The following is a 57,215-nucleotide window of genomic DNA, read 5'->3' on the forward strand; positions in this document are numbered from 1 at the left end:
TTGAACAATTGGCAGCAATACACCTGATTAATATAGAATTGGGCAGACAAGTCCTTCAGGTACAGCTTTTCCTCAAAATGGCCGTCGATATATGCAATCATCCGGTTGAAGCAAGACTGGATGTCCCCTTCTTGCAAGGAGCGGCTGTTGCCTTGCCTAATGGAGGCAAGAACGTCATGCAAAAAGCTGCACAGAGACTCAAAGTGCTCGAACCGTTCCTTAATTTCGGAATAATTCAGGAACTCCAGCTCCATGTCCTTCAATTCCTCGGAATAGGCGTTGACCAGGATTCCCATGGCCTGATTCCACAAATAAACAACTTCACCCATGCCCAGACGGTGCTCCCTGAAGTAATTCTGCAGCCCTTGTATATACTCCTCCAGGTTCTCAAACTGATTGCCCTGAATGATCCGGCTCATCTCGGCAATACAAGGCTTGACCAGATGGAGCTTCGGTTCGTAGAGAGCAGCACCTGCAGCATTCTCCAGGAACACCCGGGAGGCGGACAGGTCCGCTTCCTTAATCAGCTTGCCCATATGCTTCAGCTCGGTGGAGATGCTGCTGATGCCCATGGAGTGGATGCCCGTCTCCATAAGCGCTGCATCAGTCCACCGCCCTTCCAGGCCGGCTGTATCCTCCGCCATCCGGACCACCAGCATTTTGCGGGTTCCGGCTTCCACCACCACGGTGGTGACAGATGTTTCCCCTGAAGGCAGCAGCTTTCGGATATCCTTGGTTTCACTCCCGAAATAAACGGCTAATACCTGATAATGCCGATCGGCCGCGCCGTCCGTATGGGGCAGGAGGCGTCTGATATCGTCCTCGTCCCCCGAGGTCAGCGCATCCAGCAGAAGATGATTGCGCGCCGCCTTCAGCCGGGAGAAATGCGTAGCCAGCTTCGCAATAAACGGATCCGTCATATCCACATCCAACGGCTTCAGGAAATAATCCAGTGCACCGTAACGCAGCGCTTCCTGAGCGTATTCAAATTCCGCATACCCGCTTACAATGACAAACTCGGTGCCCAGTCCTTGTATTTTGGCCCTCTTCATCAACTCCAGACCGGATATATCCGGCATCCGGATATCCGTAAACACCAGGTCCGGTTCAGATGCTTGTATGGCGTCCCATGCTTTGTAAGCGCTTGTAAATTGCCCGGTGACTTCAAAGCCGTACTTCTCCCAATCAAACGCGTTGCGGATTCCTTTAATGGCCCACGATTCATCATCCACAATCATAACCTTGTACAAGGGTATCCCCCTTACCATATGGATTCCTCCGAATAATAGCAAACCTGTTTCGGAATAGCAAACAAACTATCTCCGGGGAGGACAGGCAAATACGGATAAACCATGTTCGAGACCAAACGATGGTTTATCCGTATCCGTTACCTTACTTCTTGCCCTTAACTTCTCTGTAGTTCTTGATGTTCTCTTCTTGAACTGCCTTGCCGCCGGCATCCATATATTCCTTCACCAGCTTATCATACAAGGTATCGAACTCCGCCGGTTTGGCCACAAGCAGCCGGTCAATCATCTGCTTGTTCATGTCGCCCAGCGTCTTGCCGTATTTGACATCCGAATCGTTGGGAACGCCATAGTAGAAGCCGGTGTAACCGTCTGTCGTATTGATTTTGTAGGAATCCACGGCAAACTTCTCATAGCTTTGATCGCCGGCAGCCAGAGTGGCGGCATACGTTCTGACGTTCTTTTCGGTGTCGCCCAGCTCGGCGCCGTTTACAACCAAAGTATAGTCCAGATTCAAATTGCTCATCTGCATATTCTCCCCGGTTTGCGTTATCCCTTGGGGAATGCCGTTCACCAGCTTATGATTGACACCTTCTTGGCCGAATTGCAGGAAGAACAGCACCTCGGGGTTGGCCATCCAATTCAGATACTTCATAGCCAAATCGGCATTTTTACTGCTCTTGGGGATGAAGGAGAACAGGCCGTTTTCATTGTACATTTCCTTCAGGTATTTCCCTTCACTGTTCTTGAAGGTATCTACCGGTACAAATTTGGCGTCAGGCGCATTTTGCTTTAGCGGATCACGGATTTTTTGGGTCAGCGGATAATCCCAGTTGGCTGCGTAGAAACCAACCTTGCCGTTTGTTACATCGGCATCGGCTTGTTTAGCCGTTTTGTCCAGGGCAAAATCCGGACTGATCAGCTTTTCATTGTACAGCTTATTCAGCCATTTGAAGGCATCCTTGTGGCCGGGCTTCAGCCAGTTGGGGGTGGTGACGAACTCCTCCTCCGACATGGGACCCCAGAAGGATTGAACCAGGTTGCCGAAGGTATAGTTCATGCCTGCTGCCGCTGTGGCCCAAGGGATGACACCGTTTACATTACCGGGGTTCTTATCGCGGAAAGCAACCAATGTTGCATACAATTCATCCTTGTTCGTCGGAACCGGCATACCCAGCTTATCCAGCCAATCCTTGCGGATAAACATGCCATTCCAGGCAATCAATGTGCGTTTGGCCGGGATGGATACTTGTTTGCCCTGGTACTTCCCGTAGGAGAGCACCTTGTCGCCCAGGTAGGACTTCAGCTGCTTGCCATGCTTTTCCATCAATTCATCCAGAGTATAAAGGCCGTTGCTCTTGGCAAAACGGGTTACCGTTGTGCCGTCATAGGTGAAGGAAATATCAGGGGCTTCGTTGGCGGCCATCAGCACATTCAGCTTGTCGACCTCCTGGGAACGGGGGACGGACACATATTTGACAATGGCGTTATTGGGCTTTCCGAATTTCTCATTGACATACTTGGTCCAGGTATTGTTGTTCAAGTCCGGCTGTCCCTGCACCCCTCTGTCGAACACCTCCACTGTCAAGGTGACAGGAGGTCCGGAAGGCGCTGCGGAAGCAGCGGTTGATGCCGCCGGAGATGCCGTGTCCCCGCTTTTTTTGTCATCGCTGCCGCAGCCTGCCGCAACACCGGCCAGAAGCGCCGTGCTAAATAGAATTGCTGTTGTTTTTTTTACGCCTGTATTCACTTTCAACCACCCTCTCCTATTGCTTGTAAGGTCATGTGTACCGTACAGCCCTTGCTTCTTGCCTTCCGCATATCCATTATCCGCCGTTCCGGGAATCACCCCCTTGTTTCGAATCTGCTTCTCCCGTTTTTCCTTATCAGCCCTTGATCGCCCCGGTCATCACCCCATCCACGAAATACTTCTGCAGCTTGGGATAAATCAGCAAAATCGGGATTGTGGTAAACATGACGCTGGCCGCCTTCAGTGACTCCGGAACAATAAACGAGCCTACGGATCCTTCGCCCCCTTGTTGACTGTCCAGCTGCTGATTGGCCGATATAATCTGGTACAGCTTCATCTGCATGGGATACAGATTTTTCTTGGTAATGTAGAATAGGGCATCCTGGAAGCCATTCCATCTGTCTACAGCGTAGAAAAGGCTTAAGGTGGCGATAGAAGGCAGCGAAAGAGGAAGCACGATTTTGATGAGAATGCCCAGATCCGAACATCCGTCAATCGCCGCCGACTCCTCCAGACTCTCCGGGAGATTGGTAAAGAAGGTTTTCAGGATGATCATATTAAACACACTCATAGCACCAGGCAGCACCAGACTCCACACCGTATTCATCATACCCAGGTTTTTGACCAGGATGTATGAAGGAATCAGACCGCCGCTGAAGTACATGGTGAACACCAATGCTGTCAAAATAAAGTTTCTTCCCATCAGCCGTTTCTTCGTCAGCGGATAGGCAGCGCAGATGGTCAGAAACATACACACCACCGTGTACAAAACCGTCAGCACGATACTGTAGCCCAGTGTATACAGCATATCCACATCCGTCAGAATGGTTTTGTAGGTTTCGGCTGTAAAGCCTACCGGCCACAAGCCAACCTTCTGGGCAATGATCGCTTCGTTGGAGCTGAAGGAAAGCGCAATCATGTACAAGAACGGCACGATGCATGTGATGGACAAAGCCACAATAAAGGCAATGATCGCAATATCCGCCACCGTCATTTTTTTCTTTTTCGCTGTTGTATTCACCATACTCACCATATCCCATCCTCGCCTAATTTTTCCGCAATAAAGTTGGCGGATACCAGCAGAATCAACCCTACCACCGATTGGAACAGCCCTACTGCCGTTGCCTGGGAGAAGTCGCCCGAGCTGATCCCCACCCGGTACACGAAGGTACTGATGACATCGGAGTATTCGCTGACCAGGGAATTGCCCATGACGAAGGGACGGTCGAAGCCGATGGAGACCATTCTGCCGATTTGGAGAATCAGTAGAATATTAATGGTCGGTTTGATGCCGGGCAGGGTAATATGCCACATTTTGCGAAGGCGGGAACAGCCGTCAATATCGGAGGCCTCATATAATTCCTTGTTGATGCCGGTTATGGCTGCCAGATAGATGATGGTCCCCCAGCCGATATTCTGCCAGACGCCGACGGAGATATAGGTCATCAGCCAGGGCAATTTCTGCGACAGGAACTCGATCTTCTCAAACCCGAAGCCCGCCAGGAAATTGTTAACCATGCCACTGTTGGAGAACATCAGGTAAACCATACCGCCAATGATTACCCAGGACAAAAAGTGGGGCAGATACAGCACCGTCTGGGTCATTTTCTTGAATTTCTCTTGTCGGACCTCATTAAGCAGCACTGCAAGCAGAATGGGGGCCGGAAAACCTGCGATCAGGTCCAGCACATTCAGAACCAGTGTATTCTTCAGCGCACGGTAGAAGCTGTCCTGGGAGAATATAAACCGGAACACATCCAGCCCCACCCATTCGCTCCCTTTAATCCCTTCGAAAATGTTGTAATCCTGGAAGGCCATCACCAGGCCGTAGATAGGCGCGTACTTGAAGATTGCAATGTACGCAATGGGCAGCAGCAATAGGACATACAACAGCGCATCTCTCTTGATATTGTGCAAAAATTTATTTTTCTGTTTTATTGCGGCGTATTCCGGGGAACTGTCTAAAACCGCTTTCATTTTCCTCATCCCTCCGACTGTTGTAAGGAGCTGTGAGGAAATTAGCATCCGCTTTTGTTGATAAAATCTCCATGGTTTTGGGAGTTTTGTCAACAAATTAGCGGTACTTTATTTCGTCGCAGTCTCCAAGGAGCTCTCTCATGTGTTTTATTATAGCCGCCGGAGGAAACAAGAAAAATGTACTCCCTTAAATCAATTTTGTACTAACTTAAAAAGGTCATTCTACATAAATCGTTTCCTGAATTCCTTGGGGGAGCATTGATTGTATTTATGAAACATCTTGTAAAAGTTCGTCATATTCGGTATCCCTACCAAGGAGGCCGTTTCCAAAACGGAGATATCCCGGGTCAATAAAAGCAGCTCCGCATGGGCAATTTTTTTGGAATTGACGTATTCGATAAACGTTTTGCCCATGACCTTCTTGAAGTATTTGCCAAAATAAAAGTAGTCCAGATTCATGATTTTGGCCGCTTCCTTCATGTCTACCCGATCAAGCAGGTGTTTGTCGATATAGTCCAATACAGGCACCAGCTTGGCCAGCTCCCTGTCCGGATTGACGTCTAAGAGAGAGCTGTCGTCATTGCGCAGAAGAGCCAGGATAATCCGGTAGATCAGGCTGTGAATGGCGATTTCATGTCCTTTTTGCCTGTTGGTATACTCTGTGGCAATTTCACGAATAGAAGCGAACACCTGCGCTTTAACATCGGGATGCTTGTCAAAAATGGAGTTGAGCTTGCTGTACAACCGCCCCGCCTCCGTAAAATGCTTCATGTACGGAATCATATCCTGGCCGAGAAACTTGAATATATCGAACTGCAGCACAATATACTCCATCACACCCGCCTCCTTAAAAGAATGATGAGGCTCGAAGGAGCCGATAATCGCCACATCCCCGCCGGACAGCCGGAGCACCTTGTCCTTGGTGTACATGCTGAACTCCCCTTGGACAACAGCGATCAGCTCAAGCTCGTTATGGTAATGCCACTTGCCCACTACCCGCTCATTCCGGAATTGATGCAGAACCCGGACAGGCTGTAGGGGATTCTCATATACAATCCGTTCGCTCATGTGATTGGCCATTATATTCTCCCGTCATTTCCCTCGATTGGATTACACTTCGCCTCTATTATAACAATGAACCGGCACAATAAAACCGCAGCCTGCAAAATGCATTTGCAAGACTGCGGCCTCCGTTGGGCTAAGCCATTATTTTTTCTGTGCCTGCTGGGTAGGACCATAATTGGCTGCTCCGCTGAATTGGACATTCTCCGCGGACGGAACATACTTCGGAATACGCAGATCCCGTTGGTACAGCCGCAGATGCTCTCCGCGCGGGAGAATATCGATGACATCGCAGCCTCTCCAGGATACCGAATACTCCTCCCCCCGAACCGTTTCCTTCACTACCGCCGTCTCCAAGGGATGCTCCAGCTCCACCACATCCCCTGCCGCTACATGGCGGAATACCACCAGATTGCCTTCCCTGTCAGGTGTACAGCCCTTCCCATTCATCCTACCGTGCAGTTCCCCGCCCATCCAGCCGTAAAGACGAATGGCAACGTGGCAATGCCGTTTAGGCGTTACGGTGATGCGGCCTGTATTGGGGTAATCCATCCGTACTGTGGCTTCCTCCGTGTCCTTGTCCACCGGGATCTGCACAACAACGGTTCCCTCCTGGAATTCTACTGCACGGGTCCAGACAATTTCCAGAGCAACCGGAGCCATGCCGACGCAGCAGCCTGCAATGGAACGGAATTTGGATAAGGAGATGGAATTGACCAGGGAACCGCCTGTGAAGCCGCCGATCATTCTTTTGTCAATATCTCTGTAGGTCAAACCGTCGCTGTCCGGGAGGGTGTTGTCCGTCACTACATAGGAGGATACCTTCACCTGGTTTTCCACCAGCTGGTTGCGGGCGAACAGGGCCATATCCGTCCAATATTCCTCGTAACCCGCGAGAATCAGCTCATTGGCGCACTCAATCATATCCTTGATGCAGCAGGTTTCACAGTGCTCCTCATGGTGGGGATGCCATTGGGCATATTCGGGCACCCAGCCGAAGGAGGAGGACAAGGACCGGATGTAATCGTAAATGCCTTTGCCTGTCTTGATATAACGGAGGTTGCCCGTTACCCGGCCAAGCCGGACCAGCCCGGATGCTACCCAGCCTGCCGAATGGACATGGCCGAAGAACTCCATTTTGTAATTAAAATAACGGGACGGCCCTAAGAGGTGATTAGCCAAGCCGGTAGCCAAATCAAGGGCAACCTCATCATGGGCAATCTCATACCTCCGCACCAGGGAATGGAGCATGATGGCATTGCGGATCGCATGCTCACCCCGGCCGGTATGCCGGGTCAGATCGAAGCCGCCGTCCTTGAGATACACGTCGTTGGGAAATTCATAGATGGGCTCCTTCTCCGCGAAGTCGCCTGACCAGAAGGTTCTGACCTTCCGTTCGATAACCAAGGAGCGCATTCCCCGGACCAGCTCCGAGGCTCTTGTTTCCGCCTCCGCATCTCCGGGATTTTTCTCCACCATCCGGTTCAGCGCGGGCAGGATATAGCCCATCTCATGGAAGGAGCTGTGATTGGTATGGGTCCATGGATACGGCTCATGGAAACGCAGCCCGTGTTCCCCCCAGGACTTCATCACATGTCTGCGGAAGGACTCTTGAACGGCGGCGCCTTCCTCCGTACCCAGCATGCTGCGGACAGCGTCAATGGCTTCATACCAGGAGCCCACCAGCTCCGCATCATCCACCCGGCAGTGAGCCGCCTCGGCTGGTTTTTTATGAGGCAGGATCAGCCAATACGGCAGGTTGTCGATTTTTTCGTCCACCATGGACGTCAAATAACCCAGCACCAGCCGGGCGTTGTGCAGCGGTTCAAATTTCTCATATGTTTGATTGGACATATTCCATACCTCCAGCTGTATCACCGATTTTGTTCTCCCCTAAGGGACCTGTATCGATCATACCGCTGGCGGCCTATGGAATGAAATCAAGCTTTTGGTCTGGTTTATACACTTTTTGGTGTTTTTAGGCCAGGAACTTGTAGCCGGAGCCCCATACGGTTCCGATGTATTGGGGCTTCGACGGATTCTCCTCTATCTTCTCCCGGATCCGGGCGATATGGACCGTTACAGTAGAGATATCTCCCGTGGCATCAAAGCCCCATATCCGTTCAAACAATTCCTCCTTGCTGAATACCCGGCCCGGATGCTGGAACAAAAACAGGAGCAGGTCGAACTCCTTTTGGGGGAGAAGCACCTCCTGTCCGTTTAACAGCACCTGTCGGGCCTCCTTCTCAATCTCCAGCCCCCGGACCTGCAGACTCCGTTTCTTGGGACCGTTGCCGAACCTTTCCTTCATCCGTTCGAATTTCTGGATATGGGCCTTCACCCGGGCGACCAGCTCGCCGGAGCTGAAGGGTTTGGTGATATAGTCGTCCGCGCCAAGGCCCAAACCTTTGATCTTGTACAGCTCCTCTCCCCTGGCAGATACCAGAAGGACAGGAAGCAGCTCCTGCCCGCGGATGGTTTTGAGCACCTCAAAGCCATCCATTCCCGGCAGCATAATATCCAGAATTACCAGATCATAATCCGTCTTCTCCATAGCCTTAAGCCCCTCGGGACCACTGGCGGCAACGGTTACCGCATATCCGGAAATCTCCAGATAATCTTTCTGCAGAAGGGCAATGCTTTGGTCGTCTTCAATGATCAGGATGTTCTTCGTTACAGTATCCATGTTAGCCTCCATGGGATAAGCTTTTCTTGAGGGAGATGATCATCCTGGTGCCTTGCCCCGGCTCGCTCCGGGCCCACAGGCTTCCTTCATGTCCCTCTACGATTTGTTTGGCAATGGCCAAGCCGAGGCCACTGCCGCTGGCGTTCTTGCGCGCCGCATCAACCCTGTAGAACCGGTCGAACACATAAGGCAAATCTGTTTCCGGTATTCCCCTGCCGTTATCCTGTATCTCGATCAGGGCCGAGCCCCGGGTTTCTCTAAGAATCACCGCCACCTGTCCCTGCGGCTTATCCATATATTTTAACGCGTTGTCTAGAATATTCTGGACCACTCTTTTGAATCTCTCTCTGTCTATGCGGACCGTCACCGGCTTCTCCAGCTCCATCGACAGCTCCAGGCTCACTCCGGCCTGCTGGAACTCATACTGGTTGTCAGTAATGCAATCCTCGAAGTAGCGGAAGAGATCCGTCTCTTCAAAATGATAAGGCAGCTGGTTCAGATCCAGCGACGAGTACAAAAGCAGATCATCCATCAGCGTATTGACCAGCTCTGCCTTGGAGCGGGCGGTTTCCAGATACTCCTGCATTTTCTCCGGCGTCCGGGCCACTCCGTCCATAATACCTTCAATATAACCCTTAATGGAGGTTACCGGCGTCTTGAGATCATGGGAGATGCTTGAAACCAGAAATTTGCGGTTCTCGTCATATTTCTGCTGCATATAAACGGATTCCTTCAGCCGGATCCGCATAATCTCCAGGGTTCTCCCCAATTCCCGGACCTCATCCTCTCCCTCCTCGGCTATGCCGCCATCCAGGTCACCCTCACTGATCTTCGCCGCGGCGTCCTTCAACCGGGAAACCGGGCGGATAATCGCCTTGGAGAAGCGGTGGGAAACCCAAGCGTTCAGAAGCAGCAGACTCAGGATAAATACAGCAGCCGCCAACAGCCCCAGCGTTTTGTAGAAGCCGGTGTTCAGTTGTACCGGAGACAGCAGCACCAGAGCCCCCTTCGCCCCGGATGGCAGGGAATAGGGGAGCCGCTCATAAAAATAGGTCTTCCGCTCCAACTGGAAGGTCTCCTGATCCATGGTGTTTTCCGCCAGATGCTGCAGCTTGGCCACATCCATGGAATTCAGGGTCATGGTGGCAAAAACCGTCTCCCCGTTGCGGAGGAGCACGGCTTCGCTGCCGGCGGCCCGCACCCGGAGGGTCAGCTGCTGCTTGAAGGCAGGATTGGACAGCTGCTCGAAGGTATACGTCTGCATTTCACTTTTGATCTCGTTCAGAGCATACTTTACCTCATAGGCCTTATATACACCATCCAGGTACGTTTCCTGGCCAAGAACCTTGGTGTAGAAGGCAATAAACACGATAGCCGCCAGAAGCGTCATTCCTACTGCGCCCAGGACCGTCAACAGATTCAGCACATAGAAACGTCTGGTCAAATTCATGGCGAATCCATTAGGGTGTGCATATAAGCCCTAAATCTCCTTCCTGTCGAACAGATAAAAGCCTGCGGTAAACAGCATTATACCACATCCTGACAGAATGAGAGTCTGACGCAGGATTTTGGCCCAATTCAGGGTATCTGAAATCCACAGGGTATACCAATCGAACATAGAGGTGATAAAGAAGCTGGAATAAACCGAAAAGAATGCGCCTAACACCCACAGCACGACGAAGGCCAAAACCGACAGGAAGAACACCGCCAGTCCGCCGCGGAGCACATTGCCCAGACAAACGACAAGAAGAGCGAAAACAAATATCGGCAAAAATGTTGCCCCGTAGGACAAAAACACTCTCCAGATGCCTATAATGCTGATGGAGGTCATGTTGAACATGATCCCGGTCAAAAGGGAGAGAACCATCACCAGCGCCAGATTGGCGGCGATGAATATGGCCAAGTTGGCAACCTTTGCGCTGAATACACTGAACCGGGAGACCGGGCGCAGCAGTGTCAGCTTCATGGTATTGGCGGAAAATTCACCATTAAACATGTCAATTGCCACGAAGGTAGCAAACAGCGGCAGGATGGTGTAGGTAATGAGGGACAGGACCACCAGCGGAAATTCAGTGCTGCCTACCACCCGGAGGCCTAATCCGTGTTTGATGGTAGTGACGGCCAATTGGCCCGTTAATACGGCGATTACGGAAAAGATAACGGCAGCCAGGATTTTTTTCTTTTTGACCAGCTTAACCAGTTCGTTCTGTAGGGTTGCCTTAAACCCGTCCATTGCGTTCCACCTCACTGACGAAGTAATTCTCCAAGGATGAATAATCGGACAATATCTTATCGGTGTACTCCACATGAACCAGCTTCCCGTTGTACACCACGCCGATCCGGTTGCAGGTCAGCTCCACATCATGGATCAGATGGCTGGAGATCAGGAACGTGGTTCCCTCCTCAGCCAGATGCTTGATCAGCTTCCGCATAGCCAGCATGCCTTCCACATCCAGGCCGTTCAGAGGTTCATCCATAATCAGAAGCTTCGGCCGGGACAAAATCGCTGCTGCCACTCCCAGACGCTGCTTCATGCCAAGGGAGAATTTCCCCGCCTTCTCATGCTTGTACTTGATGAGTCCCGTCCATTCCAGACATTCATCAATTCTGGCTTGGTCCACCTCCGGATAATACCGGGCAAATTGCTTCAAGTTATCGTTGGCCGTGAGGTAAGGGAACGACTCCGCTGTTTCGATAATACAGCCCACATGCTTCATGGCCTGCACCATATTCTCCTGCACATCCGCTCCAAAAAGTCTTACTCCTCCCCGGTCCGGTTTGATCAGACCTGTGATGAGCTTCATGGCTGTGGTTTTACCTGCCCCATTGGGCCCGAGCAATCCGAAGATATCCCCTTGATGCACGGTCAGGTCCATATCCCGGATCCCCCGGCCATTCTTGTACATTTTTGTTAATCCGGTGATTTCCATAACAGCTTGCATATGCGGCACTCTCTCCTCCATAAGCATAATCAGGAAGCTGCCGCAGCAGCTTCCTTTTTTTCGGATTCCCGCAGGAACCCCTTATTCGAATACGCGGTTAAACTCTGCACCGAAGTTGTCCATACGCTTGGCCACGGAAACCGGCAGCTCTTGGGTATGCATAAATACATTGCCCATGCCGTTCGGGAACAGCTGGAAGGAGCCTTTTTCCCCGGCTGATGTGGTAAAGATGTAGGCAGGACCTCTATCCGACTCCGATTTATCATTAAACGTAAATACCAGCGGTTCGCCAATTTCTTTTTCAAATTCCGGTTTCACCGTTTCGGTATATGTGCCGGTAACGCGTCCTTGTCCCACACTGGTAATCTCCAGCACACGCTCTCCTGCTTTCACGAACTGACCGTTCTTCTCAATAACAATATCATTCTTATATTTGCCCACATATTTGCTGCTCAAGCCATTGTCCCCTTGTTCGGCCTTGGTTACATTGGCGTTCGTCAGATCGGGCATCACAATTTTGGTATCGCCCACAGCTGTCATTCTCGCCGTTACCCCAACGGACAGATCATGAACATTGCCGTCTTTATCCTTGCCCGAAAGCACGATTTCCCCGGTTATGTTCTCAAGCATCCCGTCCTTCTGCTGCGAAGCCAATCCGGTAACCTTCTTTACATAAATGTCGCTTTCAATCTGCGGAATATTCATCTCCCGGTTGGAGCGGCTTTCATCCACCAGAATCTTTTTGAAGCCGAAGGAAGCAATCGCGTTCACCAAGGCGGGCACTTGAGCCTCCGACAAGCTGGCCGAGTAGGTTTTGCCGCCGTCCGTCCCGTTTTCCGCTTGGACATAATCCTTCAGATTGCCCACGATGGCATCGAATACCTTCTCGAGCTCGGCTGCTCCCTGCTCCTTGAAGGGGTCCCGGAACGCCCGGTCCCTGCTGGGAAGAGGCTGTGAATATTCGGTAACATTGTAAGTATCGTCGAAGCTTCCTTTCCATATCGAGCGGTTCGGATCCTGATAGGAATAATTCTGGGTGGGCTCTGCCTTGCCGTATTGAGTAACCGAGGTATTCTCTGTGGCTTTCGTCGCGCTGTCGTACTTGGTCCGCTGGGAAACCTCCATAAAGGTCTCTCCGTTATTCTTCATGGTGTACATCGCTTCCATGGTGTAATTGCCAAGCCCCGTTTCCATCTGGGAAGCGGTGGTTTTGATGGAGCTCTTCAACTGGTCGTAGCCGGACCCGATCAGGGCGTCGGCGAAGGCCGTGGAGATGAACAGAGTGGCGCCCAGGGTAAAGGACAGAGCCGTTACCGTCTTTTTGTTAAGCTTCATAGTGAGTCTCCTTTGCTTTAGGTAAATAGTGGGGAAACGTTTCCTTACGATTTATTGTATCGGAGAGGTATTGCCTCCTTCTAAATGAAGTATTAACAAAGTATTAATTATGGCGGCGCAACTCCTTACGTCTCGTGCGTCTATTGACGCGTAACGAATCTGTGACACGCTATCCTGAAATACCATTGGTCCCTGCCAAAGGCCGGATGATGGTATGGAAGCCTCGAAATTGGCGAAGCCGATTTGAGGGCTTGACCATAGTCTAGCGTAACGAATCTGTGACACGCTATTTCGCGAAAAACAGGCATGTTAAAAATCTAACGAATCTGTAACACGCTATTCGCCAGTATCAAGGCATTTCGGCGCCAATTCGGACAAATAGTGTGGCTCAGATTCGTTAGATTTAGTAAATGCCCATATCCGGTCAAATAGCGTGGCTCAGGTTCGTTAGAACTTGTCCACCATGGGCGGGAACCGGAATGAATATTTGGACATCACTCCTTTGCCGCGGGTAGGCAACACCAATTTAGACTATTATTTTTTCATCCTCCGGCTTCCGCGGTTTGATCAATTGCTTTAGCCTGATATCCTCAAGCCACTTTTTGCCCCCGTCCCAAAACATTAATACAATCCCCAACACGCATAATCCCAGCGAAACCGCAATTTCCATTTTGCCCCCGATGTCTTCCAGTGCCGTTCCGTACCTTCCCGGAGGTGTAGACCATCCGGTCAGTTCCTTCATATAAAGGACAGCTGCAATCCGGATTCCCGTATACAAGAGGATGCCGGAAATAAACAAAAACCCGCCGATTATTATTTTCTTCATTTAATTACACCCCCGGTTCATTGCTTGTTGAGCAAGTAAAAGGTCTCTGTTTTACCCTGCCATTCCACTGTAACCTCGATTTTAGAATCTTTCCTTTCAAAGGCGCCATTGCCTCCACCGGCAGACCGGCTTATGACCTCCTTGCTCTTAGGTGGTGCGCTGAACTCCTCCGTACCGCTTCCTCCATTGGCAGTGCCTTTATAGGAGTAGGTTATTTTATAAAGCCCCGATAGTTCGGCAAGTTCACGGTTATACAGAAGCTTGAAATGCCCGGAGGGGTTCGAGCTGTATTCCGTTTTGTTATTTTTCTCTTGGAAGGTTTCTGTAGCCGTAACCTCATATTCAGCCGACCAATATTCGCCCGAGCCCGTAAAAACATAATGATGGTTGATGGTTTCTTTCCCTTGAAGAGCTATGTATATTCCTGCGACTGCAATTAGCCCAAGTATGGACACTCCGGCAAGCCATATTTTCATCTTCATAGTCTACCTCCTCCCTGTGTTCTTCAGACAATAAAACCCACCTCCGGCCTCTAAGCTTCTGGTGGGTTTTCCTTCTCGTGTTGTTATTCCGGTATGGTGCTCCCATTATTCTACCATAAAACCTTGCTCAGGAGATGCCCATTACCGGCAAACGTACCTCAAACACCGTGCGGGCGGCATCGCTTTGTGCAGAAATCACACCATGATGCCGTTCCACAATGTTCTTGGCAATGAACAGCCCCAATCCCGTGCCTCCGTCCTGGTTAGTTCTCGCCCGGTCTCCAGTGAAGAACATATCAAAAAGATGGGGAAGCTCCTCTGCCGGAATGCTGTCCCCGTAATTAACAACCTGCACTACTGCCTCCTGCTCCACAAGCCTGCCGTACACGTCCACATATTGACCATCCATCCCATGCCGTACCGCATTGTTCAGCAGATTTTCGAATACCCGGGCCAGCAGGTCACCATCTCCCTGCACCGTCAGCCGCTCCGAAATATGAAGGCGGGATACCAGATTATGCTTTTCCAAAACAGGATACAGCTCCTCGCTTAATTGAACCAGCAGCTCGCCCAAATCAACAGCCTGCTGCTGGATCGGCAGCTTCCCGTAATTCAGCCGGGTGATCTCGAACAATTGGTCGATCAGCTTCTCCAGCTTCAACGATTTCGTATGGGCAATCCCCGTGAAGTGCTTCACCTGTTCGGCACTGAGCTCTTCATCCTTCAGAAGAATATCCAGATAACCAATCACCGAGGTCAGCGGCGTCCGCAAATCATGGGCCAAATTCAGCACCAGCTGCTCCTTGCTGTTCTCGGCGAAATCTCCGCGGTCAAGAGCATCCTGCAAATTGGCTCCCGCTTGATTGATATCTCGGGCGATATCGCCAAACTCATCTCCGTCCGGAATCTCCACCCGGTTATAAAACCTGCCCTCGGCCAGTTGGCGGATGCCTTGGGAAATCTCGCGGAAATAGACGGGATACGGCTTGGTCAAAATCAGGAAGAAGATCACCGCCAAGGGGATAAACACAATCAGAAAAAAATTAATGTCCCCAATGTCCCGGATGAAGGTCCGAAGCTGATACAGCGGGCTTTCGCGGCGGACCGTATGGTAATAGAATTGGAGGACCTTGTACAGCAAGAAGGTGCATCCGCCGGAATACAGCATGCTCAGCCCGAACAGCCAAATCATTCTGTAGCGGAAGCTGCGGATGAATCTACTCTTGAAATGCATAGCCTACACCCCAGACTGTTTTAATCAGCTTATTCTTATGCAAATCCTCCCCGAGCTTCTTGCGCAGCGTGCGGATATGCACACTTACCGTGTTGCTTCCTTCAAAATAAGCCTCTCCCCACACCTGCCGGAAAATATGCTCCGAGCTGAAAACCTTCTTTGGGTGGGAAGCCAGCATGAGCAGGATGTCAAACTCCTTGGGCGTCAGCTCAATAAGCTTGCCGTACAGGTAGACCGTCCGTTCCTCAGGGTAAATAACCAATCCGCCAGCTTCCAGCACGGACTTGGAGGGGGCAGGCGAGGCAAACTGCATGATGCGCCTTAACTGCGCGTTCACCCGGGCAACCAGCTCCATCGGGTTAAACGGCTTGGTCACATAATCATCCGCCCCCTGCACCAAACCTGTAATCTTATCCAAATCCGAGGTTTTGGCGCTTAAAAAGATTATCGGCAGATGATGCTGCTCCCGGATCCGCCGGGTTGCTTCGTACCCGTCCATCACGGGCATCATGATATCCAGAATGGCCAGATTCACCGGGTTTGTCTGCACCGCATGCACCGCCTCCAGTCCGTTGGCCGCTTTTATACAGCGGTAGCCCTCCTTGGCCAGGTGCAATTCGATCAAATCGGCAATTTCCGGTTCATCCTCAGCAATCAGAATGGTAACGGGCTTCATGTGTTCCTCCATACTAGTGAAAGTCATACTAGCATTGTAACAGATTTAGGGAGGATTGGGATTTCTGCAGCATGTTTGCACCCGCGGCATCACAGAACCACCGTTATAATAACCCCCTCGCGGTTATCCCCTGACACCTCATACTGGCCTTGGGCCGGCACCTGTACGGTTGTATCCCCCGATACCGGGTAATAAAACAGTCCATATTTATCCTTGCCGACCTTTACGGTCATAGATCGTTTTTCCTTCAGCTCGTCCAGATATTCCTCCAGCACCAGATTTTTTTGCTGCATAATGGCGCTGTGCGGCAGACCTACATAGCGGAAATGCCAAGGCTCGTACCGGATGCCCGTAATCTCCGTCTTGCTCTTGGGATAACGCAGAATAAATCCGTATTGCCAGGAGTTCTTCTGCAGCCACTCCCCCTCAGGAGCCTTGCTCATCTCCATCAGCGTTGATCCGATATCCACCGAAAGCCCCGTATTATGTTCGCTGAAGCCTGCCGGCATGGCGTATTGATCCCCCATCTGCTTAAAAAGCTGCTTTTGCTCCTTTTCGCTGCGGTACCCGCTGTTGATGCGGAAGTGGTTCACGCCATCCTCTTCGGCGGCTTCAAACATAACCGCAAGCCGCTCTGCCATCATTTCCGTCAGCTGAACGGAGCTGTCTGCCAGGTTGAAGCGGCTGGAGAGCTCCTTCGTCCCGCTTAACCGGATGTTCTTCAGGTCAGCTCCCTGTTTAGGCACAGCATATTCCTTGTTTACCAAAAGCAAGTTTCCTTTATACACCTGATCCTTTGTTATATGGATGGACATTTTGTCCGAAGCCCCGGCTCCGGCGGTTGGCGTCTGCCGGGTCTCCACCTCCAGCACCTTGCCGGATTCCCCCCGCCAGTCCCCGTTGTAAACACCCCAAGCCAACACAATCAATATACCTAACAGGAATATGATCCTCTTCATTCCGGTCCCCCCTTTCTAACTAGAATAGAGCAAACCTTTTAAAGAACCGGCTGCAAAAAGATTAAATAATCTTAAAGTTTCACCGGCGGATCACTTTTTTGGGTAATGAATTTATGTTCAACCGAAATAAAAGGACCAGATCACACACTACTGCGTGTGTGATCTGGTCCCTTAAATTTTTGTCTTTTCACTACAGAAAATCACTCATCTGCTTTAGATTAGTCTCCAGTGTATGAATAAGCTCATTTAGATCCGCTTCCATCTTGGGAACGCTAGATTCCAGCGCATTAGGGAGTCCCCGAACCGTCAGCCTATAGTTATTCTGGAACCATTCCAACCGAGAATAGGAGTCATATACGTAGATTTCCAATGGGGCAGGCAGAAGCATGTAGAGTGAAGAACTGCGCAGATGGTGAAAGGCGAAAAAGGAGTTTGCCTCCACATAAGCAGTCCCCCCTTCCAAAGCTTCAACGGTTAGCGGGTTATGATGATGGAAAATCCCTTTCAGTTCGATCATCCTATCCAGATTGCTCTTCAATTCAGCATGAATCCGGCGGATATTTTCTGTCAGAAGCAAGCGGTTTTTACGGCTAACCCTGATTTCATCGTCCTCAAATTGCCATCTAACAATCCGGTACGCAATTAAACCGCCAACAATGATGCCCAGTATGTGGATACTGAGGTCTTTTAGCCAGTCCATCAATTAAACCTCCATATCATTTATATACACCCCGGTATTCCTCCGGCAATATTGCAGCGATTTTTCTCATCATCATATGGATGGTGGAATCGTCATACCCTTTTTTATCCTGTTCCGGGGCTCTTCTGGGCAACTCGAATGGTTGGCCGATGCTGATGAACACCTCTGCGGGATAAAAACGCTCTGTCCTCATATCCCCGTTCAGGTTAATCGGCAGCAGTTTTTCTGTCCCGCACAGCCCGATCGGAACGATTGGTGCCCCTGTCATTCTGGCAACAAGAAGAACACCCTTCTTCGCTTCAATCAGGCTGCCGGTTCTGCTCCGGGTTCCTTCCGGGAAGATCAGCAGGCTTTCGCCTTGTTTAATGAGCCTGATCATGTTGGTCAGGCCTTCTTTATCAGCGGTGTTCGGCTTTATCGTCGTCGTTTTGATTACATTCAAGCCCAAGCCGGTTACAGCGTTATTGGACAGCTTCTCCCCGGCCACAAAGGTGGGATCGATCTGTTTTAATACCTTGTCCAGCACCAATGCATCTGAGTTGCTTAAGTGATTGCATATGAAGATAACCGGGGTTTGGAGGCCCTGTAAATGCTCCCCGCCCTGTACATGAATACGGGCATATTGTTGCAGGGATCTCCCGATAATCACCTTGGAAATTGAATTGCTCCATGATGCGGGTAATAATTGAATCAGCTTGGCCATTGAGACAGTTACCATGTGCTTCCTCCTTCCCCTTCCATTATACGATTTCACCCATATATTGCATATATCTTGTAGCAAAAAACCAGACCGTGAAGCACGGTCCGGTTTTGGATAATTCGTCTCAGATCATGTCCGTCATGGATTGGATCCTTACACGCCCAGGGGGGTGGCCGGGAACAAATCGTTTGCCTGTTGGTGGTCGCTCAAGAAATTGAACTGTTTTGGGCCGGCCCGGTATCAAGTCGAAGAAGTTGTCAGAGAAGATTCCCTCTTCCCCAGTCTTAAGCCACACCTGCCTAGCCAACACGTCGGTCTGCAAGGTGAAGCAGGTGCCGTCCGAGCCTGACTCTTCCGTTATCGTAATGTGCGGCGCTGCTAATTCCAACTCCCTGTCTCGAACCAAATAATGCTCCGCACTGCAAAGCACCTTCCCCTGCTCCTCCAGCTTGACGGCCACTACAGCTTTCCGTGGATCAGCTGCTTCCAGTACTTGATTTGCAGGCAGAGTGAATACACGGCCAGACGTATGGCTTCCCACTCCAACAGGAGCGGACCAGGAACGCAAACAGCCTCCATCCAACTCCAGCAGCTCCACCGTCAATTGCCCGCTAACGGGCTTTGGGCTATCCGATATCAAATAAATATCCAGATATCCGCCAATCGAACCGTCCACAGACAAAATCACGTCCTGAAAGCTGCGTTTCACCTCATATTGCAGCGCCTTCCATCGGCCATAATAGTCCAAACCGGCCCAGGAGGCCACAGGCCAGCAATCATTCATTTGCCAATAGAGGCTGCCCATACAATACGGCTTCTTCCGTCGGTGGGCGTGGATCGCCGCTTTCATCGCCAGCGCCTGCTGCACCTGGCTCATATAGAGGAAGCTTGGAAAGTCCTTGGGGTCCTTCAGATACCGGTCCATGTAGCCCTTGATAATCCGGTTGCCTGCACCGTTTTTCTGGTGCGCTCTCATCACCTCGGATTCCAGCTCCAAATCCTCCTGAACGGCATAACGCAGGACAGAATCCAGCTCCGGGAAGGACTGGAAGCCGTATTCACTCATAAAACGCCCCAGATTTACATTGTAGGATTCGAAGGAATCTCCGCTATGCCAGACTCCCCAATAGTGGATATCGCCCTGTGCTGAATTGGAGGTGGCATGCTGTTTTTCATCTCCGCCTAAAGAAACCATCGGGGATGACGGCCAATACGCTGCGTCCGGAGCATGTTCAGTTACCACTTCAGGAAGCAGCCGGTGAAAAACCGCCTCATAATCGCTCCACATTTGCTCCCGCTGCGTGGAGGTATACTGCTTTTTCCATCCCCAGCCCCCATTTTCATTGTACTGGGACCAAGCCGTATCTATCTCATTATTGCCGCACCATAAAGCAATACAGGGATGATTGCGCAGTCTGCGTAGATTATACGCTGCCTCCTCACGGATGCTGGTAAGGAAGGCCTTATCACCCGGATACATGCTGCACGCAAACATAAAATCCTGCCAAACCAATAGCCCGTTCTCATCACAGAGCTCATAAAAGATATCGTTTTCATAAATGCCGCCGCCCCACACCCGCAGCATATTCATATTGGACTCCACCGCCGACATAATCTCATGCCGGTACCGTTCACTGGTTACCTCCGTCAGGAAGCTGTCATTGGGAATATGATTGGCGCCTTTGGCGAATACCGGTACCCCGTTCAGCTCGATATAAAAGGATGCCCCAAAGGAGTCAGGCTCTTGCACGAGCCTAACTCTGCGTAAGCCGGTGCGGACATGCCGCTCCGCAAGAACATCCCTCCCGTCTGCCACATCGCAGATTTCCGCTGTAAAGGTGTACATGCTGGGCTCACCTAGCCCGTTGCACCACCACAGCTCAGGATGGTCTAAGCTCACCTCCAACCGGACTGTCTGAACCCCCTCCTCCAGATGCAAAGGCAGGCTCCAAACCTGTGCTCCAGCCAAAAGGCGCAGAAAAACATCCTTTGGACCATCCGATTGAATGTCTGCTATGGCAGTCAGTTGAGCCGCTTCTGCCGTTATCTCCCGTTGCCGGATATACAAATCAGTAATCCGGCATCCGGACCAGCTCTCCAGCCTGACCTCTCTCCAGATTCCGCTGGTTACAAAACGCGGGCCCCAGTCCCAACCATAATGATACGGGGCTTTACGGGCGAATACGCTGACCTTCTTATCCCCCATACCGCCTATTTCGGATTGGTCATTGGAAGCCGGCAAGGCATAACCCAACTTCTCCAGCTTGGGCAGATCCTCCAGCACAGGAGAGCGAAACTGTATCCGCAGCACATTGCCGGTGGGTTGGGCCAACCCCCGAACATCTACCCTCCAGCCGCGGAACATATTATCTGCAGACAGGATCCGGTGTTCATTCAGATATACGTCTGCATATGTATCCAGCCCGTCAAAAACCAGCTCCAATCCACTTTCTTCAATCCACTCCGCCGGAACATCGAAGATCGCTTGGTATTCCCAACTCTGTTTATCGATCCACTGCAGCTCCCGCTCATTGGTTCTGTAGAATGGATCAGGAATTCGCTGGTTCCGCAGTAAATCCGTATGCACACAGCCCGGCACTACTGCAGGATACCAGTTCTCCTCTTCCAAGCCACGAAATTGCCATTCCGACAAAGTTAAGGTGGTGTTCGCCATTAAGGTTGCCCCATTCGTATTGTTAGTTTTGTTATTAAAATGTTATTTATTATCACAGATTTGTTAGCATAACAAATTCAGGAATCTGGTTTTAGGGGATTATATGAAGCTCCGAAGCGATGGCGGGCGGCGGATATTATGATGCTGTTCAAAGGCATAAGCCAGGCTGATCAGCACAGGCTCTTCATACGCCCGGGCGGCAAAGGCAATGCCGAAGGGTACACCAGCCGAGGTGTAACCGGCGGGAACCACAATAGAGGGGTAGCCTGCCCGTGAAGTAATCCGTGCGCCGAAATCTGCGGGGAACAGCAGCACATCAAGCTCATGCTCGCACATGGTGGCATCAATTCCCTCCTCCTTGCAAAGCCGCAGGTCGGTGAGCCTGTCTTGTAGATATTGGGACTCCGTAAGTGTTCCGGTGGTGGTGTATTCCGCATCAATCAACGTGGATTGTCCATAACGAAGCGTCTGCACCGGATGGGCGTGGTTGAAGTCAATAATATCCTTGAGCGAGCGCATTTTGGCAGCGGGACCGAGTTTGGCCAGATAAGCACCAAGAGAGGACTTGAACTCGTTCAAAACCACAGACGAATATTTGATCTCCCGCGCCGTTCTAATATCCGCCGAATCAACAATGATTGCACCCAACTCACGCATGACGTCCAAAGCACTGTTGAAGATGGCAAGCTGCTCATCAGTAAGCTCCTCAAAATAATAGTCTCGGGGGATGCCAATACGTGCTCCTCGCAGCCCCTCTGCATTAAGGAAGGCCGTGTAATCCTTATGCCGCTTTCCCGCGCCTGTCCAGGTGGCGGCATCCTCCTTATCTTCACCTGTCAAAGCATTCAGGAGCAGCACCGCATCCCGCACCGTGCGGGCCATGGGACCGGCAGTATCCTGGGAGTTGGACAAGGGCAGAATGCCGGATCGGCTGATCAGCCCCACCGTAGGTTTGAGGCCAACAATGCCGCCGAGATTGCTGGGGTTCAAGATGGAGCCGGAGGTTTCCGTGCCCACGGACACGGTACAGAAATTACAGGCCACAGCTACAGCCGAGCCGGCACTGGAGCCGCCTGTTGGGGTGGATATATTGTAGGGATTCAGCACCTGGCCGCCGCGCGAGCTGTAACCTGAAGGCATACCGTTGGTCATGAAGTTGGCGAATTCCGTCATGTTCGCTTTGCCCATGATGACTGCCCCGGCTTCGCGCAATTTGGCTGCCAGAAAAGCATCCTCACCTGCATACGAATCGGCCAAAGCCAACGAGCCTGCGCTGGTATGCATCTTGTCTCCGGTATTGATATTGTCCTTAAGCAGCAAGGGAATGCCATGCAGGGGACTGCGCGGCCCCCACGCAGCACGCTCTACATCCAGTGCTTCCGCGATGAACAGTGCGTCGGGATTGAGCTCCAGCACCGAGTTGACAGTGAGCCCGTTCTTGTCATGCTCCGCTATCCGTTGGTAATACATAAGAACCAGTTGTTTTGCAGTCAACTCGCCGGATTCCATAGCCGCCTGGATTTGCGGTATGGTGGCTTCCACAAGCTCAAAACCCATGGGAATCATTCCTCTTTTCTGATCGATATAATATCATACAAACGCTTACATTAGCCTTATAAAAGAAGCCCGCCCGATCCGTACAACAGCTAACGGTCCGTGCAGGCTATCTTTAATGTTGCGATTCAATTACAGGTGTCTGCTGTATCACGCACCGGCGCGGACAAAACCTTCCTCCGCCAGATACTCCTCCGCCTCCTGCTGCGTCTCAAAGGCCATATCCAGGTTTGCTCCGGCATACAGGTACCACATATCTTCCTCGTGCTTCAGTTCAAGCTTGTTTCCGGCCGCATCGGTCCAATGGCTATTCTGCCTCTTGCCCTTCTTAGGGGTGGGAGCAGGAGTAGAGGATTCATAGGCTGCCATTGCAGCCATCGTGGCATCAAGCAAGGAACGGAGCTCGGCCTCGGAATACTCGCGGATATTTACAAGTCCCTTGCTGTCAACGGGATACCCCTTCAGCAGTCCTGCGTATACAAAACCGTTGCCATTGGGGTGCAGATGGTAGGCAATCGTTTTTTTCTCGTGGCGGCTCTCCTCAAAGTGGTAATTAACCCGACCAAGCGATACATCCTTGCGCTCCAGCTCGGGGTAGGAATCCAATACAGCCAGTTTCTGTTCAAAAGTCAGCATATCGCGCCTCCGGTTTGCGGTTGTTACGTTCAAGTACCCCATTATACCACATTAACTTCGAATTTCTTTACCGCACTTTGGGCAGAACCGGTAGGTTTCTTCCATCACCTTGTTCCCGCAATACGGACAATATTCAAACTGGCCTTCTTTCCTTGCAGGATCGGTTTCAGAAATGGCAGGATTGCTTCTATTGCGTTGATTCACAAACTGATTTAGCGGATCAGGCTCCTCCCGATGGTCCGTGATATCAAAGACCGACATCCGGTTTTGGCCCGTAGCATTCTTGAAGTGATAAATCCCCTGCATAATGGCCAAACCAACAAAAACAATCCCAAAAAACACAAAAAAGATAGGGGCCCCCATACTAGCCGCACTGATGGTCCAGAAGACACCAAACAACCCAACAGCAACACTTCCAACAGCCCCCATCGCAGATGGTCCACGGCCTGGCTTTATGCTTTTCATACGGTAAACCTCCCTTTTCACAAAATAACAGCATTCGCAGAGTTGTATTTCCTCATTCCTCAACCTTCATACGCTTTAATCCGCAGGCGAGCGGGTAGCTGTGTGCCTAACGGCGGTGAGAAACGCTATTTGCCTCAAAACGGGTGTTTTCAAAATCTAACGGAAGCAGGAGACGTTATTAGGTTAAATGAGAGCTTCCAACGGGCAAAATGATGCAAATAACGGCTGTGGCCGCCGTTAGATATTTTGAAGGGGTATTTTGGCCGAAATAAGGGCTCCCACCGCCGTTACAATTCACAGGGCCGGCTGGCCATTGCCTGGTCGTTCTTCAACAACCTTACTTAGTTAAATCTCCTTGTTTCCCTTCAACTCATTCCTGAGCTCCTCCAGCTCTTTCCTCATGAATATGATTTCTTTGGTGAGTCTTGAATTATCGATGGAGTACCGGATGACAAATGAAATGACGGCAAACACAACAATAATAAACAGTAAGGAAATGAATAAACCCATCGAACCAAATCCGCTCAAGGTCATCGGAACCTCCTAATAAGTATTTGCTATTCTGCTCGCGCAACAATGCGTGCAACAGCGGAATCCGCTTTAATGAACAGCGGCAAGGCTATGATCTCGAAGGCGGCCAAGTCCAATAGCTGTTCAAGATTAGTAAGGTTTTCCGCAATGAAAATGCCATTCTCAAATAGAAGCTTATGGACTTCGAAGGGATATTCATCCGGGGAAGGTGTGTCTAATCCGATCATTTTTATCTTTTTTCGTACGAGCAGCTCCGCAAACTCTCTAGAGAGAACAGGATGTTGTTCAAAATACAGTTCTTGTCCAAAGTATTGACTATGCCCTGTATACAGGATTACGATTGTGTCTTCGCTTATCAATTCTTCGTAGGCTTCAAGGTACTGAATGGTTTGCATTCCCGATACATCCAACACAATCCCTTTACCCATAAACGAATCTAACGGAAAATCACTTAAGTATAAATTAGAACTTGTCAGGTGCATCGGCCCATCAATATGCGTACCGGTATGCATATTGATCGTTAACTCATGATTGACAAATCCGTCGGCTTCCAGATGTTTCGTTTGCCTTAAATTCATCTCCGAATCTCCAGGATAAACCGGAATCCGATCCTGAAGCATATGAGTCAGGTCAATCAGCTTCATGGTTACCTCCTTAGTACTCACCGTTGTACTCCAAAAAACTAGTTCGCCTAACTCGCGCTACATGATAAGGGATATATAAGTTTTTCGCTTCTTTGATGTAAGTTTCCAAAAAATGAATTGTAGCTTCAATCATTTCATCCGAATGAAAAACAGTTTCATCCAAGTATCCACCTAATAAAGCCGAATCGCCTTTTATCTTAAGAAAAAGATATCCATATCCAGGATCCACAATTACTAAGTTTATAATCTCCTTTTCTGTCTGTTCCTTGAAACCATCATAAAATCGAAACATATATTCTTGCTCTTTGCAAAAAACATCTACATCACATGAAAAATTATCATGTATAAACTTCATCATGCCACCTAATTCCAAAAAAATTTTGAAATGAATGGCGCGACTTATCAGCGCAAAAGCTTTTTTAAAAACAAAAACCCCGCGGCAAAATAAGGTAGCCATCCGTAACCCTATGGAAATTTACTATTAGTACCTTCATTTACTAGTTGACATATTTAGTATTTTTATAACTTCTTCTTTGGTTTTTGATAGCTTTGTCATCATGTTATGAATTAAGTCATCAGTGAATTCCACTTCAATAGGCCCATTGAAATATGGAAGCTCAAAAAATTCATCACTCGACGGATTATCAAAGCCATAATGAGAGCAAGCCCATAAATCCCCCACCATAAATCATACGAATTAGTTTTAACAAATATTTCATTAAGAATTTTACCCATACAAGGCTCCTTCTGTTCATGTAATGCGTTCGACTTCACATTAGGATTGCCTTTTTCCCCATGGATTTGTCAGATAGGCTGTTATGGCTTCCTGTATATCCGTTTCCGCCTCTTCGCGGGTTAGTCCGATATAGGAAACATCATCAAAGCTCAGTTTATTGGCCGGGTTCCATCTGTTCTCGGAAGTGTCCGGAAATATGTAGGCAGTGACACGTACACATTGGTCCTTTACAAAGAAGGCAAATTCATACATGTCCTCGCCGTTTCTTCTCAATATGGAGTTGGAAACCCAACCAATATAATATAAAGCGTGCTGCTTGTTATGATTCACATGCCAATGCTGCATGGGAGGCAATCCATCCTCCAACGGTTTACGGAACTGGAAAGTCCGCAGCTTTTCCAACCATTCCTCGTCTATCGCTTCATACTGAAACAAGAGCAGCCCTCCTTTATCCACAATCAAAATACCTGCAACTTAACTTAACAATCTTTCCCTCAAGTATACAAGAGAATCCAATTTCTGCATATAAAAAACGCTGCAACCTGATAATCCAACTCATGACAAAAAGCCCTTTCGTTTCCCAATGGGTTTTATGGAAGGGCAATATCTTTTCGAAATTTTAAACTCCAGCCACATGGTTTAAGGATTCATCATTTTTTCTAGTAATGGTTTCATTTCATCAGAAACAATAATCACATCCTGAATTTGGTAATCCCCACCAGGTGCGTGATTGACCAATACCATTTGACCGTTTCATAACGTAACAAGCGAATATGACTTATAGTCTGCCTTAGAATCATCAAGTTCCCTTAGTTGATTAAATAATTCTTTTGTGGCTTTTGACTTTCGCTGTTCAAAAAATAAAGCTTGGAATTTTTCATAACTATTTAAAGAAATGGATTGCTTTAATTTAATAGCGGTTTCAATGGGGCCCTCTTCATTGTCTTTTGCACACCCTACAGCAATTACAATTAGAATTGTAGATACCAGGACTTTCATTACTTTATTAACCATCTATATTACCCCAATCTTGCATGTCCATGTAAAGCTTCATCTCTCCTCACCATCTTTGTACTCATATAATTTTACATACTCAAAGCCTGATGAAGCTAGAATATCATGGAGATACTTCTCTTGCTCTTCGATTGCTACATGATAAGGTGGTTTTTCATCGTTGAGACTAGCAAAAAGGATCCAACCAACATCCTCATTCGAAAACTTATATTTCCCTTCTAAATCTTTGTTGGGATACACCTCTAAATAAACTTGTTTTTCTTTGTTTAAGTTCCAGTAAAAATGCTTATACACATAGGGAAGTCTTGATTCCAACATGCTTTTGTTCTTATTTTTTGAGAAAGTTCTATTTAAAGGTTCCATAAAGCTTTGCAACGCACTCATGAGTGCCTTTTCATCCTTACTTTCACACACAAAACCATATTCAATCATTTTATCCATTTTAAAGTCCTCCTCTGCTCGCATCATAGTATTTAGTCCCCAAATGATAGGCCTTTCTCTTCGAGGGCTTGTCGAATTCTTTCAAGGGCTTTTGGTCCCATCCCATGTAATTTGAGAATTTCGGCTTCACTAATCTTTAATCACTCCCATTATTTTCGTTATTCAAAAACAAAGCGGATTCTCTTATGTTTACTCCACTTTTCTTTCATACTCTCATAATAAATATCTCTACCGTTATAAATAATATCATGGTATGTGGTTACCAAATGAGGGTAACGACGTCCGATATACGATTCTAATGCCAGGGCAGGCCTCGTGCCGGGTTTGATTCTAACCTTATCTAAAAACACCTGAATATCATCATCCAACGCGTGAATCATTGCATCTACATCTGTTATTCCAGGCAGGACCGGGGTGATAAACACCCATACTTGAATCCCTATTCGATGCAATTCATTGGCAGTTTGTATATTGCCCAGGACTGACATATCGTCTACCTTAGTGAGCTGATTGAGATTAGACAGCCCCAACAGCAAAGTAAATTGATCTCCCATTGCCTGGATGATATCAAGATCCCTGAATATAAGCCTTGAACCAGACTTCGTTGTCAACATACATTTCAGGTTGAGCTTATGGATTTCCATTAAGCATTTTCTCGTCAACTCATATTTCCGTTCTATCCCCATGTATGGATCACACCTACTGCCGATATACACAGGCTCCGTTTTACTCCAGGAGCTAACCTCTTGCTGAAGGACTTCCGCAATATTAAGCTTCACCTTCAAGTCGAGATTCCAATTTTCATCCTCCAGTTGGAAGCAATATGGGCAGCCTACCGAACATCCATCATATGGGTCAATAATCGGGATAGTTCCTCCGTCCGGGGGATACTCGTAAGTAACTGCATGGTTGACACAGATTTTTTTAATCATTTTACCATCTCCCTGTTTGGGTTAATACCAAGATGGTAAATGAATTGCCAAAAAAAGTATAGACTTATACTTAGCGATTTGTTATGATGTTGAATAAGGTCTTGAAAAAAATAGGCATACGCATCCATGGGTCATATGATGATCGATGGTTTTTTGTATGCAGGTACCACTTCTGTTATCCCGGATTTCCGTGATCAATCAAGTCAATTCCTGCTTTTCCGTTTCCATCTGACTGTTCAAAATTCTTCTGACCTCATCCTCTGTATAGCCTGTCTTGTGTGCAATAATGGATTCGGTCATGCCGGATTGATACATGTTAACCAGTGCCTGATTCATATTTTCTGCAATCTCCACGATATGATGATCATAGTCGTAGAACCGCAAAACCTTTTGTCCCCAAGGCTGTTCCTTGATATCATGCACAAGCTCAAAACCATTGGCGATAATCGTATCCCGCAGCGTATGGATATCATCAAATTCAAAATATACAGCCAAATTGTGTGCTTTGGATACAATGTCATCATGATCGATGAGTTCAGCAAAAAACGATTTTTTATAAAGTGCAAAACCAACTTCAAAGCCAACATTATAAATGCCAAAGTCTGCCTCTACCCTGCATCCCAGCAAACCTTCATACAGCATTCTGGATCTCCTAACATCCTCCACCACCAAAATAACCGCTTTGAATCCCACTTACATCCGCTCCATTTAGATCAGAATGTGTAATATCTTCATTCCATTTTCGGTTTCTCCCGTATCCACGAACCCTAATGAAAACCAATAGGGCTCACCATTTTCCTGATTGGCAGTTAACCACAGATTCTCAATTCCGAATTTCATAAACTCTTCCTTTATAAATTCGTACAGCATTCTGCCGAGACCCTTTTTTCTAAAGTCAGGGATAATATAAAATTCCATTATATATCCCCATCCCACACGCTCACTTCGATCCACTTTAAAATGGGCAAAGCCAATCATATGGGCATTGACCTTTATCCCAACTAACCATCGTTCCGTTTCATTTTGCCGATTCAGGATACTGTTAAGGAACTTGTTATGTATCTCCAAGGACTTATCGGGTGCTACTTCTTTCATATATGCATAACCTAAATTCAAAAACTCTTCGCAATGATTAGAATTCTGCCTGCTAATACGAATATAATCCACACTAATCTCCATTAGGTCTCCTTTTGCCCGCAGCACTTAAACGTAATTACTTCCATTGGTACAAAAAGCAATTGAATAGATTTTGAATAGCCTTCTCTACTTAACAAACGTATTCTTAACCCTCACGGATCTTAAGAAATAGGGTATCCATATCAAACATGTGAAAGTTCCTTTAGCAATATCCTTAGCCAAGCTTCCGTCATCTATTTCCCTCCAATCGGGAATTTGGAGCATCAATATATATTCGAACACAGAAATCAATAAACTTGCGCTATAAAAGACTATTATTAATCGGGGCACGATCATTTTCCGCTGATAGAAACGGACTATAATGTAAGCAGAAAATAGAATGATACCGATGTTCATAAGAAATTCGAATAGGATCGTAGGTGCCCATAAGTGATGATATTGTAATGAATCTTTCGAGGTTAACGCGGTCCAAGTCTCCGAATAAAAAGATGGGATAGAATAGCTGAACAAATTCACTAATGCTAATAATAATGTAAGTATAAGACCAAGCTGAATGAAAATAAGCCATCCACCCAATCCGGATTTACCCAAGGGGGTTAGATCATATTGATCCTCCCGTAATCTTGTTTCCAATCAATCACATCCTTTCGGAATAAACCTTTAAGATCATTGTTATTTATCTAACATTTGCTTCTTGAGTAACATGATTTGACCAATGTGATAGGCATTATGGGTGCATAAATTGGATACCACTCCCCACCATGGAGCATTGAAATATGTAGGTATAGTTGTAATAAGTTTAGAATCTTCACAATCCTGGAGTACCTTTATCCAGCTTTCATATACCGCCTCAAGCTTGATTAAAGTTTCTCCCCACTCATATTCATTAATGCCATGAGGATTCAAGTAAAAAGTTTCTTCGTTATCTAAATTAACAATCTCGATACGTTCAAGTTTAAATCTCTTCAGCCATTTCTCATTCCAAAAATGAAGATGATTCACGATTTTCCAAATCGATTGTTTGCATTCATTTTCTGCTGCAGCTTGCTCCGCCGTTAATTCCGCTAGTATTTCTTTGAGAGGTAAAAACCAGCTCTTATCGTTGTAACATGCAGTGATTTGGTCTATCAAAATAGATTTATAGCTCACCATTCATCCTCATTTCTTGTAGTTCATGTTAGATTGAGTATCTCGATCTTCTCATAAACAGAGCTTTTTTAAACCTTTATCCAATAATTGTGGTTGTATGGAGGGATAGGTCAAGTTACTCGGTAACTCCTTCATACAGCTAACTTGTCCAATCTCACTTTCAAGAGGCAAAGAACCAAGCTCCGTTACTTCCGAGTAAAATAAACCTCCATAGGATTCTTCACCACTATCGTGTGTAACAGAATATATTAACAAGGGATATAACTCAAAAGTCTTCGCACCTGTTTCTTCATAGAGCTCACGCCTTGCAGTTTCTTCAATTGATTCGTTTTGTTCTCTTCTTCCTCCAGGAATCTCCCAGGTTTGTCTGTCCTTATGCCTCACATAAATCCACTCATTATTATATCTGGTTAGGATAACTGCATATTTCAACTTGCTATCATCAATACTATTTAATTCATAAAAATGAACATGCATCTCCGAATCACCTACCTTACACCTTCGAATATTTATACAAAGTTACCATCAACTACCTCACTACATTAATCCTAGTCTACCATATCCATCCATAAATTAATAGAATGTTTGTTCGGTTTTTTACACTATAATTCTTGTATAATTCTTTTTATAGTCTCCTCGAGACTAATGTTAGACGTATCTATTTTGAATGTCTCCATGTCCTCATATAGTCTTTGCCTACGGCTGCTTGCTTCGAATTGTTCCTGCGTTCGGTTATCCAGTAACATCCGTTCTCTTAAGGATTCATGGGTGCAAGTTAATGTTATTCTTGTAAGCTCATATTCAAAATCTTGAATGCCCTCAAGAATCCTTTTTGTGATTTCTTCTCGATGCAGGACCCAACTCATTACAATATAATCAAAATTCGAATTACTGAAATAACTACGCAGTAAATAAATGATATTACGCTCCACCATCCTTATATTCTCTTCTGTAATCATCCAAGGATTCATCATCCAGCACCAATCACCATCAAGCCAAACTGACTTTGGAAGAGATTTATGCAGCTCTTTACTAACTGTGCTTTTTCCAACTCCCGGTACGCCATTAATAATTATCAATTTTTTCTTCATTGGATTCACCTACAGCTCCTCCGTTACGATGGAGTCTTTTCTTTTCTCTTTATTTCTTATTGATCAGCTGCCTGAAAAAATAAATAATTTTAGAATCATTTATTCCAACATCACCCGGTTCCTTTTTCCTTACATAATCTAAGATTTGTGCCTTTCGGTTTGGAACAATGAACAAGGGCAGTTTGTTGAAGGTAAACCACTCCATGTTTGCCGTTTTTGGCCCATTAAGAATTTGCTGTCCGCCGACACCCCTTCCAACCAAGATATGCTGAATATCCTGATACAAAGGCCTATAGTAACATCCGATCTTTCGAATGATCACGATTTCCAGCCCGGTTTCTTCCTTTGCCTCTCTAATTGCACACTCAAAATCCGATTCACCATTTTCTAGCGTGCCTCCAGGTAAATCCCAAACCGGACATCCCGCCTTTTTACCAACAACAATTTATCTCGGGCATTATTTATGATTATTGTAAAGATCTTGGCTTACAGACATTTATTCATTCGCCCCTTCACCAATGGCCCAACTGAAAGAGCCACCTATTCCGCGGCTCTTCCTCCCATGGACTTTCCATCTATACACCTCCTGTACTCGTTTAGCCATAAATACCTTAAGCCCCTACTTACGATTCACTTATGGGGAAGTTTGATTCTGTCTATTTCTTGATTTCCTTTGTTATACAAAACCATTCCTGAAGTGAAATCCAACTTTGTTTTTTAATAGGCGTTACTGTTAGATAAAACTCTCCTTCAGGTATTATTACGTCATACGCTTCATCTTCTATGTGGGCACGAATATGTTTTACGGCTAGACTGTTTCGACCGGCTAACATTAAGAACTGACCATTTTTAGTTTCAATGATCCTTTCTCGAATTTCATTGGTCCCATGTCCTGCATAATAGTATTTATACCTGTTATTAAACCCTCTTATTAACTCACCTGACCCTAACCGATCCCCCACTGTAAAAGTAAAAACTAATTTGTTGTCCACTACTTTCATGATCCGCATTTTAATATCTGAATTTAGCCTGTATTCAGTTTCCCTTTCTACAGTTCCTAGAGAATTCTAAATGTTATATAAAACCAGTACCGTAACACCTAGTATTAACTTCTTCACTGTTTCAAGAACCTCCAGAATCGCATTGTGCATACGAGACTTTGAACCATCTTAAGCAAATTTTATGATTTTATCCTTGCTAATCTCATCCCTTTTGATTAATAATCCTTCTCGATTGTAACCTTGGATTGTATAAGATAATTTCTTTTTTAATAACATAAATGCAAAGGTCTTATTAAAGTCCTTCATATAAAAGCCCTCCGGGTTTTCTGAGTTAATAATAATGCGATGACATCTATCGTTATCATATATTGCTGTAAACAATAGACAATTACCCAGAGTGTGCAGATAATAAGTGATAGGTTCAGGACTAGACAAATTAAAGTCTATTCCTTTCAAACTAATCAACCCATTAAATCTCCAGTTGAAAATAGATCTTTTGCATAACACTCCAAAGAAGTTGAAAGTTGAATGATTGATCATGCTTGAAAAGAATAGAGTTTTGGCCTTGGATGTAACTCTTCTCCTCACTATCCGCTTTGTGGATTTCTTGAAGTTTAGGATATTTCAGAAGGCTTTTGCCTATTATGGACTGAAAATCAATGTAGTTATCATTCACTGATTTATAACCTGCTCTCTTCAAAACTTAAGGTGATTGTAACGCTACATTGATGCCTAAGGTCCCCCGCGTGAAAACAGGATGTTCGAACTTCTACTCTACTCTTATTCAAAAAATTGCATATGCGTTTTGTTTTCCCTATAATATTCCATTCTGTCAATCAATTGACCTGTATGAAGCTCAAATTTATGTCCATCGGGGTCTGTAAAATAAATGGATTTTTTGTCCCTTTCATCTCGCTTTCTTCCAGGTAATATATTTACACCTAACTCACTCAATTTATTAGTGTAAGCTTCGTATTCTTCATCCAAGATGGAGAATGCAATATGCGTGTACGGCTTATTCAACTCGCTTCTGTCAATATTTGCTTCCTCATTTAACGCTACCCATATGCCGCTCAAATCAAAATAAGCAAGTTTTCTGCCCTTGACCAAGATCTTGGCGCCAAAAACCTGCTCATAAAACACAATTGATTGTTCTAAGTTGGATACAGAAAAGCACAGATGGTTTAGCCCTTTAATTTGCATAAATGCTTCACCTCTGGATCAGTTTCAAGATTTCATATGAGTTTCAAAATCCGTTCCACGGTCTCAGAAACGGTTAATTCCGTTGTATTAATCCTGGGGTAATCCCATTCATCATATATTTGCCTGGTATGTTTGAGGGCTTTTTCAATCCGTTTCCTCACACTCCAGAATGACGGGGTGAAGTTCAAATTCAATTTTACTATTCCCCAAAAGCTGAATAACCGAATCAAAGATTTCCTTTCGCGGTCCATGAAATCCGTACGGGAATATGACCGTTTCGATAAAATCACATGTAAAACTGTTTATCATCAACGCGCTAATATTTGCTTTGAAAAGTTCGATGGTGTCGTGGTTAACTCAAATGGGTTTATGCTCACTATCGATACAAGCCGAATTTGGCAGGTGACTATGAAGTGCTTTACTGACAGTCGATTTGCCTATACCATTAGCTCCGCAAATGAAAATGAGCTTTTTCATGCGATGCATCATTCTCCTTAGGATTTCTGCATTTTCATCAAGAAAATTGATTTACATGATCGAGAGCACTTCGAATATCCTGAGCGATCATGGTTCGTTTGCTTTTTTCAATATTAAAGCTATCTCCCGTCTGCGTGTAGGAAGGATAAAACCTTATTCCTTTATGGATGTATTCTTGGTTGCGGATCTTATAAGTTGAACCGGCAGAAATGACCCGCACACCATCTTTCCGCTTGAATATGTAATTAACCGCCTTAATGGCGAAATCCCCCATACACATGATCACACGGACATTGGGGAACAAGTCTATCTCTTGCTCAAGAGGAAAACTGCAGCTCTTAATGGTCTCCGCGGAGACCAAATAGTCTTTTTTTGTGCATTTTATAGCAGTTGTCAAATAAATCCCTTTATCAAGTAATTCATCGGGATGCTCTATCTTCAATCCAGCATCCGCAAAAGCCGTTTGCGTTGTTTGAAAAAACGTAGCATGAACTCCGCTATAAAAATAATCCTGCATTTTCTGAGGGATGGCTTCTGAAATCATGATCATTTTTATATTTTCCGCCTTACAGTTGACCACCGGGTATAAAGCTTCCATGTTCACATCCTTGCATATCTGTTTACAAAAGGGATTGATCTCCGTGTGCAACTCAATCATCCTCTCTCACCATACCCGTTTAGTTTGGATCGTATTTAACAGCCCTTCATCTTTTTCCAATACTTCTTACTCCGCACCTCCTCCTCCTGCTGCTGGGCAGATTAAGAGAAGACCGTCAACCTGGGAAACACGTTTATGAATAATTCCCCGGACTAAAGACCCGCCATAGGATTCACCTGCTATCCCTATTTATTGTTCACCCGTACCCCTATGAATGCACCTGCAACACAGCCATATTTTTACCACGATAATCTTGAAAAAAGCCTTCCAAAAACTCCATCCACTTTTTTTCGGGTTCGATATTAGCGGGATGCTGGTTAAATTGGTTCTCGAAATCTAAAATCGGCTTATACCCGAAATCCTGCTCAGAATGCCACATCCCATCCGGAGTGACCACAGAATACGGCAATACTTCCTTCATCAAATCAGATCCTTTTTCTATACCATCCAACCGGAAGCTGTCCCAACGCCCTTGTAGATTAAACGTGGTAATCCAGAAATATAATCCATTCTCTATACCTTCATCCTTTCCATGAACCTTCAGGTGTTCCTCAAATTCGTCCAGATGATGAAATCCGTTTCGTTTTGCAATTTCTAATGTTTCTTCTTTTGAAAAGAATTGTTTATAAGGTTCAACCTCCAGCTCGGAATTATAAACAGCGATGTGGTTTTTCAGAAAGTCATAAACCGTTTTATCATTCGTTAATAAATCATCGGGCAAAACAACATAACAGATGCTTTTCATCACAATCACCATCCCAATATCGGTTTACATTATCGTTACATGGGTTTGTAACAAGCTTGTGTCGGGTTATCTGCTAATTTCTGACCTACTGAAATCCATCTTATATTCATGGATTCATCTGATTCTTTATTTTCTCTTCTCAAACAATCAAAAATATTTTCATTTTCACTCGTTATCGTTGACTCTATTCAATTGATTGGTTTCTGCACTTTCAGTTAACTTTGCAGACTCTTCCTCAATTTTTCTCACGATAAAGTTTCCTTGAATATGGATTCCTTTCGTAACCTTCAAAGCCAGCCACATAGGAAGAAATAAAAGTACTGAAAAGATGACGCCAAATATTAACATAAACAAAGGGGGTCCGAGTAAATTAAAGATGGTTTCCTCTATTCCTGTAATTTCCCTTCCATTCCATGTTGTCTTAACATTACCGCCAAACATAGAAGCTATTGCAAATATAACACCTAAGATGCTACCGAATGATATTGAAATGGCTGCATTAAATTTAATGAATGAGACAAAACGTAAGTGTTTGATAACGATTTCATTTTTTGTCAATGACTTTCCCCCTTAAATAGGATTACCTCAATTGCATTTAACGTTCCCGTGATGGCCATTTGGCGCCGTCACTTAAAATTTGCAGGGTTGTCTGCTGATTCCGCTTCCCCGAAATCCTTCTATTAGAACAAGGTCGCCAGCCCGCCGCGTGAATACGACCTTATGTACTGATGTCCGCTTCTTCGTACTACCTCCACAAATGCTCTACCCTCACCCCTCGAGTATCTATTTCTAGCTTATATATGTCTGGGTTCTTCAGATTTTTCCATTCCTCAAAACCAAATTCCTTTGTATAATGCCTTATAATCAAGGATAATAATGCTCCGTGCGTAACTACAATGATATTCGATTCCGGCCTTTCTAGTTGTTCCTCTATAACTTCAATCCCTCTCCTCATTGCTTCGTTTGAGGATTCTCCACCTTCAAACTTCAAATCCATATCTCGATAAGTTGCTTCCAGTTTACCCATCCAATTCTCTAAGTCAGTTGTACTTAATACCCGTTCCTTCAATCGCTCATCAATTAATATCTCCTTTTCAATAGTGTTAGCAAATGGGGTTATAGTCTCTATGGTCCTTACAAATGGACTTGATATTATCATTTCAATATCCTTATCCCTAAAAAAATCAATTAATCGGACGGTATCTTCCTGACCCTGCACTGTCAAAGAATCTTCAGGTGCTTGGCCAACCGCCTCGCAATGGCGCACAAGATAAATTACTTTCAATAAATCACATCCTATTAGTCATATCCCCTCAATGCCTCTCCAAAACCAAGGTTCTACAATGAAATCCCCATCTTCCTAACTGATATCTAGCTCTTAAATGTGTTTTATTAAACTTACTCGAATTACTTGATCCCAAATTCTTCCACGACGCACTTCTACATATCCGAGCTTTCTATTTAATTCTATAACATGTTCATTTTCTGCTTCTGTATGAGTATAGATTAGGCTTACACTATGCTTTTTAGCCTCTATCTCGATCGCTTTCTTAAGGAATGTTGCCAACTCTTGTCTACGATATTCTGAATTCACCCATAGATTGTATATTTCTAAAAAACGTCCGTCTTCTTGAAAAAGGTTGCGATCCAATTCACTAAACGCAGTTTTCCAAGGATACGGATTGTCCCTATTACTTATGCGATACATAATATACCCTATACATCCGTTTTGTTCTGCATCCTCTAAAACTAATATTCCCTTTTCTTCATCAACTATAAATTGCTTTAGTTTTTGTGTGTGTCTATCAACTTCTTCAATAGTCATAACATCACTATTTGAAGTGTAACCTTCATTTAATAAATCAGTTCTCACAATGAAGTCAAGATCGTCTATATTGGCTCTTCTAATTGTTTGATTCATTATCTCACCCCGCGGAATTCACTCATACCACAATCTTTTTACTTCTTTTAATTCTAAATCTTTAAAAAATAATTTATAGATATCTGGTTTCTTTGTTTGATTCAGGAAATCCCATCCGTAAGTCGAATCGAAATAATTCATCATCAATGTCATTACATTCCCATGTGTTCCAATAACAATCTTCTTCCCCTTATATTCTTCTAAGATATATGTAATCACTCCAACTGATCTATTCTGGCAAACAGTGTTAGACTCTCCACCTGGCAATGCATAAGTGGGATCATCAAACATCCTCTTCATAGCCGGCATAAACTCTTCATCCGTAATTATGCAGTCTGAAAAGTGCCTTTCTCGAAGATCCTCAAAAATCTGAATATCTAATTCTAATGCCTCCGCTAGCCCTTCTACGGTTAGAATGGCTCGAGCATAGGGACTGGATATAATTATATTAATTCCTTCATCTTTTAATAGTTCAGTGATTTTCCCTGCATTCTTCTTTCCCTCTAGGGTAAGGCCCCTGGTTCTTTCGTTTCCTTCCGTATATGGTGACTCTGCATGCCTAACCATATAAATAATGGTCTCCATATAGCTCTCCCTTTGGCTCAAAATGTGCACAATTACTCGGATAATCCATTACAAATATGCAAGCAATTCTCTAATTGATGTTACTTTCATTACTTCTTTATCATTCTGAGAACTCATACGATCGTATAAAATCGCCTTCATTCCAAGTTCGAGTGCTGGTTCCAGGTCCACTTTATAGTTATCCCCGATCATTAAGCAATCACTTGAATCCACACACATCTTGGAAAGAGCTGTTTGGAAAATCTCTAATCTCGGTTTACAAATTCCTATTCCATAACTAAAGGTGTAAGTCTCAAATAAGTCAAATACATTAGCTCGTTCAAAGCAATGCTTCATAACGTCATCAAAGTAACAAGTATTTGAAATAACGCCTAGCCGATACCCTCTATTACGAAGTTCTATCAATATTTCTCAGTTAAAGTAACCTTTCTTGATTCAATCTTTCTCATCCATATATCGTAAAATCCAGTTTTCACTTCATCTATTGAAATCGTTGAGCAAAATTGACTTAGGTAATCTGTAAGTAACAATAATCCAAAATGAACTTTAACCTCATCTGAATCACCGTTATGAAAATGGAATAAGGTATTACCTATTATTTTCACTTTGTGTTATTTATTTTGGGTTTTCCTCGTCTTATAGATACAGGTGGCTCCGCTGCTTCATTAAGATCGATCTTTTTATAATGTTCAACTGTCGGAAATGGATCATAAAAGGGATGTAATAATTTCTTCCATTCCTGGTATTCCTCTGATTTTCGAAATCCAATGGTATGATCCTCAAGAGTATTCCAGTGTACTAATAATATATATTTATTGGTGTCTTCCATACATTTTTGTATTTCATGATTAACGTAGCCCTTCATCTTTGAGATGATTCCCGAAGCTATCTTAAAATTCTGCTCGAACTCTTCTGTTAACCCAGTTTTCACTTGCAATATGGCTACTTCTAATATCATTGTTATCAATCCTTTGGTTTTATTGTTGTTAACCCCGTCCATTGGATTTAGTCGGTGCAGGTTTATCGGCTGAATCCACTTCTTCGAAAAGCCTCTGCAGATAAAGTAAATTTTGCACGTAGGCAAATTACACTCTATAGGACCAATACCGTCAGGCCGCCGCGGCGTAAATCAGTAATTCAATGCCGCAGTCTCTACTTACAGAGGCTGGCATATATATTTCCACCTAAAAATAAAGATGATTCCTCGCATCTGACTATTTGTTTATTCTTATCAAATCGCATAGTCCAATGACTCTTTTCACTTTCATTGAACAAACGCACAATAATATTTAGATGATCAACAGGCTTTATTGTATTTAACAAATACTTGACATGCTCAAGAGAAGGAGTTTCTGTAGTACTAAAAGAATAGATGGTTGACTTATCGGAGTAATATATGATTTCGTCATATGTAAATTCTTGCTTTAAGACTCCCTTATAGTACGTTTTTGTTTTCTCAACATTTTTATAGTATTCTTGTAACCTCCTTGATTCGTTCCATTGAACCACATGTTTATTTGCAAAATCGAAGTAGGCAGGAATAGATAGCAAGAAAAGCGGGAGTACTATCAATATTCCTAGATTTGATAATTGATCAGAATGCACTTTAGGTAGGAGATAAATAAAAACCATGAGGATGACTGCAGCAACATAAAGAACCACAACCGCTGAAATGGGAGCTGATGCATCAGAAAAAAATCCAACGAATTGTAATTCAAGAAACACCCTAGCTATTAGCCATAGAATTAGGATTGCTATCATACTTGATACTTGAAATTTTTTCATTCTTCACCTTCCTTAATGTTGTTCCGACTAACGGTCTTGTATTCCCCCCCTCAAAGGCTTAAGGGGTATTTGTCAGGTCCAACGAACTTAGTCGGCACAAGATTCTTACTATTCCGCACCTCGAAAAAATCATCATCGAAGAGCATGCAACTCACTTAAATATTTTAAATAATCCTGTTTTTTGTTTTTCATATAACTTTTCTAATGTTATATATTTCTCCCCATACGTATTTTGTATGCTATGTATTCCAATTTCTAGCGACTTTAACAATGTTATTGCCTCTTTACTCCCCCGATTTTTCGTCTGTAGCTCTGGTAAAATACATGTTGAGTAATTTTTCTGCATCTCAGCTTCTACATGATCTTTTGTTAAATGTTTTATGCTGTGTATTGTATTAATGATTAGTGCCGAGACCCCTGCAGCAATTATATCAAGACCATATTGAGTGAAACCTGTTTCACCCAAGGCGACAAATCCATATATGGTATTTTTGTTATTAAAAAAGAACCTGATTACAAACGTGTTCTCTCTCATCATCAAGAATTGATCTTTGTATCTTAATGTCATCATCATTAGGTTCGTACATTTTTACCTCCCGGTTATAAATTACATATTCCTTAGGGTCTATCACATAACGATAAGGCCTGTTAGGCAGTAACAATCTTAACTCCCCTGATTTTTCTTTTTTAACCGATTCTATTTTTAGAGTATTACGGATTATGTATTATTGTTTTCAAGATTATAGATCGGTTTAGTCAGTGTGTCTAGGGGGAGTCGTTTGAAGTCGCGCGAGGCTTAAACCATTTCTTGACCGGCTTGAGTGTGACTTTAATAAGTTCAAACGTACTTCGTTATTAATCCCACCAGCATACTAATCCTTCATCAATCCGAACTTGATCTGCTGTCTTACTAAATTCCAAAAACTCCTCCATCAATAACTTGTCTACGTCTTGATCATTTACTATCATCCCTTCGATCGAAACTCTATAGTCTTTGCGAAATGGTGAAACAACATAACCATATACAAGCACATTTGGATACCTTACTAAGAATTCATAAAAATCCTGTACCTTTGGAGCATTATTCTGTTGTTCCTCAAGGTTTATAAACCTCATTTCGATTAATTTTTTTAATACGTCAATTTTAATTGGCTCATATCGAATTATTCGTCTAGTCATAGCCTTATCTTCCCAATTTATCTCTAGTTTCAATAAACTGTCCCTTGTTTTGTAATCAAGATTGTAAAAAAATCCATTTCCGGCATCCATGAACTCACCCTTGGCTTTTATTATATTAAAAATTATGACAAATAATATGGATAGCGTTGTTAATTCACTAGCCGTTAGGTCCGTCGCGTGAATGTAGCGCATACTTAATATGACCACTTTTAATACCTGACATCAAACTTCAAACATCAAACATTTACTTCATCAAAGTTATAAATAACATATACGAGTTGACACAAGAAAAAGAATAAATAGCTAACGTTTATAATCAAACAAAAATAAAGTCTTTTTGATTTATTCATGTAATCATCTTTATGCATGCTTCCATTTTTGAATTGCCTTTTATTATTCATTTGTAATTTTAATAATTTAATCAGCTCAAATATTCCCATAATGCCCCATAACAAGGTAAAAACTAAACAAAGTGCATTAACAAGTGATAATAGAATACTTAATCCAACATCTGAAGTCCTAGCAAACTTAAAGCATAGATGCGCTACAGCTGTTATAGTGACCAAACATAATCCTACATAACTTAATGTTGGTTTATAATAATTTTTCAATGTCATTCCTTACCTTTCTTTATCTCAATTTCTTTTGCTAAAATCCACCCGTTTAGTCCATAGGCTGAATATATAATGTAGTACGTATATTTATCATTTATTAATATGGCATCCAATTCTTCTATGGTTTTGTAATATATAGGCCAAAAATGATTCTTTCGTTCGTCAAGTATTTTGGCGTTTTGTTCAAAAAATAAGGATGTGGGATACTCAACAATGCTTTGCTAATTCAACCTGGTAGGATATTATCTCGTTATCATGTACATAATTCATATTGTGATTCATCCTTTTTATTTTACAATGATCTTTAGGGGTTTTCTGCTTAAGGGCCTACGGTGTTGGTTTCTCATGGGGTCTTCGGGACTTTGCATTTAGTTTTTATCCCTTTTTTTATGCTTTTCCATTTTATATTCCATCCAAGTTCCATACCATAATAAAAGGCTTCCAGGCAAAGTAGTAAAAAAATAAATTTTCTTTGATGTCACTATTCCCATCGGCACCAGTACATATAGTGCTGTGATGAGACTCCCAATAATTTGAATTACTTTATGTTTATAAATTTTCATATTCCTGAACCCCATGTGAAGTTGTAGTTCTACTCCTTAAACATTTATCCAAGAAGATATTGAAAATTAAATACGGTGCTTTCAAGAGAACTACGTGTACTTCTGCGAGCACGAGTAGCTTAAGATCCGATAAGATCGGTGGGCTTCGTCACTATGCCTGGTAGGCTGGTGACTAATGATTGACTCCCTCTACTTATGCTCGCAGGGTTGTGCTCGCAGTTCGTCCAGGTAAATTTCCGAGCCATTCCAAATACTCAGTGCCATCGGGGCCCGCCGAGTGAATACGGTAACTATATGAAGAACTTAACTTTATCGAAATTCAAAAAGTCTTTCTTTTGTTATTTCATATGTTATTGCATCATATTTGTCTCCTCTTATTTCCCGTATACCGATTCTTCTTTCAATTTCCTGAAATCCTAGCCTCTTTGCTAAATTCATCATTTGTAAATTTCCTGACCATGTTTGTGTATATTGCCTTAATAACCCGCGTTCTGCAAATAAATAGTCAATCCAACATTCTAATGCTATTCTTCCATTTCCCTGACTTCTATAACATACCTCAGGAATATCTATTCCGACTGCTACTTTCTTGGGGTCCCCATTGATGAAGTATGATGTTACCCATCCGATATGTTTTCCTGATTCCAAGCATACCTCTAATCTGCTTCGAGATTTATTGGTTCCTTGATTAATACGTCTTTTGATATTCGTCATCATCTCATCAATCTTTATTCCATCTTTACATTCCCAAGGAGCATCCCAGTTCATCCATTCCGTATCCGTTGTATACCATCGGACATAATCATCAATATCCTCGATTTGAAGGTCTCTTAAAATAATTTGATCCTTTTTGATTATCATATGTATTCCCCTTCAAGAGTCTTTCATATAATGTTCCTCGCATTCGCGAATTCCCATATGGAGTCGCCCGCGGCTCCATGCTGTTTTATAAGAAGTCAGCGCCTTCTTTGAAATTACTACCTCTTTTTAACATTCCTCTTACTTTAATAATTAAATCTACTATTTTATACCGTTCTCATTTGCATCCTTTGGTTTATTCCAGACTAAAGAATACCGGTAATAAAAACGACGTCTGATTATTGCCCCTGGAAGGATTCCGTGAGCTACTTGGCGGATCTCACCTAAAGATTCTTTTGGTTCTGCAGTTCGCACACCTATAACTTTCATCCCTCCATGAACTCTATCCATAAGACGGATTGGAAGTAATAAAAGTCCCGATATTATATAATCCATAATGGATTTATTCGTTGCTAACCCAATTATCAAAATTCGCCCGCCCGGTGCGAGTATTTGGTGCATTTTTGACAGCGCAGCTCTTACATCCATATGGTGCAAAGTCGCAACACAGATGATAGTATCGTAGCGTTCCCTAATTTGCATTGTAAGAAAGTCATCGTATATTAAAGATACATTTGATACCGATGAAAGTCTCTCTTGTACGCGTGAAATGATTTCTTTATGAGGGTCAATTCCTACAACTTGCTCAGCAAACGGGGCAAGTCGATGGAGTAATAACCCGTCACCGCAACCTATGTCGAACACTCGTCCACCGCGTATCTTTACATCAGCAACTAATTCATCGTGAAAGCAGTATTGTGATTCCAATATTTCTCCATACCATTCCCCTTCTTTGCCGTGAATGAATACAGCACCTAGAATTTGCTCTAGGCTTTCCGGTTCTAGGCGGAATTCTTATAGCATTGTTGTATTCACGAAGCCTCACTGGCTTATGACCGACGGACTTAGCCAGTGCAGGGGTGCCTGCTAATTCAGCTTCCTAAAACTTCTGCAAATCTAGGGCTATAAGGCCAATCGCGTGATTACGGTGTTATCGGATGGATACGCATTCATCAAAATGTTGATTAAATCTATCTAAACGTGTTTAATTAATTCTCTAACTGCGTCATTCAAATTTATGTATAATTAATTTTTCATATATGTCTTTTCCCATTATTTATTTCCATTTGTCTTATCTTCAATATATATGTCGAGTGCCTTGATCCCTCTGTGTGCTAACCTAATAAATAGAATTAAACAATATATCCCTGTTCCAGCTAATGCAAGATTAAAAAGCATAATTAAGATTGGAAAAAATGTAAAATAAGCTCCTGCAGATTCTGCATCCATGTACAATCTTCTCCTTCTACTTTATATTGTTTTAATTATTTGCGTATCTTTCTGATAACCTTGCTATATTCACGCACCCTCCTGGCTTATGGGGCTCCAGTTCGTGTCCGACGGACTTAGCCAGTGCAGGGCTATCTGCCTGAATCCGCATCCCCGAAATATCTCCTGCAGTCCAGGGGCCTTCAGGCCAGCCGCGTGAATACGGTGTTATGTGAAGTAACATGATTTCATCGAGGTTGCTTTCTGAGTTTTGTTCAAGTTTTCATCTTTCTCAATACATTAATTTCTTCTTCAGTTAGTATATCTTCAATATTGGGTTCTCCAATTTCTTCTATTAACTTTAATTTCAGTTCTCTCTTTGTTATCCATTCCATCTCTTTACTCATCGTGGTTCTTGGATGTGGCTCGATATCTTCTATTATGTCTATTGGTTCATTAACTATATAAAGCAAGCCTTTTTCTCTTCCATTATGTTTAATAATTCCTTCGTCATTAATAGAAACTATTAGAGGCTTATGTGAAAAAATACAAGCCAAATTATAGTGCCTTGTTATAGTACTTCCTGTCCTCAACTCTGTGATCTTCGCTGGGCTACCATGATACCATTTCCCCACTGTAGATTACCCCCAAAAGGTAAATATTTTCTAATGACCTTTTGATTATCTGTAATTTAATCTCTTCATGTTATTTCACATAACGTCGTTGTATTCATGAACCCGAGAGGCTTAAGGTCCGTTAGGACCGTGTCGAAGACTTAGCCTTGCAGGGTTGTGCGCGCAGCCGGTTCAGGCAAACTGCCGAACCGCTTCTAGCACCAAGGCCCTTTCAGGCCCGCCGCGTGAATACGGTGTTATGTGAAGTTCCCCACTTCTATGCATACGCCTTAAAAATTCTTAAAGTTCTTCATTCTTGTCAAGTCTCAAATAAATACTTCTTTCTTTAAATCCCATTGTCTTCCAAAAGCTATACCCTCTATCATTCCAATGCATTACTTCAATATCAATCTCATCTGTATTTAATAGTTCTTTCAATTTCTGAAATGCTAGCTTCCCATACCCGCCTCTTCTACTATCACGACATATAAAAAATTGTCTCAAATATATTGGTTGTCTGTTATGGTTAACTAGAGCATAGCCCTTAATCTCTTCACGTTCCTTAAAAAAATAGGCTTTATAGTCTGTTCTCAGGAAGGTCTTCATCCTATCTTTCAATTCGTCTAAATTCATTTTGTTGTCGTGTTGTTCATCTTCAATAAGTTGCTTATTTAACGCGGCTAATAATTCCAAATCAACATCTACGGTCAAGCATTCCTGGATGTACAACTCACCCACGAAATCACCTACTAAAATGTTTTTTGAATTTAATCGTAATTGGGGAATTACACATAACGTTCTTGTATTCACGAACCCGAGAACCTTAAGGAAAGCACAGAACCATAAGCGCAACTGGCTCCCGACCGGCCGCAACGCAGTTAGGTTCGCAGAGGTTGTCTGCTGATTCCACTTCCCCGAAATGCCTCTTGCAGACCAAGGGCCTTCAGGCCCGACGCGTGAATACGGTGTTATAGGATGTTCCGGCCTTCTTAGAGTTGCTACATAAAATATTCTTACAAAGGTTATGTGATCTTTATTCTTTATTCGAGTCTTTTCTCAAGCCTTTAACTAAGCCTTTAACCATGTCATTTTCACTTTTTGTTACTTTGGGTTTTCATCGTCTTGTAGATATGGTATCATTTGTATAAGAAAAACCGAGTGCTGCGAACACTCGGCTATACAATTGGCTTGGATGGTTTATTCCCTTCAAGTTCCAGGCAATAAAAACCCACCTTTGGCGGTCAACCTTGGGGTGGGTTTTTACTTTCTCTTGTTGTTCGAATTGATGTAAGTTAAAAGTGCAAGAATGAACATTCCAAATAGGAACAGGATCTGGATTGCATCTTTAACTTCCATGGTCTCACCTCCTTTCGAAGGGAAACCATGACCCACCCAAGATTCAATTGTACTTTCCTAGTTTACCACATCTATCCATCGATTGATAGAATGTTTGTTCGCTCTTCTCTGGTATATGGTTTGCCGGAATTTCCTATCTTTGTACATTCTTTCACATAACGTTGTTGTATTCACGAACCCTCACCACCTTAAGGAAGCATGGATCCACCAGCGCAGCTGGATCCCGACCGGCCGCGACGCGGTTAGGTGGTGCAGGGTTGTCTGCTGATTACGCTTCCTCGAATAGCCTCTTGCAGACCAAGGGCCGTAAGGCCCGCAGCGTGAATACGGTGTTATGTGAAGGGCCTGACTTCTTTGAATTGCTAACTTATCTCTTGTAATTTTTAATCACTTGCCTCTAAATAATTCTATACAATTGTTGCACAATATCCTGATTCTTTACCTTTCTTAACTGCATTGATATAGCCTTCAAAATAAAAAGAAATATCATCTTCTTTCCCATTTAAAACTCTGCTTCTTACTTTATCAAATGCTAATATTGATATTGAAAATTTTGGCTCACCAGTAACTAAAACTGGTTGCTCTCTATCTTGTATCCAATAGTAATTTCCACCGTAATTCCTTCTAGCAACTTCGAAAATGTAACATCCAAACATAGAAGCAATTGAGTCTAGAGTACTTTCATCTATTTCAAAGTCATGTAATTCTTCTAGAATATCATCTACTTTACTTAAACTTTCAATACTAAAATCAAAATTACCTTTATCAGAAAAGTTATTTGTAAAGCTTTCTGCTGTAGTAATAATGTCAAGCTCTAATTTCTCCTGCATCAAATTAGCCTCCGATTTTTATTGTTTTGAAATTTTGAATTTCGAGGTTTCAGGCCTTTCACATAACGTTTCTGCATTCCCGACGTTCAAGCGGCTTAAGCTGCCGGGCTGAATAGCTAAGCGATCAGCCCATGCCGGGTGGCTCCGCCACTTAGCCGATTGAATGTGTCGTCTGATTCTGCTTCCTTGAAATACCTCTTGGCGACCAAGGGGGCTTGTCCCCCGCTGTGGGAATGTGATGTTAGCTGAAGTTATGTTAGCTGAAGTTATTACCTTCATAGAAAAACTTACATGACTTATTTTGTTAATTCACTTGAGAGCCTGATTATTTCATTTAACTTTTGTTTAACTTCATTATTCGTAACATGTTCTTTAGGCGTTAGATTTTCCTCTACAACTTTTGATGCTTGCTCATCATATAAAGTAGCAATATTTTCGATTAACTCTGCACTCGACTCTTGAGTTTCTCTTCTTATTAAGACAACGTATTTTTTTAATAGCTCATACATTATTGTTGCAATTGATGCTACAGAAATTGCAAGCAAGATTGAGTTGAATTTAACAGAACTATTCTCATTTCCTGACGCATGTTTAATATATCCGCTATTATTATCATCAGCATAACTAGCATTAAAAGCATTTTTCTCGTCTCGTATCCAGAAAATCATAGAAACTTCAGCATTCTTTGATAATCTTGATAGGTTAACAAGTAATTTATTAGATTCAATTTTTTGCTTTTCAATAGTTTCGGGACTGTTCAATTTATATTGATAAATTGGTCCATCCATTTCTATTACTAGATTAAGATTCTTTGAGGGAGAGCCACCATTATTCTTTACAGTCACAATTCTGATTGTATTTGGTATTAAATTAGATTCTTGTTTATCAATGTTATTAACTATTATTTCATTTAATTTATCCGGCAACTTAAAATCGTCTTTTGTTGAAATTAAGACAAGTTCTGGTTCTCCAAACTTTCCTAACAAATTGTCCCCAAAAAACATTACAATAATTGCAATCAATAAACTAATCACAGAAATAGCCATTGTAATATTACTTTTTAATCTACTTTCAACCAATTTAAGGCCCCCTTATTTCTAAGGTCACATATTATCCATTCAGATGGAATACTATCGTCTTTGTAACAAAACTCTATATATTGAAGTTTCTGTTGTTTAGTTTCTCGATCAATCATTTTTCTTATTTCGTTAAGTCTACTAGAATCAACGTGATCGAATGGACAGTCTGCAACTAGGAGTCCACTTGAATTTAGAAAAGATAAATCCGTATGTTTTACTGTTCTTATTAATAAATTTAAAAATTCAATTAATCTTCTCTCACTGCCCGAATAACTAATGATACTTGAATACACTCTAAGATTTAACTGTTCAAGGTAACTATTATATAATTCATCTATTAAAGAACTTCTTTCAGAGTATAATAAATCAGACTGTCTACTGATATTATCGTAGGCTTCTAGAGCTTGGTCTAATATCTTCTTGTTTTCGAATAACTCATCGTACATATTAAAAAATTCCTTTTTTAATATTCCTTTAATGAGTTCGGCATCATTATTATTCACGCTATTTAGGTTTCTTTCAACATTATTGATATATGTCTTTAAAATTTCATATGAATATTCGTCTTTTTGGAGATTGTTCTTAAATAATTCAATTTGTCTCCTTGATTCCTTCAGGTAGTTCACATTAATTCCCATAATTTTGCTTTTAAGATCATCCTTGTCTATTTTCGAAAGTAATTCTCCATCGCTGTAAAACGAAGCACGAATAATTTGAGTTGCGGCGGTTTCGTCGTGTCCAATATTGAATTGTGGCGATAGTAAGGAAGTATAAAAGTTATTTATTTCTTTTGCATTAATTTTTTCATGAATATCCCCATCAATTATTACTTCATCTCGTAAATTCCTTTTAAAAGAAAGATTTTGACCCGCTATATTGCATTCCAACTCAACCTCATTATTTTTTATTAAATTCATAGTTCTATTATTCTTTTTTAAACCAAGTAGATATAAAATGGTATTGAATAAGATTGTTTTTCCAGTTCCATTATACCCAATAATAAAGTTCATTCCGGTGTTGAAAGTTATAACATTGTTATTTATTGTTAGTTTCTTTAACGTTAGAGTCTTCAATTGGCAACCCTCTCTTTATTGATTCTATTTTTGTATCTTAATTTTTTTAACATGTCTTTGCAATAATTTCAGCTAACGTTGTTGTATTCACGAACCCGAGAGGCTTAAGGCCCGCCAGGGCCGGGTGGCTTCGCCACTTAGCCTCGCAGGGTTGTGCACGTAGCCGGTTCGGGCGACTTGCCGAACCGCATCCAGCACCAAGGGCCGCCAGGACCGCAGCGTGAATACGGTGTTAGGCGATGTTCCCCCATCTTCGAAAATACTTAATAAGAGAATTATTCTGTAAGTCCATAGTATTTATACTCATTTGGATTAAATTCAGGTGGGCACCATCTAGATTCCCCTAATCCATTTCCATGCAATACAGCTTTGATTGCTTCCTTACTGGCTGGTGTTACATCCTCACGACTTAATGCCTCATTAATGTTCAAGAAAATAGCTTCACTATTCTCATAACCGTCGGACTCAGGAGTACCAGACAGATATTTCATTGAGTAGATTGCCCACCAATTATTTGATCTAAATCTCATGGCTACTAATTGATTTGCTTGAGACATTATTTTTGTTTCCTCTAAAATCTCTCTTTCAATAGCGAAATTCGGAATCTCCCCTTCTTTTAAATATCCTCCCGGAATTAATAATTGTCCTTTAACTATACCGTATGTATGCCTCACTAAAAGAACATTATTGTTATGTAATAATACCCCACTAACAGAAAAATGTTTTAAATCTGGCATCAAACCATCTTCTTTCTTGGTTATTCTTTTTTTGGTTATTCTTTTTTTTGGTTATTCTTTTCTTGGTTATTCTTTCTCTATTGTTTTCTTATTGTTTGTACATTAGTATTTGGGAATTTCGCCTAACGTTGTTGTATTCATGAACCCGAGAGGCTTAAGGCGCGTTAGCGCCGGGTCGAAGACTTAGCCTCGCAGAGTTGTGCGCGCAAGCCGGTTCAGGCAAAATGCCGAACCGCTTCCAGCACCAAGGGCCGACAGGCCCGACGCATGAATACGGTGTTATCCGATGCATTCGCCTTCCTGAAATACCCCGAATCTTGTGTTCCTGCTGAATCTTGCCACGCTGGCTTCTTGAATTTCTTCAATAAATTTTGTATTTCTGGCTTCTTGGGTTATTTCTGTCAATCTGTATGAGCTTGAAGGGTTTAAATCTAAGTCTTTCGAATGTTTCGGATAACGTTGTTGTATTCATGAACCCGAGAACCTTAAGGGAGAAAAGATCCACCAGCGCAGCTGGATCCCGACCGGCCGCGACACGGTTAGGTTCGCAGAGGTTGTCTGCTGATTCCGCTTCCTCGAAATGCCTCTCGCAGACCAAGGGCCTTCAGGCCCGACGCATGAATACGGTGTTATCGGATGCCATTGCCTTCTTTGACTTTACATAAAGTTTTATTCATCTTCTTCTAGGTTTACAAGTCTACTTAATATCTTTTCTTCAGAGAAACCAAACCATGTCATTTCATATAAACAAAGTGCTACAATTTGTTCTGCTGAGAATTTTTCGAGCACACTATTATTAACATAAAATCCCAACCATTCAGCCCAATTATTTGAAGAAATATCCCAATACCCAGTCCATTCAAGTGAATTATTCTTACCATGCACCCGATATTCAGTAACACTATCTTCGGATTTAACATCACTCTCATAATCAGCACTATCTATATGAATTATCATTTCTTCTACGTTTTTTTCAGGTCTCTTTGATAGTAATGATTCAAATGCAATTTTATATTTTTCTTTAGTTTGTAAGATATCAGGATATAATGAAACTAACTCAACCCAAACACAATTAAAATCAACTTTATTTAGAATTTCTTCGAATGAAGTCATGTGATTCATTCTCCTCTATCTTACAATGGTTTCCGATAACGTCTTGTGTATTCATGAACCCGAGAGGCTTAAGGCGCGTCAGCGCCGGGTCGAAGACTTAGCCTCGCAGGGTTGTGCGCGCAGCCGGTTTAGGCAACTCTCTGAACCGCTCCCGGCACCAAGGGCCGTTAGGCCCGCCGCGTGAATACGGTGTTATGTGATGCTCAACTCATCTTCGAGTTATCATTCAGATTCTATTATTCCATATCTTTGTTGCTTCCCCATCCAATTACTTACTTCTCTCCAGCTAACTTTCCTTGCGGCTATCCAGTTCACTTCATAGCTAACTTGTTTATCATGTCTCCAATTACTATCATCCGCCCAATAACATATACCATTCTCAAAATATAAAGAAGCTCCAAAAATAATCGAATCATAATTCTCAGAGCTTGGAGAAATGCAAAGTTTAACTACTTCTTCAAATAAGAGTTCTACAGCGGAGGGGTCATTCCATTGCCTTTGAAATAATACCCTAATTCGGTTATCTAGTTTGTTGCTAACATTCATTGCAAAATCATTATTTACGTAATGATCGGTCCATAAATATAATTCTTTTAAGCATGCATCGTGGAATCTTCCAAATGCACTCATAAATTTATTAATCTCTTCCTGATCGGTTAACGGAATCCAATCCATTAAATTAATCCCTTCGATTTATATTGATGTTTGAACTGAATATATCTTTAGCTGAGTTTCACATAACGTTGGTGTATTCACGAACCCGAGAGGCTTAAGGCCCGCCAAGGCCGGGTGGCTTCGCCACTTAGCCTCGCAGGGTTGTCTGCTGAATCAGCTCCTCTGAAATGCCTCTGCAGACCAAGGGCCTTCAGGCCCGCCGCTTAAATACGGTGTTAGGTGATGTTAGCCCTTCTTCGACTAAGCTTGATAAATCTATAATAGCCCTTCAAGAGAAAATAATCTTTTAATTAAATTGAATGTTTACCACGAATATATCTACTCTAAATATATTCTTCCTTATCGTGAAATTCGGAAATGCCTAGGTACTTGATAGCAATACTCATTGCCGATTTTATTTGATAATATCCAACATCACCCCAACCCAACAAATCGACAGCTTTATTCGGTGAAACCAGAATACGGTCATAGATTTTTCCATTATCGAGATCAGGACGTACTACACCTACACCATTAATAAGCGCAGTCATTCTAACTTGAGCTATATGAGGTTGCCCGTCTTCCTCATCAACTTCTTGATATCCTACTATTACTGGACTTCTGATTGTAATGTTTACTTCTTCGAATATCTCTCGTCTCACCGTTCCTTCAATTCCATTATCATTTTCTTCAGGATGACCACCAGGTAAAGAATATGTCACGCCATCTTCATTATTTTCAACTCGCAATAGCAAACGCCCATCATTGGAAAAAATGAGACCATATACTTGTTTGATCTCTACTCCATCTGGTACATTCCCATCGTGCCATTTAAATATTGCCATCTCCATTTTCCCTCTCCACTTAATTCAGTTCTTCACTAACTTTTTCATTATTTGTTATTCAATATATGGTTTCAAAATTGTTTAGCCAATTTCACCTAACGTTGTTGTATTCACGAACTCGAGAGCCTTAAGGAAGCACAGAGCCATAAGCGAAGCTGGCCCCCGACCGGCCGCGTCGCGGTTAGGTTCGCAGAGGTTGTTGCTGAATCCACTTCCCCGAAAAGCCTCTTGCAGACCAAGGGCCGTATGGCCCGCAGCGTGAATACGGTGTTATCTGTTGGATTTTCCCCACTTCTTCGAATTGAGACAGGACGTCGGCCCACATAATATCTTCATGTCTCTTCATGTCTTTGGTTTCATTTCAAATTTTTTTATCCCTTTAAATGTTACTCCAAATTTCCCTGCTTCATTATGCCTTAATTTGTCACTTTAAGTTCATACTGTTCCTTAAATCCTAATCGTCACTCCAAATTCTTACTGTTCCTTAATCTCTAATTGTCACTTCAATCAGTTAGGTTTAAAATGCTTGCTAGCTCTTGTACCCTCCTAATTGCTTTCCTATCATCCTTGGCTAAAGTTCCCATAATATCTCCGATACTATCTGTGTGTAGAGACATCACTGTTCCAATCGATTTGACATTCATATGCTTAAATAATGTGTGAGCTGTACCTTCAGCTTTGCTCGTATCTATTGTATCTCCTCCGCCAACCAGAATGAGCGCTCCTTGTTTACCCTTCAATTGAAAGTTCACATCTTTACGAATAGATCGAGATACATATAAATACTGAAGTCGACTCGCAAAATTTAATATTGAACCCGTCAATTCCGAAAAATACAAAGGTGATGCTATGATTACATGATCGACTTCATTCAACCACTCATACACCTGCTGCATATCATCATCAATCGCACATTTTGGATGGTTCCAGCAATATCTACAGTCTAAACAAGGTTTAACATTATCGTAATATGTATTCACAATCTGTACATCCCCATCTAAATTCTGTACAAACTCATTAATTAAAGAGAATGTATTACCCTGTTTTCTTGGTGAACCATTGATAATTAGTGTCCTCATATTGATTCCTCATTTCAAGAAAATAGAATAAATTGCTTCAATCAACAGGACGTTGCGAATGTATTACTTACAAGCTCTTGGGGGCAGATCTTGCAGATAACGTTGTTGTATTCACGAACGGAGAGGCTTAAGGCCCGTAAGGGCCGGGTGGCTCCGCTACTTAGCCTCACAGGCTTGTCTGCTGAATCCGCTTCCAGAAATCTCTCTGCAGACCAAGGGCCTTCAGGCCCGCCGCGTGAATACGGTGTTATCTGAAGTTCCACACTTCTTCGAATAAGCTCTAAAAAATTACTTCTGTTAATCCTAATTCTTTAGTCTTGATATCAATCCACTTATTTATACCAAGAAAAGCTACATCATCAACGTCAATTAATAATATACTCCTTCCCAATCGAACCGTTATGAGGTTATCCCAGTCTATCTGTTCAATTCTTCCTCTAATGTGTACCTGGTTGTCCATTATGTATATCTTTTCTTCTTGCTCTTCAACAAGGTTTATATCCTCATTAACAGAGAGGGTCCCATATACATCCAATTCAACATCCGCTTCCATGCCCTTATATACTTTATCTTGTGATTTCCAAACACCTATACCTTCTCCGATCGTGCATGAAAAATATACTACTATTTTGTTCTTCTTCTGAAAATTAATTTCTAAAATCTTTATCTTCATAGTATATAAAATCTCTACAAATGAAGTTTTATAATCCCGGAATACGCCCGAAACACAACATCGTACTTTCTTTCATCTACAATACATAGAAATAAAATGTGATCAACAACAATTGTTTTTAGCTTCTTGCGAATACCTTGATATATTTCATTCCTCTCTTTTCAAATATTCTTCTGATCGTGAAATTCAACACAAAATGGTTGAGTTTCAGTCTTTAGACAGTACTCTATTCTTTTTCTAAAATCCTTCCATGTTACTTTTTCTAGTGCCTCTTCAATAGGAAAGAAGCCAGATTCCAGGCTTTCAGGTGTTTGAATTAATTCTCCACCAACTGGCTTAGCCAAAAACAAGGTATTACATATTGAATTCCCAACATTCTGAAATATTCCACAAAACCTTATGATTTCTATGTCTATTCCAGATTCTTCTTTTGTTTCTCTTATTGCTGCATCACTTATAGACTCTCCTACTTCTACTTGGCCGCCTGGCATTTCCCAACCTCTTCTGGGCCCTTTAATAAGTAGTAACTCGTTCTTATCATTTATTACAATTGCAGCTGCCGAAACGATATGCCTGGGCGGATACATTTTTTATTTCTCCTATTTTTTATAATTGGTTTTTTATGTTTTCTAAGGTTCTTCATAAATTACATCTAACGTTGTTGCATTGATGAACCCGAAAGGCTGCCCTAATTCCGAATCCTCGAAAAAACCTGCAAGGGACCGCTAGTTCCGCCGCGTGAATAGCCACACCCTAGTCCAACCAAACGGCATCCACAATATCACGGTCAACTTTAACGAATTTTTCATCTACAAAAACAGCTGCCCAACCATGCTCTTCATCCCAGGGACAATTGAGACTGAGGATTACGCACACATCCACATTTTGTGACTCATATTTGTCTTCCTCTGTTTTACTTCGGGCATATATGCCGTCTTCTAAGGCATACAGCGTCACATCTGTACCTGTGTGTCTGATCAGGTCCGCGGGTGACTTGATTTCCTGCCAGTACGCTGTGCTTTCTTCCTCATCGTCAGGCCCCCACTGTTCATACATCTCAGCATAATAAAGCTTTATAAAAGCCTCCAGCATCTCATTTTCCAACTCGGGTGTCCATTTCTCGATAAGCCTGTTGCAAGCCTCTATACAGGTTTCCCCGTCTTCACAGCAATCTTCATCAATCTCAAAATTCTCCGGATTTAGCAGTCCATTATTTAGCATGATAATTCCTCCTGAATTGTAAATTATCTGTATGAATCGTACAAAGTGTCTGTTGCTTTGTCCAACTTCTCCCTCCAGTATACGATTCCATCCATTTTTTGCATATGTCCAAATCCCGACAACCGTCACCTTCCACCCTTCCCAATTACTACCCAACAAGCAAAAAACCAGACCGCTATTGCGCGATCTGGTTTTTAATGCTTTGCAATATTTTCTTTTCCAGCCGGGAGACCTGGACCTGGGAGATGCCCAGGCGGGAGGCCACCTCGGACTGGGTCTGGTCCCGATAGTAGCGCAGGTAGACGATGAGGCGTTCCCGCTCGGAGAGGCCGCCGATGGCTTCGTTTAAGGCCAGCTTCTCGAACCATTTCTCCTGGGTTTCGTCTGCGATCTGGTCCATCAGGGTGATGGGGTCACCGTCGTTTTCGAAGACGGTTTCGTGAATGGAGGATGGGGGCTTGTTGGCCTCCTGGGCGAACACCACTTCTTCCGGGGTTATCCCTAATTCATCCGCCACTTCCTTAATGGTGGGCAGCCGCCCGATGGTTTTGGACAGCTCGTCCTTGACCTTGCGCACCTTGTTGGCCAGCTCCTTCAGGGAACGGCTGACCTTCAGGGTGCCGTCGTCCCGCAGGAACCGCTGGATTTCTCCGATAATCATGGGGACGGCGTAGGTAGAGAATTTCACGTCGTAGGACAAATCGAACTTGTCCACGGATTTCAGCAGCCCGATGCAGCCGATCTGGAACAGATCCTCCGCCTCGTAGCCCCGGTTCAGGAAGCGCTGCACCACGGACCAGACCAGACGGATATTGCAGCTGACCAGCGTGTCACGGGCGATGGTATCTCCGGACTGGCTCAAGGCGATGAGCCGCTTGACCTCACTATCGTCCAGATACGTATGGGAGGCATTCTTCAAATCCACATCCATAGATCAAACTCCCTAGTTGAACAAAGCTTTTTTGGATTCGATCCGCTTTGTCATAGTCACTGTCGTACCCTGGTTCACAATGGTTTCGACTTCCATTTGATCCATAAAATTCTCCATGATGGTAAAGCCCATCCCCGACCGCTCCAGCTCCGGTTTGGAGGTGTACAGCGGCTGCCTGGCCTGCTCCAGATCGGCGATACCTGCTCCGCGGTCCGACACGGTAACCCGTACCACGTCTCCGTTAATCTCTGCCGAGATGGTTACAATGCCGTTGGGATCGTTGTCGTAGCCGTGGATGATGGCATTGGTTACGGCCTCGGACACCACGGTTTTGATATCTGTCAGCTCATCCAGCGTCGGGTCCAGTTGGGAGACGAAGGCGGCAACAACCACCCGGGCGAAGCCCTCATTTTCCGAAATGCTGGCGAATTCAATCTTCATATGGTTGTGGAACTCGCTCATGATACGACCTCCAGACTGGAGATCGCTTGACGCTCGTTCTCCTTCACCGCCAGAATCTTGAACAGGCCGGACATTTCGAACAGCCGGTACACGGTGGGGCTTACCTCACA

At 43.7% G+C, this 57,215-nt stretch carries 69 protein-coding genes and 1 pseudogene (2 of these 70 cut by a window edge); all 70 read right to left on the reverse strand.

The genetic code is table 11. The features are described 5' to 3' along the window. A protein-coding gene (locus ACI1P1_RS13420) for a helix-turn-helix domain-containing protein (RefSeq protein ID WP_416216907.1) crosses the window boundary here: on the reverse strand, positions 1–1,268 show its 5' portion. 199 nt of this gene lie to the left of the window's left edge; 1,268 of the gene's 1,467 nt are visible here — the first part of the coding sequence; its start codon is at positions 1,266–1,268; the stop codon falls past the left edge of the window. Positions 1,269–1,392: 124 nt separating this feature from the next. Further along, entirely contained in the window at positions 1,393–2,997 is a 1,605-nt protein-coding gene (locus ACI1P1_RS13425; protein WP_416217134.1) for an extracellular solute-binding protein, read from the reverse strand. 136 nt (positions 2,998–3,133) lie between these two features. Next, complete coding sequence (locus ACI1P1_RS13430) at positions 3,134–4,021, reverse strand: carbohydrate ABC transporter permease (protein WP_416216908.1); 888 nt, start codon at positions 4,019–4,021, stop codon at positions 3,134–3,136. Positions 4,022–4,023: 2 nt separating this feature from the next. Beyond that, positions 4,024–4,974 (reverse strand): ABC transporter permease, encoded by a 951-nt coding sequence (locus tag ACI1P1_RS13435; RefSeq protein WP_416216909.1) that lies wholly within the window; start codon positions 4,972–4,974, stop codon positions 4,024–4,026. A 222-nt stretch (positions 4,975–5,196) separates the two neighbouring features. After that, entirely contained in the window at positions 5,197–6,054 is an 858-nt protein-coding gene (locus ACI1P1_RS13440) for an AraC family transcriptional regulator (protein WP_416216910.1), read from the reverse strand. Positions 6,055–6,180: 126 nt separating this feature from the next. Further along, positions 6,181–7,890: a glycoside hydrolase family protein gene (locus ACI1P1_RS13445; RefSeq protein WP_416216911.1), complete on the reverse strand. Its 1,710-nt coding sequence runs from the start codon at positions 7,888–7,890 to the stop codon at positions 6,181–6,183. A 124-nt stretch (positions 7,891–8,014) separates the two neighbouring features. Continuing rightward, on the reverse strand, positions 8,015–8,722 hold the full coding sequence (locus ACI1P1_RS13450; RefSeq protein ID WP_416216912.1) for a response regulator transcription factor: 708 nt from the start codon (positions 8,720–8,722) through the stop codon (positions 8,015–8,017). A gap of 1 nt (position 8,723) precedes the next feature. Next, positions 8,724–10,172, reverse strand: coding sequence for a sensor histidine kinase (locus ACI1P1_RS13455; protein WP_416216913.1), 1,449 nt, complete (start codon positions 10,170–10,172; stop codon positions 8,724–8,726). A 30-nt stretch (positions 10,173–10,202) separates the two neighbouring features. After that, positions 10,203–10,955, reverse strand: a complete 753-nt coding sequence (locus ACI1P1_RS13460; protein ID WP_416216914.1) for an ABC transporter permease — start codon at positions 10,953–10,955, stop codon at positions 10,203–10,205. Then, entirely contained in the window at positions 10,942–11,664 is a 723-nt protein-coding gene (locus tag ACI1P1_RS13465; RefSeq protein ID WP_416216915.1) for an ABC transporter ATP-binding protein, read from the reverse strand. The genes ACI1P1_RS13460 and ACI1P1_RS13465 overlap by 14 nt, the downstream gene beginning before the upstream one ends. An 81-nt stretch (positions 11,665–11,745) precedes the next feature. Further along, entirely contained in the window at positions 11,746–12,999 is a 1,254-nt protein-coding gene (locus ACI1P1_RS13470; protein ID WP_416216916.1) for a hypothetical protein, read from the reverse strand. 526 nt (positions 13,000–13,525) lie between these two features. Beyond that, the gene (locus ACI1P1_RS13475) at positions 13,526–13,825 is read right to left on the reverse strand and encodes a hypothetical protein (RefSeq protein ID WP_416216917.1); all 300 of its coding nucleotides are present in this window, start codon (positions 13,823–13,825) and stop codon (positions 13,526–13,528) included. A 17-nt stretch (positions 13,826–13,842) separates the two neighbouring features. Continuing rightward, positions 13,843–14,307 (reverse strand): hypothetical protein, encoded by a 465-nt coding sequence (locus ACI1P1_RS13480; RefSeq protein ID WP_416216918.1) that lies wholly within the window; start codon positions 14,305–14,307, stop codon positions 13,843–13,845. 127 nt (positions 14,308–14,434) lie between these two features. Then, complete coding sequence (locus tag ACI1P1_RS13485; RefSeq protein ID WP_416216919.1) at positions 14,435–15,541, reverse strand: HAMP domain-containing sensor histidine kinase; 1,107 nt, start codon at positions 15,539–15,541, stop codon at positions 14,435–14,437. Continuing rightward, positions 15,525–16,217 (reverse strand): response regulator transcription factor, encoded by a 693-nt coding sequence (locus ACI1P1_RS13490; RefSeq protein WP_416216920.1) that lies wholly within the window; start codon positions 16,215–16,217, stop codon positions 15,525–15,527. The genes ACI1P1_RS13485 and ACI1P1_RS13490 overlap by 17 nt, the downstream gene beginning before the upstream one ends. An 89-nt stretch (positions 16,218–16,306) precedes the next feature. Beyond that, positions 16,307–17,176, reverse strand: a complete 870-nt coding sequence (locus tag ACI1P1_RS13495) for a M15 family metallopeptidase (RefSeq protein WP_416216921.1) — start codon at positions 17,174–17,176, stop codon at positions 16,307–16,309. A gap of 190 nt (positions 17,177–17,366) precedes the next feature. Then, positions 17,367–17,876 (reverse strand): hypothetical protein, encoded by a 510-nt coding sequence (locus ACI1P1_RS13500; RefSeq protein WP_416216922.1) that lies wholly within the window; start codon positions 17,874–17,876, stop codon positions 17,367–17,369. Positions 17,877–17,892: 16 nt separating this feature from the next. Beyond that, positions 17,893–18,594 (reverse strand): lysophospholipid acyltransferase family protein, encoded by a 702-nt coding sequence (locus ACI1P1_RS13505; RefSeq protein ID WP_416216923.1) that lies wholly within the window; start codon positions 18,592–18,594, stop codon positions 17,893–17,895. Between the two features lie 106 nt (positions 18,595–18,700). Continuing rightward, the gene (locus ACI1P1_RS13510) at positions 18,701–21,250 is read right to left on the reverse strand and encodes a beta-mannosidase (RefSeq protein WP_416216924.1); all 2,550 of its coding nucleotides are present in this window, start codon (positions 21,248–21,250) and stop codon (positions 18,701–18,703) included. A gap of 99 nt (positions 21,251–21,349) precedes the next feature. Then, entirely contained in the window at positions 21,350–22,807 is a 1,458-nt protein-coding gene (locus ACI1P1_RS13515; protein WP_416216925.1) for an amidase family protein, read from the reverse strand. Between the two features lie 147 nt (positions 22,808–22,954). Next, on the reverse strand, positions 22,955–23,440 hold the full coding sequence (locus ACI1P1_RS13520; RefSeq protein WP_416216926.1) for a hypothetical protein: 486 nt from the start codon (positions 23,438–23,440) through the stop codon (positions 22,955–22,957). A gap of 51 nt (positions 23,441–23,491) precedes the next feature. Next, entirely contained in the window at positions 23,492–23,905 is a 414-nt protein-coding gene (locus tag ACI1P1_RS13525; RefSeq protein ID WP_416216927.1) for a zinc ribbon domain-containing protein, read from the reverse strand. Between the two features lie 345 nt (positions 23,906–24,250). Further along, the gene (locus ACI1P1_RS13530; RefSeq protein WP_416216928.1) at positions 24,251–24,439 is read right to left on the reverse strand and encodes a hypothetical protein; all 189 of its coding nucleotides are present in this window, start codon (positions 24,437–24,439) and stop codon (positions 24,251–24,253) included. A gap of 23 nt (positions 24,440–24,462) precedes the next feature. Continuing rightward, positions 24,463–25,080: a cyclase family protein gene (locus tag ACI1P1_RS13535; protein ID WP_416216929.1), complete on the reverse strand. Its 618-nt coding sequence runs from the start codon at positions 25,078–25,080 to the stop codon at positions 24,463–24,465. Positions 25,081–25,090: 10 nt separating this feature from the next. Further along, positions 25,091–25,537, reverse strand: a complete 447-nt coding sequence (locus ACI1P1_RS13540) for a hypothetical protein (RefSeq protein ID WP_416216930.1) — start codon at positions 25,535–25,537, stop codon at positions 25,091–25,093. Between the two features lie 318 nt (positions 25,538–25,855). Beyond that, on the reverse strand, positions 25,856–26,251 hold the full coding sequence (locus ACI1P1_RS13545; protein ID WP_416216931.1) for a hypothetical protein: 396 nt from the start codon (positions 26,249–26,251) through the stop codon (positions 25,856–25,858). A 318-nt stretch (positions 26,252–26,569) separates the two neighbouring features. Next, positions 26,570–26,830 (reverse strand): hypothetical protein, encoded by a 261-nt coding sequence (locus ACI1P1_RS13550; protein WP_416216932.1) that lies wholly within the window; start codon positions 26,828–26,830, stop codon positions 26,570–26,572. A 36-nt stretch (positions 26,831–26,866) separates the two neighbouring features. After that, positions 26,867–27,271: a hypothetical protein gene (locus ACI1P1_RS13555; protein WP_416216933.1), complete on the reverse strand. Its 405-nt coding sequence runs from the start codon at positions 27,269–27,271 to the stop codon at positions 26,867–26,869. A gap of 32 nt (positions 27,272–27,303) precedes the next feature. Further along, positions 27,304–27,408 (reverse strand): annotated as a pseudogene (locus tag ACI1P1_RS13560) (DNA-binding protein); the annotation flags it as partial. 21 nt (positions 27,409–27,429) lie between these two features. Further along, positions 27,430–28,203 (reverse strand): SPL family radical SAM protein, encoded by a 774-nt coding sequence (locus tag ACI1P1_RS13565; RefSeq protein ID WP_416216934.1) that lies wholly within the window; start codon positions 28,201–28,203, stop codon positions 27,430–27,432. Between the two features lie 198 nt (positions 28,204–28,401). Then, positions 28,402–28,896, reverse strand: a complete 495-nt coding sequence (locus ACI1P1_RS13570; protein WP_416216935.1) for a VOC family protein — start codon at positions 28,894–28,896, stop codon at positions 28,402–28,404. A 15-nt stretch (positions 28,897–28,911) separates the two neighbouring features. Next, on the reverse strand, positions 28,912–29,382 hold the full coding sequence (locus tag ACI1P1_RS13575; protein WP_416216936.1) for a GNAT family N-acetyltransferase: 471 nt from the start codon (positions 29,380–29,382) through the stop codon (positions 28,912–28,914). An 84-nt stretch (positions 29,383–29,466) separates the two neighbouring features. After that, a complete protein-coding gene (locus tag ACI1P1_RS13580) occupies positions 29,467–29,973 on the reverse strand; it encodes a DUF2569 domain-containing protein (RefSeq protein WP_416216937.1) in 507 nt (168 codons plus the stop codon). A gap of 39 nt (positions 29,974–30,012) precedes the next feature. Next, positions 30,013–30,492: a DinB family protein gene (locus tag ACI1P1_RS13585; RefSeq protein ID WP_416216938.1), complete on the reverse strand. Its 480-nt coding sequence runs from the start codon at positions 30,490–30,492 to the stop codon at positions 30,013–30,015. A gap of 48 nt (positions 30,493–30,540) precedes the next feature. Further along, positions 30,541–30,966: an NUDIX hydrolase gene (locus ACI1P1_RS13590; RefSeq protein ID WP_416216939.1), complete on the reverse strand. Its 426-nt coding sequence runs from the start codon at positions 30,964–30,966 to the stop codon at positions 30,541–30,543. 125 nt (positions 30,967–31,091) lie between these two features. Beyond that, complete coding sequence (locus ACI1P1_RS13595; protein ID WP_416217135.1) at positions 31,092–31,580, reverse strand: AAA family ATPase; 489 nt, start codon at positions 31,578–31,580, stop codon at positions 31,092–31,094. A gap of 49 nt (positions 31,581–31,629) precedes the next feature. Next, positions 31,630–32,025: an NUDIX hydrolase gene (locus tag ACI1P1_RS13600; protein WP_416217136.1), complete on the reverse strand. Its 396-nt coding sequence runs from the start codon at positions 32,023–32,025 to the stop codon at positions 31,630–31,632. 211 nt (positions 32,026–32,236) lie between these two features. Continuing rightward, positions 32,237–32,581, reverse strand: coding sequence for a hypothetical protein (locus ACI1P1_RS13605; protein ID WP_416216940.1), 345 nt, complete (start codon positions 32,579–32,581; stop codon positions 32,237–32,239). Between the two features lie 780 nt (positions 32,582–33,361). Next, a complete protein-coding gene (gene fosB / locus ACI1P1_RS13610) occupies positions 33,362–33,784 on the reverse strand; it encodes a metallothiol transferase FosB (protein WP_416216941.1) in 423 nt (140 codons plus the stop codon). Positions 33,785–34,298: 514 nt separating this feature from the next. Next, positions 34,299–34,859: a uracil-DNA glycosylase family protein gene (locus ACI1P1_RS13615; RefSeq protein ID WP_416216942.1), complete on the reverse strand. Its 561-nt coding sequence runs from the start codon at positions 34,857–34,859 to the stop codon at positions 34,299–34,301. Positions 34,860–35,127: 268 nt separating this feature from the next. Further along, positions 35,128–35,667 carry a hypothetical protein gene (locus tag ACI1P1_RS13620; RefSeq protein ID WP_416216943.1) on the reverse strand — a complete coding sequence of 180 codons (540 nt, stop codon included), beginning with the start codon at positions 35,665–35,667 and terminating at the stop codon, positions 35,128–35,130. Positions 35,668–35,829: 162 nt separating this feature from the next. Continuing rightward, positions 35,830–36,222: a hypothetical protein gene (locus ACI1P1_RS13625; protein WP_416216944.1), complete on the reverse strand. Its 393-nt coding sequence runs from the start codon at positions 36,220–36,222 to the stop codon at positions 35,830–35,832. 187 nt (positions 36,223–36,409) lie between these two features. Next, complete coding sequence (locus ACI1P1_RS13630; protein WP_416216945.1) at positions 36,410–36,949, reverse strand: histidine phosphatase family protein; 540 nt, start codon at positions 36,947–36,949, stop codon at positions 36,410–36,412. A gap of 93 nt (positions 36,950–37,042) precedes the next feature. Beyond that, on the reverse strand, positions 37,043–37,585 hold the full coding sequence (locus ACI1P1_RS13635) for a GNAT family N-acetyltransferase (RefSeq protein ID WP_416216946.1): 543 nt from the start codon (positions 37,583–37,585) through the stop codon (positions 37,043–37,045). Between the two features lie 18 nt (positions 37,586–37,603). Next, a complete protein-coding gene (locus tag ACI1P1_RS13640) occupies positions 37,604–38,170 on the reverse strand; it encodes a histidine phosphatase family protein (RefSeq protein WP_416216947.1) in 567 nt (188 codons plus the stop codon). Positions 38,171–38,218: 48 nt separating this feature from the next. Beyond that, positions 38,219–38,575: an HAD family hydrolase gene (locus ACI1P1_RS13645; protein ID WP_416216948.1), complete on the reverse strand. Its 357-nt coding sequence runs from the start codon at positions 38,573–38,575 to the stop codon at positions 38,219–38,221. A 196-nt stretch (positions 38,576–38,771) separates the two neighbouring features. Continuing rightward, entirely contained in the window at positions 38,772–39,128 is a 357-nt protein-coding gene (locus ACI1P1_RS13650) for an antibiotic biosynthesis monooxygenase family protein (protein WP_416216949.1), read from the reverse strand. Between the two features lie 194 nt (positions 39,129–39,322). Beyond that, positions 39,323–39,955 (reverse strand): hypothetical protein, encoded by a 633-nt coding sequence (locus ACI1P1_RS13655; RefSeq protein ID WP_416216950.1) that lies wholly within the window; start codon positions 39,953–39,955, stop codon positions 39,323–39,325. Positions 39,956–40,106: 151 nt separating this feature from the next. Continuing rightward, a complete protein-coding gene (locus ACI1P1_RS13660; protein WP_416216951.1) occupies positions 40,107–40,529 on the reverse strand; it encodes a ribosomal-processing cysteine protease Prp in 423 nt (140 codons plus the stop codon). 281 nt (positions 40,530–40,810) lie between these two features. Continuing rightward, positions 40,811–41,326 (reverse strand): hypothetical protein, encoded by a 516-nt coding sequence (locus tag ACI1P1_RS13665; protein ID WP_416216952.1) that lies wholly within the window; start codon positions 41,324–41,326, stop codon positions 40,811–40,813. A 1,294-nt stretch (positions 41,327–42,620) separates the two neighbouring features. Then, the gene (locus ACI1P1_RS13670; RefSeq protein WP_416216953.1) at positions 42,621–43,172 is read right to left on the reverse strand and encodes a GNAT family N-acetyltransferase; all 552 of its coding nucleotides are present in this window, start codon (positions 43,170–43,172) and stop codon (positions 42,621–42,623) included. 159 nt (positions 43,173–43,331) lie between these two features. Next, positions 43,332–43,937, reverse strand: coding sequence for a class I SAM-dependent methyltransferase (locus ACI1P1_RS13675; RefSeq protein WP_416216954.1), 606 nt, complete (start codon positions 43,935–43,937; stop codon positions 43,332–43,334). A gap of 345 nt (positions 43,938–44,282) precedes the next feature. Then, positions 44,283–44,459, reverse strand: a complete 177-nt coding sequence (locus ACI1P1_RS13680; RefSeq protein ID WP_416216955.1) for a hypothetical protein — start codon at positions 44,457–44,459, stop codon at positions 44,283–44,285. 254 nt (positions 44,460–44,713) lie between these two features. Continuing rightward, on the reverse strand, positions 44,714–45,073 hold the full coding sequence (locus tag ACI1P1_RS13685) for a hypothetical protein (protein ID WP_416216956.1): 360 nt from the start codon (positions 45,071–45,073) through the stop codon (positions 44,714–44,716). A gap of 279 nt (positions 45,074–45,352) precedes the next feature. Further along, positions 45,353–45,790, reverse strand: coding sequence for a GNAT family N-acetyltransferase (locus ACI1P1_RS13690; RefSeq protein ID WP_416216957.1), 438 nt, complete (start codon positions 45,788–45,790; stop codon positions 45,353–45,355). 522 nt (positions 45,791–46,312) lie between these two features. Further along, entirely contained in the window at positions 46,313–46,408 is a 96-nt protein-coding gene (gene comI, locus ACI1P1_RS13695) for a competence inhibitor ComI (RefSeq protein WP_416216958.1), read from the reverse strand. Between the two features lie 407 nt (positions 46,409–46,815). Further along, the gene (locus tag ACI1P1_RS13700; protein WP_416216959.1) at positions 46,816–47,238 is read right to left on the reverse strand and encodes a hypothetical protein; all 423 of its coding nucleotides are present in this window, start codon (positions 47,236–47,238) and stop codon (positions 46,816–46,818) included. A 296-nt stretch (positions 47,239–47,534) separates the two neighbouring features. Continuing rightward, on the reverse strand, positions 47,535–48,317 hold the full coding sequence (locus ACI1P1_RS13705; RefSeq protein ID WP_416216960.1) for a hypothetical protein: 783 nt from the start codon (positions 48,315–48,317) through the stop codon (positions 47,535–47,537). Next, positions 48,299–49,390 (reverse strand): ATP-binding protein, encoded by a 1,092-nt coding sequence (locus ACI1P1_RS13710; RefSeq protein ID WP_416216961.1) that lies wholly within the window; start codon positions 49,388–49,390, stop codon positions 48,299–48,301. Before ACI1P1_RS13710 ends, ACI1P1_RS13705 begins: the two co-directional genes overlap by 19 nt. Before the next feature lie 275 nt (positions 49,391–49,665). Next, positions 49,666–50,127 carry an NUDIX domain-containing protein gene (locus tag ACI1P1_RS13715; RefSeq protein ID WP_416216962.1) on the reverse strand — a complete coding sequence of 154 codons (462 nt, stop codon included), beginning with the start codon at positions 50,125–50,127 and terminating at the stop codon, positions 49,666–49,668. Positions 50,128–50,796: 669 nt separating this feature from the next. After that, complete coding sequence (locus ACI1P1_RS13720) at positions 50,797–51,240, reverse strand: DUF6557 family protein (protein WP_416216963.1); 444 nt, start codon at positions 51,238–51,240, stop codon at positions 50,797–50,799. A 222-nt stretch (positions 51,241–51,462) separates the two neighbouring features. Further along, positions 51,463–51,915 carry a hypothetical protein gene (locus ACI1P1_RS13725; RefSeq protein ID WP_416216964.1) on the reverse strand — a complete coding sequence of 151 codons (453 nt, stop codon included), beginning with the start codon at positions 51,913–51,915 and terminating at the stop codon, positions 51,463–51,465. A gap of 323 nt (positions 51,916–52,238) precedes the next feature. Further along, positions 52,239–52,745 carry an NUDIX hydrolase gene (locus tag ACI1P1_RS13730; RefSeq protein ID WP_416216965.1) on the reverse strand — a complete coding sequence of 169 codons (507 nt, stop codon included), beginning with the start codon at positions 52,743–52,745 and terminating at the stop codon, positions 52,239–52,241. A gap of 497 nt (positions 52,746–53,242) precedes the next feature. Beyond that, positions 53,243–53,818, reverse strand: a complete 576-nt coding sequence (locus ACI1P1_RS13735; RefSeq protein ID WP_416216966.1) for a flavodoxin family protein — start codon at positions 53,816–53,818, stop codon at positions 53,243–53,245. A gap of 280 nt (positions 53,819–54,098) precedes the next feature. Next, on the reverse strand, positions 54,099–54,491 hold the full coding sequence (locus ACI1P1_RS13740; protein ID WP_416216967.1) for a hypothetical protein: 393 nt from the start codon (positions 54,489–54,491) through the stop codon (positions 54,099–54,101). A 161-nt stretch (positions 54,492–54,652) separates the two neighbouring features. Then, positions 54,653–55,078, reverse strand: a complete 426-nt coding sequence (locus ACI1P1_RS13745) for an NUDIX hydrolase (RefSeq protein ID WP_416216968.1) — start codon at positions 55,076–55,078, stop codon at positions 54,653–54,655. A gap of 166 nt (positions 55,079–55,244) precedes the next feature. Further along, on the reverse strand, positions 55,245–55,712 hold the full coding sequence (locus ACI1P1_RS13750) for a DUF6985 domain-containing protein (protein WP_416216969.1): 468 nt from the start codon (positions 55,710–55,712) through the stop codon (positions 55,245–55,247). 175 nt (positions 55,713–55,887) lie between these two features. Continuing rightward, positions 55,888–56,643: an RNA polymerase sporulation sigma factor SigF gene (sigF, locus tag ACI1P1_RS13755; RefSeq protein WP_416216970.1), complete on the reverse strand. Its 756-nt coding sequence runs from the start codon at positions 56,641–56,643 to the stop codon at positions 55,888–55,890. A 12-nt stretch (positions 56,644–56,655) separates the two neighbouring features. Next, positions 56,656–57,105, reverse strand: a complete 450-nt coding sequence (gene spoIIAB / locus ACI1P1_RS13760) for an anti-sigma F factor (protein ID WP_416216971.1) — start codon at positions 57,103–57,105, stop codon at positions 56,656–56,658. Continuing rightward, on the reverse strand, positions 57,102–57,215 hold the 3' end of the coding sequence (gene spoIIAA / locus ACI1P1_RS13765; RefSeq protein WP_416216972.1) for an anti-sigma F factor antagonist. The gene runs 240 nt beyond the window's last position; 114 of the gene's 354 nt are visible here — the last part of the coding sequence; its start codon lies off the right edge, out of view; the stop codon is at positions 57,102–57,104. Before spoIIAA ends, spoIIAB begins: the two co-directional genes overlap by 4 nt.

Origin of the sequence: Paenibacillus mesotrionivorans (genome assembly GCF_046098205.1) — a bacterium.
Taxonomy (GTDB): Bacteria; Bacillota; Bacilli; order Paenibacillales; family NBRC-103111; genus Paenibacillus_AR; species Paenibacillus_AR mesotrionivorans.

Excerpts from the sequence above, each read along its gene's own strand:
- ACI1P1_RS13430 (WP_416216908.1), bottom strand. The coding sequence starts at position 4,021 with ATGGTGAATACAACAGCGAAAAAGAAAAAAATGACGGTGGCGGATATT.
- ACI1P1_RS13435 (WP_416216909.1), bottom strand. The coding sequence starts at position 4,974 with ATGAAAGCGGTTTTAGACAGTTCCCCGGAATACGCCGCAATAAAACAG.
- ACI1P1_RS13440 (WP_416216910.1), bottom strand. The coding sequence starts at position 6,054 with ATGGCCAATCACATGAGCGAACGGATTGTATATGAGAATCCCCTACAG.
- ACI1P1_RS13445 (WP_416216911.1), bottom strand. The coding sequence starts at position 7,890 with ATGTCCAATCAAACATATGAGAAATTTGAACCGCTGCACAACGCCCGG.
- ACI1P1_RS13450 (WP_416216912.1), bottom strand. The coding sequence starts at position 8,722 with ATGGATACTGTAACGAAGAACATCCTGATCATTGAAGACGACCAAAGC.
- ACI1P1_RS13455 (WP_416216913.1), bottom strand. The coding sequence starts at position 10,172 with ATGAATTTGACCAGACGTTTCTATGTGCTGAATCTGTTGACGGTCCTG.
- ACI1P1_RS13460 (WP_416216914.1), bottom strand. The coding sequence starts at position 10,955 with ATGGACGGGTTTAAGGCAACCCTACAGAACGAACTGGTTAAGCTGGTC.
- ACI1P1_RS13465 (WP_416216915.1), bottom strand. The coding sequence starts at position 11,664 with ATGCAAGCTGTTATGGAAATCACCGGATTAACAAAAATGTACAAGAAT.
- ACI1P1_RS13470 (WP_416216916.1), bottom strand. The coding sequence starts at position 12,999 with ATGAAGCTTAACAAAAAGACGGTAACGGCTCTGTCCTTTACCCTGGGC.
- ACI1P1_RS13475 (WP_416216917.1), bottom strand. The coding sequence starts at position 13,825 with ATGAAGAAAATAATAATCGGCGGGTTTTTGTTTATTTCCGGCATCCTC.
- ACI1P1_RS13480 (WP_416216918.1), bottom strand. The coding sequence starts at position 14,307 with ATGAAGATGAAAATATGGCTTGCCGGAGTGTCCATACTTGGGCTAATT.
- ACI1P1_RS13485 (WP_416216919.1), bottom strand. The coding sequence starts at position 15,541 with ATGCATTTCAAGAGTAGATTCATCCGCAGCTTCCGCTACAGAATGATT.
- ACI1P1_RS13490 (WP_416216920.1), bottom strand. The coding sequence starts at position 16,217 with ATGAAGCCCGTTACCATTCTGATTGCTGAGGATGAACCGGAAATTGCC.
- ACI1P1_RS13495 (WP_416216921.1), bottom strand. The coding sequence starts at position 17,176 with ATGAAGAGGATCATATTCCTGTTAGGTATATTGATTGTGTTGGCTTGG.
- ACI1P1_RS13500 (WP_416216922.1), bottom strand. The coding sequence starts at position 17,876 with ATGGACTGGCTAAAAGACCTCAGTATCCACATACTGGGCATCATTGTT.
- ACI1P1_RS13505 (WP_416216923.1), bottom strand. The coding sequence starts at position 18,594 with ATGGTAACTGTCTCAATGGCCAAGCTGATTCAATTATTACCCGCATCA.
- ACI1P1_RS13510 (WP_416216924.1), bottom strand. The coding sequence starts at position 21,250 with ATGGCGAACACCACCTTAACTTTGTCGGAATGGCAATTTCGTGGCTTG.
- ACI1P1_RS13515 (WP_416216925.1), bottom strand. The coding sequence starts at position 22,807 with ATGGGTTTTGAGCTTGTGGAAGCCACCATACCGCAAATCCAGGCGGCT.
- ACI1P1_RS13520 (WP_416216926.1), bottom strand. The coding sequence starts at position 23,440 with ATGCTGACTTTTGAACAGAAACTGGCTGTATTGGATTCCTACCCCGAG.
- ACI1P1_RS13525 (WP_416216927.1), bottom strand. The coding sequence starts at position 23,905 with ATGAAAAGCATAAAGCCAGGCCGTGGACCATCTGCGATGGGGGCTGTT.
- ACI1P1_RS13530 (WP_416216928.1), bottom strand. The coding sequence starts at position 24,439 with ATGACCTTGAGCGGATTTGGTTCGATGGGTTTATTCATTTCCTTACTG.
- ACI1P1_RS13535 (WP_416216929.1), bottom strand. The coding sequence starts at position 25,080 with ATGAAGCTGATTGACCTGACTCATATGCTTCAGGATCGGATTCCGGTT.
- ACI1P1_RS13540 (WP_416216930.1), bottom strand. The coding sequence starts at position 25,537 with ATGGCTACCTTATTTTGCCGCGGGGTTTTTGTTTTTAAAAAAGCTTTT.
- ACI1P1_RS13550 (WP_416216932.1), bottom strand. The coding sequence starts at position 26,830 with ATGGTTAATAAAGTAATGAAAGTCCTGGTATCTACAATTCTAATTGTA.
- ACI1P1_RS13555 (WP_416216933.1), bottom strand. The coding sequence starts at position 27,271 with ATGGATAAAATGATTGAATATGGTTTTGTGTGTGAAAGTAAGGATGAA.
- ACI1P1_RS13565 (WP_416216934.1), bottom strand. The coding sequence starts at position 28,203 with ATGATTAAAAAAATCTGTGTCAACCATGCAGTTACTTACGAGTATCCC.
- ACI1P1_RS13575 (WP_416216936.1), bottom strand. The coding sequence starts at position 29,382 with ATGGAGATTAGTGTGGATTATATTCGTATTAGCAGGCAGAATTCTAAT.
- ACI1P1_RS13585 (WP_416216938.1), bottom strand. The coding sequence starts at position 30,492 with ATGGTGAGCTATAAATCTATTTTGATAGACCAAATCACTGCATGTTAC.
- ACI1P1_RS13590 (WP_416216939.1), bottom strand. The coding sequence starts at position 30,966 with ATGCATGTTCATTTTTATGAATTAAATAGTATTGATGATAGCAAGTTG.
- ACI1P1_RS13595 (WP_416217135.1), bottom strand. The coding sequence starts at position 31,580 with ATGAAGAAAAAATTGATAATTATTAATGGCGTACCGGGAGTTGGAAAA.
- ACI1P1_RS13605 (WP_416216940.1), bottom strand. The coding sequence starts at position 32,581 with ATGAAAGTAGTGGACAACAAATTAGTTTTTACTTTTACAGTGGGGGAT.
- fosB (WP_416216941.1), bottom strand. The coding sequence starts at position 33,784 with ATGCAAATTAAAGGGCTAAACCATCTGTGCTTTTCTGTATCCAACTTA.
- ACI1P1_RS13615 (WP_416216942.1), bottom strand. The coding sequence starts at position 34,859 with ATGGAAGCTTTATACCCGGTGGTCAACTGTAAGGCGGAAAATATAAAA.
- ACI1P1_RS13635 (WP_416216946.1), bottom strand. The coding sequence starts at position 37,585 with ATGAATCAAACAATTAGAAGAGCCAATATAGACGATCTTGACTTCATT.
- ACI1P1_RS13640 (WP_416216947.1), bottom strand. The coding sequence starts at position 38,170 with ATGGAGACCATTATTTATATGGTTAGGCATGCAGAGTCACCATATACG.
- ACI1P1_RS13650 (WP_416216949.1), bottom strand. The coding sequence starts at position 39,128 with ATGATATTAGAAGTAGCCATATTGCAAGTGAAAACTGGGTTAACAGAA.
- ACI1P1_RS13655 (WP_416216950.1), bottom strand. The coding sequence starts at position 39,955 with ATGAAAAAATTTCAAGTATCAAGTATGATAGCAATCCTAATTCTATGG.
- ACI1P1_RS13660 (WP_416216951.1), bottom strand. The coding sequence starts at position 40,529 with ATGATGATGACATTAAGATACAAAGATCAATTCTTGATGATGAGAGAG.
- ACI1P1_RS13665 (WP_416216952.1), bottom strand. The coding sequence starts at position 41,326 with ATGCGCTACATTCACGCGACGGACCTAACGGCTAGTGAATTAACAACG.
- ACI1P1_RS13670 (WP_416216953.1), bottom strand. The coding sequence starts at position 43,172 with ATGATAATCAAAAAGGATCAAATTATTTTAAGAGACCTTCAAATCGAG.
- ACI1P1_RS13680 (WP_416216955.1), bottom strand. The coding sequence starts at position 44,459 with ATGGATGCAGAATCTGCAGGAGCTTATTTTACATTTTTTCCAATCTTA.
- comI (WP_416216958.1), bottom strand. The coding sequence starts at position 46,408 with ATGGAAGTTAAAGATGCAATCCAGATCCTGTTCCTATTTGGAATGTTC.
- ACI1P1_RS13700 (WP_416216959.1), bottom strand. The coding sequence starts at position 47,238 with ATGCAGGAGAAATTAGAGCTTGACATTATTACTACAGCAGAAAGCTTT.
- ACI1P1_RS13715 (WP_416216962.1), bottom strand. The coding sequence starts at position 50,127 with ATGCCAGATTTAAAACATTTTTCTGTTAGTGGGGTATTATTACATAAC.
- ACI1P1_RS13720 (WP_416216963.1), bottom strand. The coding sequence starts at position 51,240 with ATGACTTCATTCGAAGAAATTCTAAATAAAGTTGATTTTAATTGTGTT.
- ACI1P1_RS13725 (WP_416216964.1), bottom strand. The coding sequence starts at position 51,915 with ATGGATTGGATTCCGTTAACCGATCAGGAAGAGATTAATAAATTTATG.
- ACI1P1_RS13730 (WP_416216965.1), bottom strand. The coding sequence starts at position 52,745 with ATGGAGATGGCAATATTTAAATGGCACGATGGGAATGTACCAGATGGA.
- ACI1P1_RS13735 (WP_416216966.1), bottom strand. The coding sequence starts at position 53,818 with ATGAGGACACTAATTATCAATGGTTCACCAAGAAAACAGGGTAATACA.
- ACI1P1_RS13740 (WP_416216967.1), bottom strand. The coding sequence starts at position 54,491 with ATGAAGATAAAGATTTTAGAAATTAATTTTCAGAAGAAGAACAAAATA.
- ACI1P1_RS13745 (WP_416216968.1), bottom strand. The coding sequence starts at position 55,078 with ATGTATCCGCCCAGGCATATCGTTTCGGCAGCTGCAATTGTAATAAAT.
- ACI1P1_RS13750 (WP_416216969.1), bottom strand. The coding sequence starts at position 55,712 with ATGCTAAATAATGGACTGCTAAATCCGGAGAATTTTGAGATTGATGAA.
- sigF (WP_416216970.1), bottom strand. The coding sequence starts at position 56,643 with ATGGATGTGGATTTGAAGAATGCCTCCCATACGTATCTGGACGATAGT.
- spoIIAB (WP_416216971.1), bottom strand. The coding sequence starts at position 57,105 with ATGAGCGAGTTCCACAACCATATGAAGATTGAATTCGCCAGCATTTCG.